Source organism: Shewanella sp. S1-49-MNA-CIBAN-0167 (assembly GCF_040310145.1).
Classification (GTDB): Bacteria; Pseudomonadota; Gammaproteobacteria; order Enterobacterales; family Shewanellaceae; genus Shewanella; species Shewanella psychromarinicola.
Genome location: NZ_JBEOPO010000041.1, coordinates 1 through 44,306 on the forward strand (window position 1 = coordinate 1; position 44,306 = coordinate 44,306).

Consider the following 44,306-nt stretch of genomic DNA (forward strand, 5'->3'; position numbering starts at 1 on the left):
AATACTCTCATTTCCAGCTTGATATCAATCTAGCCACTAGTGCTGCTTTGAATCTGCCGTATTGCTTACTGTTTTTTTATCTAACGCTCAGTTTGTTGATAATTCCCGTTTAATTTATACATTTGAATAGTGCTGAAGGCTATCGCAATCAAAGCTAAAAGCAGTTATGTTAATTCATAATAAAATGGGTGGCTATGTTTTGCTGATGGAACACCACAATGACAAGGAAATTTCAATGAGACACGTACAAATCAAGCCACATAATCAGTTCAAAACTGCTCTACAGCCTAGAGCTAGCATCAAAAAAAGCAAATTCCTATAGCATAAAGCGTACCAATTAACCTGGACTCGGCATCGGCCAAGTCCAACAAGCGATTTATGCCTTGCAAACAGCGCAACGCATAAATACTAAAACGTTATGTAACTCGGAGGTTTTGTGACATTTTTAGGAATAATTGGCGGTATAGGAAGTTTGGCTTCTATTTCTGGTATATCAGCAAAAGATCTACTTAAATTTGTTTCTGAACAAGATAAAAAATTATTAATTGATTATTTTACTTATCTGGAAAGTAAACGAGTTTTAGTTGCGCCATTTGACGCTGAAGTATCTCAAGCTGTCATCAAAAGTTTAGAATCAATCAAAGATGAAACTGAACAACTAAGAGTAAAATTAAGTTCGAAACAAACACAGCATTTGACGCTAGATTTAATACACACATTAAGTCGCGAATTAATGTCATTATATAAGTACGAAGGTTCTAACAATGAAGTGCTGTTCTATAAAGTATTACAAATAGTCAGGGTTAAATTTGCAAGGGTGTTATCTTTGCTTTGTTCGACTTATCAAATTGACTTATCAAGCCAACAAACTGATTTATCAAAGCTTGTCCTAGAGCATGCTTATAGAGTTAAATGAAAGTTACATGACAAGGTAATTAAATTGAGCAAAAACAGTTGGTTACGTTTACTTCGTTTCGCATTATAACCCACTATTTTAGTCCGCTTATTGCGGCGTTAGATGACTAAAGGTAAATATAATGTATCCTTGGGATCCAAAGTCCTTCAATTATGAAATTGTGTCTGCACTGGACAATCACTCAGAATTGATCTCTGATTATTTCAGGGAAGATATAAGGTTGATGGATGAACACCTGAATAGTTCTCCATATCAAAGCTTGAAACCAAATAGATTCAATTATGCATTTTCTGATTTTAAAGAAAATGTGCTAACACCGATATTAAAAAACAATCGAATAATAGTTTGGCACTATACACGGCTAACTGATCATGAAGTTGAGATGATGCATAAAAGACTAATGCCATCGACTCTCGATTATTTGAAAATTCGATTAGAGTTACTTGTTTCGAAAGGTTTACTGACTTATGAAGAGTCGCAGGTGGTCTTTAAACAAAGTCCTTTCCATAAACAGGAGCGAAATAGATCGGGGATGCTGTGGACAACAACAGTGCCCGAACCTACAACCGATATGGGTGTGGAGCCACTTCTCAAGAGTTGGGGAGGTGAATCTGCATACTTTTGGCTTGCTGATGAAAATTTGAAAACAAAACTGAAAGAAATCGGATTGCCAAGAGTTATTGAATTAGAAACTGAGCTTACAGATGGTCTAAATGCATTTTCCGTATCTGAAACAGTTTTAGAGGCGTGGGCAAAAACGTTAGGAATAAGCGTTGCACCTTCAGGAACAGATCTATCTATAAAAAGTAGTGTAAACAAAGCAAGAGTAGTTAAGGTTCACACGGAAGGTGAAAATTCATTTAATGGTTTGGCTGAAACCTATCCTAAAAATGTTCAAGCACTCTTAAGGAAATAATCGGTTTTATCCGATCAACACTATCTTTAGAATTGTGCCATCGTCATCTAACAAGCGCATGCAAAGCGACCGCCTTCGGCGGCGCTTGATGCGGGCGTTACCACATATCTGGTTGCAATACTTTCCCTAATGCTGACAAGTATTTTTAAAGTAAAAAATCTAAATTGTTTCTGTCCAAAAACGAGTTGTTCTTAGCTTTCAAATGCCCAAATTCAACTCTGAACTTGAGGCCATTGAAGAAAATGACGTGAGCCCAGACATGGATGTCTGGCTAGCTTTGGAGGGGAAGGGACGCCTCATCTGAAGCGTTAGCATTTTCGAATAAGGCCGAAGAACACTAAAATGAAGTTCAAAGCTGGATCAATCCCCATGGCGACCTTTTCGCTGTTTGAAAATGTTGCGGGGCGGCTGGGAGTTCCAAGAGGGAATAGCCGTTGGTTTCCTCTTGGTCTGGTGTGGGTGAAGCGCCACGACGTTAGTGGCCGCAGGCCATAAAGTACAAAAGTACAAAAGTACAAAAGTACAAAAGTACAAAGCAAAAATAACACCTGGATTCCGGCTCAAAAGCATTGCCGGAATGACGCCGTATTTGGCCTGTGCAGGGTGGAACCTTGCGATCATAAGCGTTAGTGGCCGCAGGCCATAAAAAGAACAAAGGTTGACCCTTTTGCCAACCCACAGCAAATCCATCAACCCTAAAGCAAATCCTTCATTCTGTGGTACAACATCCCTGCTGCCAGCAATGGCGATCGCAACATAGGTCCACCGGGGAAGGTCATGTGCTTAATATCATTAAACACATCAATACGCTGTGACTGCTGGCTAATCGCTTCAGCAATTAACCTTGCGGCCATGTGAGTGGCGTTCACCCCATGGCCGGCATAGGCTTGGGCAAAGTAGATGTTGGCTGCGTCAGGTAAACGGCCGATTTGCGGCATCCGATTGGCGCCGATACCCATCATGCCACCCCATTCATAATCAATTTTGATGCCTTTTAATTGTGGGAAGACCTTTTCAAGATTAGGCCTTAATTCAGCTTCAATATTTTTGGGGTCTTTACCTGAATAAGTACATAAACCACCAAAGAGTAGGCGGCGGTCTGCTGATAAGTGGAAGTAATCTAACGCCACACGCATGTCGGCAAAGGCCATATTTTGCGGAATAACACTGGCACATTGTTGTTCGGTTAACGGTTCTGTGGCTAATAAATAGGTGCCTGTTGGCAACACTTTCCCGCCAAGAAAAGGGCTTAATGTATTGCCGATATAACCATTGCCTGCCAATACCAGATAGTCACAGATCACTTCACCTTCGGCGGTGATCACTTTGGGTTTACTGCCCTTGATGATTTTTTCTGCGGCGCTGTATTCAAATAATTGGGCACCAAGTTCACGTGCAACACGTGCTTCGCCTAGGGCTAAATTAAGTGGGTGTAAATGTCCGCTGCCCATATCGACCAAGGCGCCTTGGTAAAAGTCTGAACCGATAACGTCACCAATTTGCGAACGATCAAGCAGTTTGATTGATTTTTGATAACCTTGGTCTTTCAGATCTTGGTATTCTGCCGCTAAATCATCCATGTGCCGTGGCTTTACGGCTAAATCACAATAACCCATGTGTAAGTCGCAATCGATTTTGTGCTCGGCAATGCGCTCGGTAACGATATCAACCGCTTCAAAACCCATTTGCTGAATGGCTTTTACGCCTTCGTCGCCAATTTGATTACGGAACTGGGTGGCGTCATGACCGATCCCACGGATCAACTCACCACCATTGCGTCCCGAGGCGCCCCAGCCAATGCGTTTAGCTTCGAGCAATGCGACACTGTAGCCACGTTGTCTGAGTTCAATGGCGGTATTAATGCCACTAAATCCACCGCCAACAATACACACATCGACAGTTAGCTGTTCGGTTAGCTTGGGATGCGAGTAAAGCTCTTTTGCGGTCGCCACATAAAAGGAGTCTGGGTAGTGTTGGCTATGGATCGGGGATTTACGTGGCATAAATACTCCAAGCTATTGATTGCGATTATAATCATAACGTTTAAATGAATAGTCAGATGCAGTGTAAGTCATCTAGGGTGTGCATTTTATTTAACACTTATTTAGTGTAAAATACAATTGCTTTGATTTAAGCAAGTTATCATGCTTGATCGCTAGCATTTTTTTGTTAAAGTGTTAATAATCTGCAACACTTTAATAACAAGTCATGGGTCAACATTTACTAGGAGAACGAATTTGGATATTGGTGCAAACCTAAAAGCTGTTCGCAAATTGAAAGGGTTATCTCAACGCGAGTTAGCCAAGCGTGCAGGGGTTACCAACAGTACAATTTCAATGATTGAGAAAAACAGTGTTAGTCCATCGGTGAGTTCACTTAAAAAAGTGTTAGCGGGTATCCCGATGTCATTGGTAGATTTCTTCTCGATTGATGATGGCTCTATTGGTGATCAGAAAGTGGTTTACCGTGGTAATGAGTTATTGGATATCGGTACCGGTGAGTTAGTGTATAAACTTATCGGCCGTGACTACCCAAACCGTGCAATGTCGGTGATGAGTGAGACTTATCCTGTCAATGCTGATACGGGTGCTGAAATGCTGCAACATAAGGGTGAAGAGGGCGGCATCGTTGTTGAAGGTAAGATTGAGCTGACTGTTGGTGAAGAGGTGTTTATCCTTGAAAAAGGTGACAGTTATTATTTTAATAGTGAACACCCCCATCGATTTCGTAACCCATTTGAACAGCCTTGTCAGTTAATGAGTGCCACCACTTCAGCCGATTTTTAACGGTTTTCACTTTAGCTTTTACTGCTTATGTCTAACTCGACGGCTTAAGGGAATAGTGTAAGATAATCAATAAATCAGGCTATTCCCAACGAGTTAGTCGCTGATGATTTTTAGGGTTTCATCTATTTTCGATGGTATTCCTAGCATGTCATTATTATCTTGTGTAAAGAATATTAAGCAATGCATTCCCTTTTTTTGTGCATTCCCTCCCCATTTTGGCGCATTTTTTGGCGAGATTTAAGCAAAGTCAGTCAGATAGTTTTTTTTGGCATTATGGCTATTTTAAAGTTATCAGTATGTTTCTAAAGTGTTTTAATTTATTTTTATTAAAAATTGTTTTTATCCTCAGTTATCCTCTTGCCTAGCTAAAAAAATCCGTGTAGTGTGTGAAAAAATGAACACGTAAATGATAAGTTCATCACTATTCTTTGCTTAAGGTGAGATATGTCTCAGTCAGGTCTTCCTCTTATTGGGGTAGTAGCGTGCAATCAGCAAATTGGTCTGCATCCATTTAACATTGTGGGTGAAAAATATTTGTTGAGTGTGGTCAATGGCGCGAAAGGGTTCCCTTTGGTGATCCCATCACTTGGTGTCGATTTGCCCATTGACGCTATTCTTGCTCGTCTCGACGGTATCCTTTTTACGGGCTCACCATCGAATGTTGAACCTCACCATTACCAAGGTCCTATTAGTGAGGACGGCACTCATCACGATCCTAAGCGTGATGCAACAACCTTACCGCTGATAAAAGCCGCCATTGATGCAGGGATCCCCGTATTCGGTATTTGTCGTGGTTTTCAAGAGATGAACGTGGTGTTCGGCGGCAGTTTGTATCAGAAGCTACATGACGTTGGTAAATATATTGAACACAGTGAAGATAAGAAAGCCCCATTAGATGTGCAGTATGGTATTTCGCATCAAGTTAATCTCGTTGCGGGTGGGCTCCTTCACGATGCATGGGGCTGTGACACTGCAGAGGTTAACTCTGTTCATACTCAAGGCGTGGAGCGCCTAGGTGAGGGGTTGCAGCCAGAAGCATTTGCTCCAGACGGATTAGTGGAAGCATTTTCTGTTAAAGATGCTAAAAATTTTGCATTAGGTGTCCAATGGCATCCTGAATGGAAAGTAACCGAAAATGCATTCTATACTGCAATTTTCGAAGCATTCGGACAGGCCTGTAGACATCATGCGGCAACACAAGTGAGATAAAAATGGATAAGTTAATCGCTTTTTTAAAAGACAAAAAAATTACCGAAGTAGAATGTGTTATTAGTGATATGACAGGGATTGCGCGCGGCAAAATTGCCCCAGTGGATAAGTTTGTCTCAGAAAAAGGCATGCGTTTACCTGAGAGCGTATTACTGCAAACGGTCACAGGTGATTTCATTAATGAGGATGTTTATTATCAACTTCTTGATGATGCTGATATCGATTTTGTCTGCGTACCAGACGAAAATGCGGTGTTTATGTTGCCATGGACCGTTGAGGCTACTGCCCAGGTCATCCATGATTGTTATGATCGTATGGGCAATCCCATTGAATTATCACCGCGTAACGTGCTGAAGAAAGTCCTTAAGCTTTATGAAGATAAAGGTTGGCAACCGGTTATTGCACCAGAAATGGAGTTTTATCTCACCAAACGTTCTGACGATCATGACTTACCGCTTAAGCCGCCTATTGGGCGTTCTGGTCGCCCAGAAGCAGGACGTCAGTCTTTCTCTATCGACGCCGCTAACGAATACGATCCACTGTTTGAAGACATGTATGATTGGTGTGAAATCCAAGGGTTAGATATTGATACCTTGATCCATGAAGACGGTCCCGCGCAAATGGAGATTAACTTCAGCCACGGTAATGCATTGTCATTAGCCGATCAGGTGTTCATTTTTAAGCGTACATTGAAAGAAGCAGCCTTAAAACATGATGTTTGTGCCACCTTTATGGCTAAGCCCGTTACCGATGAGCCTGGCAGTGCCATGCACATTCACCAAAGCGTGCTTGATATTAAAACCGGTAAAAACATTTTCACCAAAGAAGATGGCACTCAAAGTAAATTATTCCTTAGTTATATTGCAGGGTTACAGCAGTACATTCCTGAATTGTTACCGTTAATGGCGCCAAGTCCTAACTCTTTCCGTCGCTTTTTGCCAGGCACCTCTGCGCCAGTAAATCTTGAATGGGGTGTTGAAAATCGCACCTGTGGTTTACGTATTCCTGAATCATCGCCACAAAATCGTCGTATTGAAAACCGTATCCCGGGTGCAGATGCTAACTGTTATCTCTCGATTGCTGCCAGCTTATTATGTGGTTATATCGGTATGGTTGATGACTTAAAACCTTCTACACCTGTGACAGGTAAGTCGAACGATAGCCGAACAAATAATGACAACTGCTTACCTTTGACCTTAGAAGAAGCCTTAGTGGCCATGCAAAGCAGCGATGCCTGTATTGAGTATTTAGGTCAATCCTTTACCACGGGTTTTGTGGCGGTAAAACAAGCGGAGCTTGAAAACTTTAGACGGGTGGTGAGTTCGTGGGAACGTGAGTTCTTATTACTAACAGTGTAATGATGCTTGAGCTCGTTGGCTCACACTATGAATGTTTGTGGATAACAGCAGATAGCAGATACATACGGGTTTGCTATCTGCTTGAAAGGATATAAGTATGACAAACCCATTATCGACAGATGCGATGAAGCAGCAGCACAAGCTTGAGCGTCTGCAAACTGCAGACAAACAGCATTTTATTCACCCATTTACCGACTCAAAGGGGTTAGCCCAAAAGGGAACCCGGGTGATAGAGCGGGCAGATGGGGTGTATTTGTGGGATGTCATGGGTCATAAACTGCTGGATGCCATGGCGGGTTTATGGTGTGTCAATGTGGGCTATGGTCGGCAGTCTATTGTGGATGCCGCCAGCCAACAAATGCAGAAATTGCCTTTTTATAATAGTTTTTTTCAATGCTCCCATCCTCCTGCTATTGAGTTAGCTCAAAAAATTGCTTCGCTAGCACCGGCTCACATGAATAATGTCTTTTTTACGGGGTCTGGTTCTGAGTCAAACGACACCAATTTACGCATGGTGAGGCGTTACTGGGATTTAAAAGGCAAGCCGAGCAAGAAAACCATCATCAGTCGGGTGAATGCTTATCATGGTTCAACCGTTGCGGGTGCCAGTTTAGGCGGCATGTCGGGCATGCATGAACAGGGGGATTTACCTATTCCTGGTGTGGTGCATATCGCGCAACCTTATTGGTATGCCGAAGGTAAAGATTTATCTGTGGAAGCGTTTGGATTACAAACTGCACAGGAATTAGAAGCTAAAATTATTGAATTAGGCGAAGACAATGTAGCGGCTTTTATTGCTGAGCCTTTTCAAGGTGCGGGTGGAGTCATTATTCCACCGTCAACTTATTGGCCTGAAATAAAACGTATTTTAGCCAAATACGATATTTTATTTATTCTTGATGAAGTGATTAGCGGTTTTGGTCGCACGGGTAAATGGTTTGCGTCAGAGTATTTTGATTTACAACCGGATCTTATTTCTATCGCTAAAGGCATGACGTCGGGTTACATGCCAATGGGCGGGGTGATTGTGGCAGACAAAGTGGCTGACGTAATCAAACAAGATGGTGGCGAGTTTACCCATGGTTTTACCTATTCTGGCCATCCAGTTGCCGCGGCGGCGGCATTGGAGAATATTGCGATTATTGAGCGAGAAAAATTAGTTGAACGTGTGGCTAATGATACTTCGCCTTATTTACAGTCGCGCTTACAACAATTAGCTCAACACCCATTAGTGGGTGAGGTGCGCGGCCTCGGCTTGGTTGCGGCCATCGAGTTAGTTAAAGACAAATCGTTACGGCAGCGGTTTGATGCCAACGTAGGCGTGGGAACCTATTGCCGCGATGCGTGTATCACCCACGGTTTAGTGATGCGTTCAGTCGGCGACACCATGATTATTTCGCCGCCGTTGACCATCAGTCATGCTGAAATTGACGAGCTAGTCACTAAAGCGACGCATGCGCTAGATGATACTTATCAGTATGTAAAAGCGCTTAAATAAGGTTCAGTAACTGAATGGTAATTGTTTTATCGTGATTGTTTAACCCAATGCATTGCAAGGATCTAATCATTGAAAATGTGTTGATAACATTCATATTGAAGGGAAAAGCGATGTTGTTGTAACCATACCGATGCATAGTTAAGTTGTAGCATTGGATAATTTCTTTCATTAGAAAGAAGATTTTACACGCTGGTAAGGCTAGCGAAAAAAACGAATGTCAGTGTCATGCTGACCATTATCCAACAAGGAGAAAGTATGAAGCTACTAACAAAACTATCCACATTGGCCTTAATTACAGCAGGCGTGTTTGCCAGCACTGCTATTCAGGCCGAGGAAGTGGTTAAAATGTACAATTGGTCGGATTATATTGCCGAAGATACCCTAGCCAATTTTGAAAAAGAAACCGGTATCCGTGTTATTTATGATGTGTTTGATAGTAATGAAGTACTTGAAGCAAAATTACTTTCTGGTCACAGCGGCTATGACATAGTGGTGCCGTCTAATCACTTTTTAGCTAAGCAAGTTAAAGCGGGTGCTTTTCAAAAGTTAGATCGCGCTAAGCTGACGAATTATGCCAACTTAAAGCCTGATTTAATGAAGCAGTTACAAAAAGCGGATCCGGATAACGAGCACGCTATCCCTTACCTATGGGGCACCAACGGTATCGGCTATAACATCGACAAAGTCAAAGCCGTATTAGGTGAAGATGCGCCATTTGATTCTTTAGAGCTTATTTTTAATCCAAAATATGCAGAGAAAATCGCCTCGTGTGGTTTTTCGATGTTAGATTCTGCCGACGATATGTTACCTCAAGCACTGATTTATTTAGGCTTAGATCCTAATAGTAAAAACCCTGCGGATTATCAAAAGGCCGCCGAAGTATTGGAAAAAGTGCGTCCTTACATCACTTACTTTCATTCATCGCGTTATATTTCAGATTTAGCTAACGGTGATATCTGTGTCGCGTTTGGTTTCTCTGGTGACGTGTTCCAAGCTGCCGCACGTGCTGATGAAGCGGGTAACGGCAATAAGATTGGTTACTCTATTCCAAAAGAGGGCGCCAACTTATGGTTTGATATGTTAGCCATTCCAAAAGATGCCACTAACGTAGATAACGCCCATAAACTGATTAACTATCTACTTCGCCCTGAAGTGATTGCCCCTATCAGTAACTATGTTGCTTACGCTAACCCTAACGTTCCCGCGCAAGCGCTAGTTGATGAAGCAATCCGTAACGATCCAGCCATTTATCCACCACAATCAGTGATTGATAAATTATACATTGGTGATATTCGTCCATTAAAAATTCAGCGTGTAGTCACACGTGCTTGGACCAAAGTGAAGTCAGGTCAATAATCTAACTCACTAGCACCAGGGCGAGAAGCCTCGCCCTGTTTTTATAGCAGTATTGATGTATTTATTGGCTCATTTAGCCACTTAACAGTTTGTTACGCGTGCCCTAAAACAGGCTGTTCTGTTGCGGTACGCATACTCCAAAAAGGCGGAGCAGTATTATGGTAAACACCTCGGGCGTCACCAATAAACCCACTACAAAGACGCAAGATAAAGTACTGCTTAGGATTGATCGCGTAAGCAAACTTTTCGATGATGTGCGTGCGGTAGATGATGTATCGCTTACCATTAACAGTGGCGAAATATTTGCGCTGCTGGGCGGTTCAGGTTCTGGTAAATCAACCTTACTGCGCATCTTAGCGGGTTTTGAAAAGCCAAGCGAAGGACGTATTTTTCTTGATGGTGTCGACATTACTGATATGCCACCTTATGAGCGTCCGATTAATATGATGTTCCAGTCGTACGCCTTATTTCCGCACATGACAGTTGAGCAAAATATTGCATTTGGACTCAAGCAAGACAAAATGCCCAAAGCCGATATTGAAGTGCGCGTCAAAGATATGCTGAAACTGGTGCACATGGAAAAATACGGTAAACGTAAACCGCATCAGTTATCGGGTGGACAACGTCAGCGTGTCGCTTTGGCTCGCTCGTTAGCAAAACGTCCCAAATTACTATTACTCGATGAACCCATGGGCGCGTTAGATAAAAAGCTGCGTACTCAAATGCAGTTAGAAGTGGTCGATATTTTAGAAGCGGTAGGCGTAACGTGCGTAATGGTGACCCATGACCAGGAAGAAGCCATGACCATGGCCGGACGCATTTCGATTATGCATGACGGTTGGATTGCCCAAACTGGCAGTCCAATGGATATTTACGAGGCGCCAGCTAGCCGCATGGTGGCTGAATTTATTGGTACGGTTAATTTATTTGAAGGTGAAATCATTGAAGATGAAGTCGATCACGCGATTATTAAGTCGCCGACCTTATCGCAGCAATTTTATATTGGCCACGGTATTTCAACCAGCCTAGAAAATAAAAATGTATTTTTGGCCTTACGCCCAGAAAAAACCATTATTAGCCGTCAGAAGCCCGAACGTGAATATAACTGGGCTCATGGCGTCGTTCACGACATTGCCTACCTTGGTGGCTTGTCGGTGTATTACATTAAGTTAGAAAACAACCAAATCGTTCAATGCTCAATGATTAACCGTGAACGCCGCTCCGATAACCCTACATGGGGAGACGAGGTTTACATCAGTTGGGAAGACACCAGCGGGGTTGTATTAAACTCATGAAGAATCCACTGAAGCTATTCAAAGGTCGACATCTCACCATGGGTATTCCTTACCTGTGGTTGTTGCTGTTTTTTGCCTTACCGTTTGCCATTGTATTAAAGCTGAGCTTTTCGACTGCAGCGATTGCCATTCCACCTTACGAGCCAACGTTTAATTATGTTGATGAGGCGCTCAACATATTTGTCAATCTGGGTAACTATTTATTGTTACTTCAAGATTCGATGTATTATATGGCTTACCTCTCATCATTAAAAATTGCCTTTATTGCGACCCTTGGGTGTTTAGTCCTTGGTTTTCCCATGGCTTACGCGATTGCCCGCGCCCCGGTAAAAATACAGGCGGTATTGCTGCTTCTGGTGATGTTACCGTCGTGGACTTCATTTTTGATCCGCGTTTATGCCTGGATGGGTATTTTAAGTAACAACGGTTTAATTAATAATGCCTTGACCTGGTTAGGGGTAATTTCAGAACCGATTCAAATGCTCAATACTAATTTTGCGGTGTACATAGGTATTATCTACGCTTACCTGCCGTTTATGATTTTGCCACTTTATGCCACCTTGGTGAAATTAGATTTAAGCTTAATTGAAGCGGCTTCAGACTTAGGCTCCAGCAGTATTAATACCTTCTGGAAAATTACCCTGCCATTATCTATGGGAGGGGTCATAGCCGGCTCTATGTTGGTATTTATTCCTGCAGTAGGTGAGTTCGTTATTCCTGAATTGCTCGGTGGCCCTGACTCATTAATGATTGGTAAAGTGCTGTGGCAAGAATTCTTTAATAACCGCGACTGGCCAGTCGCTTCATCATTAGCGATTGTGATGCTGGCGTTACTGATTATCCCGATAACCTTATTCCATCGTTATCAATCACGTAATATGGAGAACGCGGTATGAAGAAGTTAAGTTTCTCTAAAGTGATGTTGTGGGTGGGTTTACTGTTTTTATATGCACCAATGCTTATTTTGGTCATTTATTCATTTAATGACTCTAAATTAGTGACTGTGTGGGGTGGTTTTTCTGCTAAATGGTATGGTGAGTTATTTGAGGATCAGCAAATACTCAATGCCGTCTGGACCAGTTTACGCATCGCCTTTTACAGCTCTACCATGGCGGTGATTATTGGTACGATGGCGGCCTTTGTGATGACTCGTTTTCGTCGGTCATGGGCTAAGTTAACCTTGTCTAACATGATCACCGCGCCTTTGGTTATGCCTGAAGTGATCACCGGTTTATCCTTGTTACTACTATTTGTACAAATGTCAGAGACCTTTGGCTGGCCTACTGAACGTGGCATGTTTACGGTGTGGATTGCCCATTCCACTTTCTGTGCCGCTTATGTGGCGGTGGTGGTGTCGTCAAGACTGCGGGAAGTGGATTTGTCGATTGAAGAAGCTGCAATGGATTTGGGGGCAACGCGATTAAAAACCTTCTTTTTGATCACTATCCCTATGATAGCGCCATCACTTATCGCCGGCTGGTTATTATCATTTAGCTTGTCATTAGATGACTTAGTGATTGCCAGCTTTACCTCGGGGCCGGGTTCTACAACCTTGCCTATGGTGGTGTTTTCGTCAGTGCGTTTAGGGGTTTCACCTAAGATTAACGCGCTAGCGACGATTATTATTTTAGCCGTGTCTTTGGTGGCCTTCTTGTCTTGGTATTTCGCGCGTCGGTCGGAGATAAAAGCTAAAGAAGCGATGGAATAACAGCGCTGAATAAACAGACTATAGAAGCCACGCTGATGTCAGTGTGGCTTTTTATTTTTCAGAATTGATTTAAGGTATTCTGGCGATATGAGTGTTTAATATATTCAACAAAGTGTCAAAAATTATATGATAAATGCTAGTGTTTAAATTTGCTTAAGTGTAGGATGAGTGAGTTGTATTACGCTTTAAACCTATAAAGGAAGTGCTATGCCTGCCACACCTCATGCTAGTTCATATTATGCTGCATCGGCTAATGATAAAGTTGAGCGTCCTCGCTTAGAATCTACAATTGAAACAGATGTTTGCATTATCGGCGCTGGATATACTGGCTTGTCTTCTGCGTTACATTTATTAGAAAGCGGCATGAAAGTGGTGGTGCTTGAAGCGGCAAGAATTGGCTGGGGAGCCTCCGGTCGAAACGGCGGCCAAATAGTCAATTCTTTTAGTCGTGATATTGATTCTATTGAAGGCGTTGTCGGCAAAGAGCAAGCTAAGTTATTTGGTCAAATGGCGTTCGAAGGTGGTCAGATTATCCGTGACCGTATTGCCAAATACAACATTGATTGCGACTTAAAAGACGGTGGTGTTTTTGCCGCCATGAATGCCAAGCAAATGGGCCATTTGCAGAGTCAAAAATCATTGTGGGAAGCTCATGGTCATAACAACCAATTGGAGTTACTCGACCAAGATGGCATTCGCAACGTAGTCAATACTGATATTTATGTCGGTGGTTTACTCGATAGAAGCGGTGGACATATTCACCCGCTAAACCTTGCTTTAGGTGAAGCCCGTGCAGTGGAATCCCTCGGTGGACTAATTTTTGAAGATTCAGCGGTCATTAAAGTGGATGACGGTGCATCGCCGGTTGTACACACAGCACAAGGCCAAGTTAACTGTAAATATGTGGTGGTTGCTGGTAATGCGTATTTAGGTAAATTATTGCCAGAGCTACAAGCTAAATCCATGCCTTGTGGCACTCAAGTGATTACCACTGAGCCATTATCCGATGAAATGGCGGCGAGTCTACTGCCGCAAGATTATTGCGTTGAAGACTGTAACTACCTATTAGATTATTACCGACTTACTGGTGATAAACGCCTTATTTTTGGTGGTGGCGTGGTTTATGGTGCTCGCGATCCGGCCAACATTGAAGCCTTGATTATGCCTAAGTTATTAAAGACCTTCCCGCAATTGAAAGGGGTTAAGGTTGATTATGCGTGGACCGGTAACTTTTTAATGACCTTGTCGCGCCTTCCCCAAGTGGGCCGCATTGGTGACAATATTTATTACTCCCAAGGTTGTAGCGGTCATGGTGTTACCTATACTCATTTAGCGGGTAAGCTCATAGCCGAAATGCTCAATGGCCAGGCCACACGGTTTGATGCCTTTGCGGCGTTACCTCATTACCCTTTCCCGGGTGGACATGCACTACGAGTGCCATTTAGTGCGCTAGGTGCGTGGTATTACACCCTTAGAGATAAATTTGGTATTTAACCTACGTCGAGTGCGGGTAGATAGAGTACGAATAGGTTGAGTACAGCGAGTCAGTTTAGGAGAATATTGTGGAATTGAACGATCCAAGTTTATTACGTCAACAGTGCTACATTAATGGGCAATGGCGTAATGCCGATAATGGCCAAACTATTGCGATAGCCAATCCAGCAACCCATGAAGTCATTGGCCATGTCCCAGTGATGGGCAGTGCTGAAACGCTTGCGGCAATCGATGCTGCACAAGCAGCACTCCCTGCCTGGCGTGCATTAACGGCTAAGGATCGTGGCCAAAAGTTGCGTCGTTGGTTTGAGTTAATCCATCAACATAGCGATGACTTAGCGTTGTTGATGACCACAGAGCAAGGCAAACCGCTTGCTGAAGCCAAAGGTGAAGTGGGTTACGCAGCATCCTTTATTGAATGGTTTGCAGAAGAAGCCAAACGCATTTATGGCGTGACGATCCCTGGGCATCAAGCGGATAAACGCATTACGGTGATCAAACAACCTGTAGGGGTTACCGCGGCAATTACACCATGGAACTTTCCTGCGGCAATGATTACCCGTAAAGCGGCTCCAGCGTTGGCGGCGGGTTGTACTATGGTCGTGAAACCTGCGCCACAAACGCCGTTTACTGCACTGGCTTTAGCCGAACTAGCTGAACGTGCTGGTATTCCTGCCGGTGTATTGAGCGTGGTGACCGGTGACTCAATCGCCATTGGTAAAGCCATGTGTGAAAGCCCTATTGTGCGTAAGTTGTCGTTTACGGGCTCAACGCCAGTAGGCATTAAACTGATGGAGCAATGCGCTCCTACGTTAAAGAAATTGTCACTTGAACTGGGTGGTAATGCGCCATTTATTGTGTTCAACGATGCCGATATAAATGCCGCTGTTGAAGGCGCAATGATCGCCAAATATCGCAATGCCGGTCAAACCTGTGTCTGTGCTAATCGCATTTATGTGCAAGCGGGCGTTTATGATGAGTTTGCTAAACGTTTGGCCGTGGCGGTGACTCAGCTCAAAGTAGGTTTAGGTACTGACGCTGGCGTGACAACAGGGCCATTAATTAACGCAGATGCAGTGGCAAAGGTGCAGCGTCATTTAGATGATGCAGTAGCAAAAGGCGCGCAGATTATTGCCGGTGGCAAACCTCATGCTTTAGGTGGCTATTTCTTCGAGCCGACCATATTAACGGGCGTGAATCGTGAGATGTTAGTGGCAACCGAAGAAACCTTTGGTCCGTTGGCCCCCTTGTTTAAGTTTGATGAAGTGGATGATGTGATTAAGCAGGCTAATGACACTGAATTTGGCTTAGCGGCGTATTTTTATGGCCGTGATATTTCGCTAGTGTACAAGGTCGCTGAAGCTTTGGAATACGGCATGGTGGGGGTTAACACCGGATTGATCTCGACAGAAGTGGCGCCTTTTGGCGGCATTAAATCATCTGGATTAGGCCGCGAAGGGTCTAAGTTTGGTATCGAAGAGTACCTTGAAATGAAATATATCTGCATGTCAGTTTAAGAGAGCAGGCTATGACTAAAACAAATGATGGACTAATGGCACGGCGCCAAGCGGCAGTGGCACAAGGTGTAGGGCAAATTCACCCAATCTTTACTGAACGTGCTCAAAACGCCACAGTATGGGATGTTGAAGGTCGTGAATATATTGATTTTGCCGGTGGTATTGCGGTACTTAATACTGGCCATTTGCATCCTAAAGTTAAAGCGGCTGTGGCAGCACAGTTAGATGCATTTTCACATACTTGTTTTATGGTTTTGGGTTACGAAAGTTACATTAGCGTATGTGAAAAACTTAACCATTTAGTGCCGGGTGATTTTGCTAAAAAAACGGCCCTATTTACCAGTGGTTCAGAAGCGGTTGAAAACGCGGTTAAAGTCGCTCGTGCTTATACTAAACGTGCAGGCGTTATTGCGTTTACTTCGGGTTATCATGGTCGAACCATCGCTGCGCTAGCATTAACCGGCAAAGTGGCACCTTATAGTAAAGGCATGGGCTTGATGTCTGCTAATGTGTTTCGGGCTGAGTTTCCATGTGAAATGCATGGCGTGTCTGAAGATGATTCGATGGCATCAATTGAACGCATTTTTAAAAATGATGCAGAGCCTGCAGACATCGCCGCCATTATTTTAGAACCGGTGCAAGGTGAGGGTGGTTTTTACGCGGTTACACCATCATTTATGAAACGCTTACGTCAATTGTGCGACAACCATGGCATTGTATTGATTGCCGATGAAGTCCAAACCGGCGCGGGACGTACAGGTACCTTTTTTGCCATGGAGCAAATGGGCGTTGCTGCAGATATTACTACGTTTGCTAAGTCGATTGCCGGTGGTTTCCCACTGTCTGGTATTACCGGTAAAGCCGAAGTGATGGATGCCGTCACTGCCGGTGGTTTAGGTGGCACTTATGGTGGTAGTCCTATTGCTTGCGCTGCTGCATTAGCGGTGATCGAAGTGTTTGAAGAAGAGCAATTGCTTGCCAGAGCCAATGATGTTGGTGCCATGTTGAAGTCTGTTTTAGGCGATATGCAGGCTAAATACTCGCAGATTGCTGAAGTGCGTGGATTAGGTGCGATGATTGCTGTCGAGTTGATGGAAGATGGTGAGCCTGCGCCTCAGTACAGTGCTAAGATTTTAGCCGAAGCCCGTAACCGTGGACTGATTTTACTGTCTTGCGGCACTTACGGTAACGTTATCCGCGTATTGGTACCGTTAACGGCTCCTGATGAGCAAATCCATGCTGGGCTTGCCATTATGGATGCGACATTTAATAGTGTCTTCAATTAAATTTATCCTGATCTAGTCGTTTCGATAACATCCCGCATTAAGCGGGATTTTTTTTAATCCATGGTTTGGTTGAATATTGAGGGTTGTTGGCGATCGTTCACGACCACAAAGCATTAGGTCGGCAGATATTGCCAAACATACTCGTGAGAGTTTTAATCGACAATATGGCGAAATTAAAAGTGGCGTCACCGCGGTCAATCAAATGAGTGCCACCGCGCTTGAAGTGGCTAAAGCCTCTAAGCAAACTGTGATGGAAACGGCAATGGAAACAGTAATAAAAACAGTAATGGAAACAGGGTCAATGATGGTCAATGTGACAGAGGTCAGACGCGTTTAAGCCAAGCCATGGTGTTTGTTGAAGGTATGTCGACTGATTCGGCTCAAGCTCAATAAGCTGTGGGCATGGTATCCCACAGCAGCGCCAATATTAGCCGTATTGTAGAGGAGATTAGTGCTATTGCTGAGCAGACTAACCTATTAGCGTTAAACGCAGCTATTGAGGCTGCCAGAGTGGGAGAATAGTATCAAAGGTGGCTTATAAGCCACCTTTTCTATTATCATCTTGGCTTAGATTGTTATCATGAAGACATTATGGCCGAATTTATTGCTCCTCCCTGCGATGGGATTGTTGAAGTGTTATACCAAGATGAACATCTACTGTTGATCAATAAGCCGACAGGATTATTGAGTCTCTCAGGTAAAAATCCATTAAACAAGGATTCTGTACACTACCGTTTAGTGCAAGATCACCCCACTGCAACGTTAGTGCACCGACTCGATTTCGGCACATCTGGCATTATGTTGGTGGCGTTAAGCAAAGCGGTCAATGGATTATTAACTAAGCAGTTTCAGCAGCGCACTATTACCAAAAGCTATACCGCAGTGTTATATGGTGACTTGCTTAATGACAGCGGTGATATTGAGTTACCGATAGCCAAAGACAGTGATCATTTCCCGTTAATGAAAATTTGCCACGACAGCGGCAAACCGGCTCACAGTCAATACCAAGTTACTGAGCGACATCAACAAGGATTATCGACGCGGGTTACATTTACCCCTATCACAGGGCGAACCCATCAATTGCGTTTACACAGCCAACAAATTGGTCATCCTATTTTAGGTTGTGATTTGTACCATAATGAACATTCGCAGCAAATGTCGAGCAGATTAATGTTACATGCCAATGAATTATCGTTTACCCATCCTATGACGGAACAAAGGATTAATGCTGTTTGTCCAAGTCCATTTTAACGAGTTAGCTATTTAGTTATTTGGCTCTTTAGATAACAAACTGATTTGAGCCTGATGATAACTGATGCATAATCTATCTATTTTTCTTCTTACATAGGTGAATCAGCATGGTGATTTCATGGTTAGATGCGCTGGCTTTAACGGTATTTTTAGTCAGTTGGTTAGGCTATACCAGTTTTGCTCGTCGTAAAGCAAAAACCACCAATTGCATAGCGCGAGTGATGCATCAACAACGTATTCATTGGATGTCACAGGTGATTGCCAAAGAAATACGCGTGGCTGAAGCGGCGTTATTAGCTAATTTAGAACGCAACATTGCCTTTTTTGCTTCTACAACCTTACTGATACTTGCCGGGGTATTAACGCTTTTTTCTCAAGTTGAAAAGCTTGAAATTGTTATTGGTTCTATTCCCTTTACTGCATCACCTAACCATGCTCTGGTACAAGTCAAACTGGCTCTTTTAGCTGGGATTTTTGTGTTGGCTTTTTTCCAATTTACTTGGTCCATGCGTCAATATGGTTTTGTTAATATTATGATTGGTGCTGCGCCACTGGATAAAACCGGTACCGATAAAAATATGCTCGGCTATGCAAGGCAAATGGCGGTCGTACAAGATCAAGCTGCTCACTCATATAACTATGGCTTACGTTCTTATTATTATTCTATGGCAGCATTGTGTTGGTTTATGCATCCCGGGATGTTGATTTTTGCCAGTTTATTCGTGGTATATACCTTATATCAACGGGAATTTAATTCCCGCGCGGTGCAAGCTATTACTCTTGCACAAGCACATTTAGAGCAAGACCCTGCGTATAGGCTGAATGAATAAAGCGGAGTTACAACGAATTTCAGACACAAAAAAGCCCATTTTTCAATGGGCTTTTTTGTTTTCTAATTGGTGGCCCCTCCCAGACTCGAACTGGGGACCTGACGATTATGAGTCGTTAAAACATAGCATTTTTCTATATTGTTCAACATTTCAAAACTAAATATAAACAGCGATTTAACTCCAAAACCCATTGCTGGCGTGTTGTTCTGAATTGATATATATTTACATCAATCTGATCCCTATTTGATCCCTAACCTGATCCCCAGGGGTAGAACAACAAATTTCAGCCACCTGAATAGCAATAGCTGGTAAGTAGAAGGAGCGAAAAATGACTGTAAAGGATGCTAGCGCAAAATCAAATCGTATAAATTTTACAGCTGATGTTGTTAGGAAGTTTTCATGTCCTGATGATAAGGCTGAAGCTTACTTGTGGGATATTAAAACACCAGGCTTAGGTATTAGGGCAAAGGCGTCAGGTAATCGGGCTTATATATTCCAAGGTACCGTGAATGGGAAAACCCGTCGAAGTCGGATTGGTGCAGTTGCCGATTATGATATTGACCAAGCTAGAACCGAAGCAAAGAGACTAGGTGTTTTAGCGAGTCAAAATATAAGCCCTGCCAAAGTAAAAAGAGAAAAGGCTGCTGCCGAGTTAGCTGAAGAGCAGGAAGTAAAAAGAGGTCAGGTCACATTTGGCCAAATTTGGACTGACTATATAGCGGCTAATAAAAATGACTGGGGCGAAAAGCATTATAAGGATCATCTCAAGGCTGTGCAGGTGCCTGGCTTACCTTGGGCTAGAGGCAAAGGTAAGGTCACAAAAGCCGGTTGCCTCTACCCGCTAATAAATGCCAAGTTGGGTGAGTTAACTGCAAGTGTAATTAAGGGGTGGTTAGATAACGAGAATAAAACCCGACCAGGGGTTGCCGCGCAAAGCTATCGTCTACTGTTTGCTTGTCTAAGTTGGTGTACTGAACAACCAGCTTATGTTGGTTTGATTGATGTAGTAGCTTTAAAAAGTAAAGCTGTAAAAAAGACGGTTACTAAGTTAAAGCCGCGTGACGATCTATTACAGAGAGAGCAGTTGCCTGCTTTTTTTAATGAAGTGTTAAAAATTTCAAATCCAGTAATTGCAGCTTATATTCAATCTTTGCTGTTGACGGGCGCGCGGCGCAATGAGCTATTAGGGCTGCAATGGTCTGACGTTGATTTTAAATGGAATAGCTTAACCATACGTGACAAAGCAACTAGCAAAGGAAATATTGCCGGAGTACGAGTTATTCCATTAACACCATACGTCGCCAATTTGCTAAATCAGTTACCTCGCCGCAATCAATGGGTTTTCTCGAGTCCTATAGGTAAAAGTGGCAAGTTGGTCGATCCTCGTAAAAGTTTTGGACCAGCTATTATTGCTGCAGGTATAGAAGATTTAACATTACATGGTTTACGCCGAAGTTTTTCTACTTTGTCGGAATGGGTAGAAGTTCCCACAGGGGTAGTGGCGCAAATCATGGGGCATAAACCCAGTGCAACTGCTGAAAAACATTACAAACATAGACCGTTAGATTTACTGCGTTTATGGCATGAGCGAATAGAAGCATGGTTTTTAGAGCAGGCAGGCTTGAACTTACCAGTCAACCAAACTTTAAAGAAACTTAGTGTGGTATAAAATATGTTTAACTTAAAAAAAACAACCGCTGAAGAGCTGGCCGAATTAGAAATCAAAATGTTCAATGCCTTAGCTGAAGCTGGAGATAAATTAAACGAATCAGAGGATAAAGATTACCCTATTAATCGTAGGCATGATCTTTATAACGAATATATAAAATTGAAAAAAGAGTTTGAGCGACTAGCAAATAAGGCTGATGGGATTGCAGAAGTCAGAAGGCCAACCAAAGGTGCAGCATACTCGCTAGCGCAATATTATCTAAATGAATATCCAACAGGTTCGCTTACCGTAACAAGCACAGCTGTTCCATCCCTTTTCAATTTTTCTAAAGAATTGGAAAGTAAAATAATTGAAACACAATCAGGACCATTAGAAATAGAGAGAGTTGGTCATAGCACCAGTATTGAAATGGCTATAAATGGCAACATTTCAGAGGAATACACATTAAGTATGCTCAAAACGGGTTTTACAAGAGCCAAAAGAGACATTAAAAAATAAAAAGGGATCAACCAAGGATCAACTTAGCTTATCTGATCCTATGCCCCTCATAAGATGCTCATACCAAACAACATAGGAGAATTGGTATGAAGTCGCATCAAACATTAGCAATACATTTATCCACAGAACAACTGGCTGACACTATTCATGGTCAGCCCAGCACCATCCGTACTCGCTTATGTAAAACCGGTAGTTTTTACGGTATTAAGCCCATCAAGTTACCCACCGGACGTTTGCTTTGGCCTGCTGACGCAGTACAAGCGCTATTAAACGGTAAGGAGTGCTAATCATGAATAAGCCAACCTTTATGAAAGCCGATGCAGCATGCCGTAGTTTGAATTGGGAACAAGTATTCAGGAGGTTCTTTCCTGAACTAAAGCTCAATACAACGCATCAACCATGCCCCAATTGTGGTGGTAAAGACAGATTCCGATTATTTAGTGATTGGCCTGAAACAGGTGCTTCCATTTGTAATCAATGTGAGAGTTGCGATGGTATCGGGCTCTTAATGAAAAGTTTGAATATGTCATTTCACTGCGTGATGCGCTTGGCGCTCGATGAATCATTACCAGCAGTAAAGCCTAAACCGATAGTTAAACCTAAACAGCAGAGTACCGACGGTAGATATCGATACCTTAAACAATTCATTCAGAAGGGTAAGCCACTGCAATTGTTTGAGCGAAACCCTGTCACACAATACATGATTAATAGAGGGCTAGGTTCGCTAATTGAGCGGGGTGAGGAACCTGATAATCTTTATTATGCTAAAGATGTACTTTACAAACATTATGGTGAACGGTCGCAACGTTTTGGGTGTTTATTAGCGGCGTTACATGATGTAGACGGCAACTTAATTGGTGGACATAGGATTTATTTGAGCGCCGATGGGCAGAAAGCTGCAGTTAGTACACCTAAAAAAAGCTTACCTCCGATATTTCCAGGAGCAATGAATGGTGCTGCGGTGCGCTTATTTCCGGCAAAATATTCTTTATGTATCACAGAAGGTATTGAAACCGCTCTGGCTGTGCGATGCATGCGGCCTAACTTTCCTGTATGGGCAACTTTAACCACTGGTGGGATGAAAACGCTCCGATTACCTGCTGAGATTTGCGACGTACATATCTTTGCTGATCACGATAAAAATGGAGCAGGTATAGAAGCTGCTAATCATCTTAAGGCTCGCCTGATCAAAGAAGGTCGCCAAGTTACAGTACATTGCCCTTCTAAGTATTTACCTGTTGGCATTTATGGTGACTGGTTGGATGTTTGGTCCGCGATTGGGAGCTTAGCATGAAAAATGAATTGTTACTGGAAGAAGTTACAGGCGTTACTGACGTTACATTTAATGGAAACAGTCATTTAGCTGCAGTAACTAGTTCGACGCTCGCTAAAGCAGGCGTTACGTTACCTAGTGAAGAACAGCGTCCATGTTATCGATGTTATAACGAGTCATTCAGAGTTAGCGGAAAACGCTATGATGCCGGTCTCTATTTTCATGGCTGCACAGAAAACAACCGCAGCAAGCAAAGTCTTGACCAATGGTTGTGCGCTCCACTTGAGGTTGTTGCTATGGCTTCAGATTCAGGAACAAGCTATTCAAAGTTGCTTAGTTTTGTTGATGTAGAGGATAACAACCGCGAGTTTTTACTCCCCATGCAAATGCTTAAAGGGCAAGCAGAAGAACTAAAGGGAGAGTTCTTGGATATGGGGCTCAGCCTTGAATTGCGTCGTTTCAATTTGTTGCGAGATTACATTAATAAAATGAAACCAAAACGCAGAGTGAAGCTTGCACAAAAAACAGGTTGGGCCGATGAAAACAGTTTTCTTTTACCAAATGTGGTTATTGGCTCCGCTGATTATATGCTCGCCTCTAGCCCTTATAGTAGTGCTGATTATGGCGTTGATGGAACTATGCAAGATTGGCAAAAGGAAGTGGCCGCTTATGCAAAAGACAATACTTGGTTGGTTGTGGCCATTGGTTCTGCATTGGCTGGTCCCTTATTATCAAAGCTTGAGCTTAGCAATGGTGGTTTTCATGTGTATGGTGATTCGTCCATAGGAAAGTCTACTATTAGCCGAGTTGCTTGCAGCGTATGGGGATCACCAGACAAATTTATTAAAACCTGGCGTGCGACTGCTAATGGGCAGGAAGGAGTCGCAGCAAGTCGCAATGATACATTATTGGTCCTGGATGAGATTGGTGAATCTGAGCCTGCTGAGGTGGGTAAGATAATTTATCAACTTGGTAACGGGCAGGGGAAAATACGGGCAGACAGACTTGGAGGAATGAGGCCCGTGCAAACCTGGCGTTTAATGTTGTTGTCTAATGGTGAATACCCCATCGAAGCAGTGCTGCAGTTAGCCCGGCAGCAAATAAAAGCCGGTCAACAAGTGCGCTTAACATCTATAGCTGCCCAGCGTCAGTATGGTTGTTTCGATACACTGTTTGAATTTGAAAAAGGTGCCGAACTTGCGGATCATCTAAACTATGCATGCAACAAACATTACGGCCACTTAGGAACTGCATTTGTACGCAAGTTGGTACAACATCATACTGAAGATTTGAAGAAGGATTTCTCTGATGTGCTGGTGTCATTCAATACCTTTCATGGCCAGGCTGGGCGAATTGCTAAGCGGTTTGCCGTTGTCGCTTTTGCTGCCGAGTTAGCGGTGCGATGGCAATTACTGCCATGGGAGAAAGGGCATGCGACTCAACTTTGTCAGCAATTACATAAAGAGTGGCAAAGTACCCAACCCACTGGTAGCCATGAAGATGAAGCCATAATCACAGAGCTGGTCGATTATATTACCCGATATGGTGATACACGGTTTAGTGCACTCAATGATGTTGAACATCGTGCAAATCCTCGCAGTGGCTATTATGAATTTATAAATGAACAATGCGTTTATTACGTGGTCAGTTCAGGTCTTAAAGACATTTTCCCAGGAAAAGACGCAAAACGGATTGTAAAAGCGTTATGACAAGCGCAGTTGTATGTTCAGACTGGCACAAAAGAAGCTGCTTTGGTTAAGCGCATTCATGGTCAACCCATAAAAGTGCATGCTTTGCGATTACCTAATGTATAACTGGATGATGTTGAGCATATATGGTTTTTGTAACGTGTAACGCCAGTTACGTTTGTTACGTCTAAAAATAATGCTAGTGAGTTAGGTGGTACTTTTCAGTTGATTTCGGTAAATCTGGAGCGAATTTATGGGTGGCTTTGGAAGTGGAAGGCGACATGATAGCAATGCAGTTACATCATCCTACCTATGTATTGATGTGGCCGATTTAAAAAAATCAGGCGCTTTAACCAATGGTTGTCAGTTTACTTTGCAGTTTGAATCAGAAAATTGTGAAGTGAACGGTGAAACAGAACAAGGTTTAGTGTGGTTTTATTATGCTGTACTGCAGGGCGATAATTATAAGGACGAAGTTTATAGTGTTCCATTAACTTATACGGCAGGGCAGTTCGGTGGCGAGAGGCCATGGTTTATGTGTCCCTACTTGCATTGCGACAAGCGAGTTAAGAAACTTTACATAGCAGATCGACTTGGCTGCAGACATTGTTTGAAATTAAGCCATCAAAGTAAGAATGAAAGCCGTTCAGATCGTATGGCGCGCAAAGCTGATAAAATCCGTGCGAAATTGGGATGGCGACTAGGCATACTATACTCAGAAGAATCTAAGCCAAAAGGTATGCACGAGAAAACATACCAGCGCTTGTTGGTGACATATCGTCAATTTAGAAGCATTGCCATCTTGGCAATTGCGGATGAAAATCAGATATCATAAAATAATGGGAGTGCTCAAAACCTCTTTTGTTTCAGTAAAATGTTCAACAGAGGAATGACTATTAGCCCCTTTTTACTTCGAATAAGCCCTGCATGCGGGTAAAGCCTTTTGGGCAAATATAGTATCTTAGGTTCGCTGATTAAATTGCTCACCGAAGCAGCGCTTAATGCCGAATTTGGACACTATTTCTAGAACGAGCTGCAGGCTAGCTGCAAAAATAGCAGAACCATTATGAATATTAAGCATCGATCAGGAAATTTTCATCTTAATACCCTCGTAAGCCGTTAATAAACTAACATATCAATAACCGTATGTTTTGATAAAATGTCTTTTTAAGCGGAATGACTATTAGCCAAGCACAGCAATCAGCTCACAGAACATCTGTTATTGAACAAGAGCAGTAGAGCCTATTTATTCATCCATTTGTTATGAAATATACATTGCGAAAGGAGCTGCTGAAACTTGGCAGTTATTTCAAATTGCACCTCTCAATGAGGCTTATGCTGTCAGGGCGAGACCGCGAACGTGTTATGAACAAATCGAGTGTGTTTATCAAACTACATTTGTTCGGAATGTTATCACTTCATGAATGATTGGAAGTGATTCTATATTGAAACCATTCATGGTGAGCAAAAAATACACACTCATGCGGTTGCCCTGCTTATGCTATTTTACCATTACAAGGGATATCAAAATTCCTGCTATGGAAACATCTTGAGCCTTTATTTTAAGCAAAATCACACGACCGTAACTTAAAATCAATGGCGAGATTAAACCGCGCCAATTCTTTAAGCTAATCTTCAAATTCTAGGTTTCTGCGGATGCCAGATATCCTTGAGTTGGAATGCTTTTTTCTGCCCAATGTATTTGCCTTTTTTCAAACTACTTTAATGTTGCTTATAACTTTATCAAAAAAGTAATAAAAGTAAGACATAAGTCATAGTCTTATGAGTCTTGAGTGATATCATTTATTAGATATATCATAGAAAAAATTATCCAATGACACTGACTGAATAAGCTTTTTTGAAATAATTTGAAGCTTTACACTGTAATGACATTCTCGTCCATGCGTACGAGTACATGTTGGTTCAATTTGTTCTTGCCTATGGTAAATAAATCAGATGATGATAATTTTTGTCTATTTTGAAGATATCTCACCTTCGCCAAGTTTATTGTGTGACGATGACTAGGTGCATGTAGATATCAAAGAGGCATGTCGTGTGTAAGGTGGCGATTTAGCCGTTGAAATAAATCAAAAAGTTACCGGTAGTGTCAGTTATGTCAATAAAAGCTTAGCTGAAAACCCAAAAATTCGATTGTTGTCATCAGTGACGTCACATATGGTGATAGATTCTTGTGACATTGATAATGCGACATTAGATTAAGTAGTTACTGAAACTTTGGCATCAGGCTGAATATCTAATTCAATGGACTTCTCCACTACAGTAGCTAGTGAAAGTCTGGCTGAAGTGGCAGCTGACGTTGCATTACCTATTAGCCCTATTGCAATTTTCGGGGCATTATTTAGACTCCATTTTTTGTAGGAATAATATATGGCTAGATTTTTCCCATCGATTGAAAACATATCTAGGCTAAAAGTTAAACCTACGAAGGGGGAGTTACATCTTCTGAACTATTTTAATGAGCATTTAGATGATAGTTTTGAAGTTTTTTTCAATCCCTTTTTAGATGGAGACAGGCCAGATTTTATATTGTTAAAAGAAGGCGTAGCGATATTTGTAATAGAGGTTAAAGACTATAACTTAAGCAATTATCAGGTTGATAGTTATAATAAATGGTTGGTTAAAACACCAAGCGGCTCTTCCAAAATTTCATCACCTCAATCGCAAGCTTTTAAATACAAGAAAAATTTGTACCAGTTACATCTGCCTGTTCTAGGGCTAGAGTGGTTAAGAAATCGCTACTTTTTTAATCTGGTTCATCCTTATGTTTATTTGCATCACACAATGAAATATCAGATTGATAATTTTTATCAGCATGCTGAAAAGGAATTAAAACAAAAGTTGTCTGAGCTGAATTCAAACTTCCGAATAGGGCATATCAAGTTTGATCAATACGAGCGCCAATCACAAGTGCTTTCACATATCAAGCGTAATTTAAGTCGTGATAAATCAATGATTTTTAGTGACGATCGATTAGAATCCTTTGTAAAAATAATCAGGAATACAAAATCCCATGTCCTCTTCGATGAACGTGTATATGATGACCTAAAGCGACGCCTCATGCCATGTGAACATGTTTTGAAGCAAGGTAAACCAGTGCCTTTGGATGACAAGCAATCTAAATTGGCAAAGAGTGAAATTAGGCAAGAGAAAATCAAGGGCGTTGCTGGTTGTGGTAAAACAACAATCATTGCTCAACGAGCTGTTAATGCCTTTGCTCGGCACCAAGATCGTGTGCTTATAATCACTTTTAACATTACTCTCAAAAATCTTATCAAAGATCGGATTAGTGACATATTAGGTTATAGGGATGAGCAAAACTTTGCTGTCACCAACTACCATCAGTTCTACAATTCTCAAATCAATGAAACAGGACTGGATATCAGTGAACTCATGGACCGTTATGGGGTAGAACGTCTTTATAAAACAGATAGTTTTCAAGACTACTCATTACCACGTTATCAAACAATTTTAGTTGATGAAGTACAAGATTTCGAGAATGAATGGGTCAAAATACTTAGAGATAACTTTCTCGTTAGTGATGGTGAAATGGTTTTATTTGGCGATGAATCACAGAATATCTACGGACGAGATAATGAACGAGCAGCTGTTATAGCTCAAGGGTTTGGGCGTTGGAAGAAGTTAAAGCGCTCATATAGAACAAGCCTTAAGTCACCTCTCAACAAAGTTTTTAAAGATTTTCAGTCAAAGTATTTGATCGAAAAATATTCAGACTCTGAATTGTTAGAAACAATTTTTGTGCAGCATGGGCTTACGTTTGAAATTATGGACTATCACTTTTTTATTGATGACTGGGTGAATAAATCATTTGAACTTATTCAAAAAACGATTAGGGCTAACAACTTTAATCCAAATGATGTGGTTATATTATCCTCTAACATTTATCTCGTTCGAAAGTTAGCTGAAAAATTTCAAGGGATTGAAAAGACTCACTGTATGTTTGAAACTTATCAAGAGCTTCACCAGTTAATTTCTACATATGGTCATATAACTACCTTGGAAAATCTAAAATTAATGCCTGAGGAAGAGTTGAGAAAAATTATCTACAGCTATAAGGGATTAAAGTCTGATGTGGAGTTAGCGCGTCGAACAAAAAAGAATCATTTTTATGCAAATAGTGGGTTAATAAAACTATCAACAGTTCATAGTTTTAAGGGGTTAGAATCAAAAACGGTATTCTATCTAATGGATGAGAGAGATACGCCGGAAATTGTGTATACATCTATAACTCGCTCTGTGGAAAATCTGATAGTTTTTGATGTGAGTAAAGAAAGTCAATACTCTGATTTTTTTAAGAGTAACATGACAGAAGCAGTTGGATAATGGTTTGAATGATCAGAGGCCAAAATATAACCAATTACATCTATAGTAAATAATTGGATTTTGATGATTGGAGTGACGACATTTCCCTTCTGAATATAGATTCATGGACAAAGTAATATAATAAATTCCGGTTCTAGATAATTGACTAAAAATCGAACGTTCATACGGTTTTACTGGCGCTTAGCTATATTTAGTCACAATAGAAAATATGAAACAGACCAGGGGAAGGATAAATTTTGCTAACGTTATTAAAATTTTTTTTTAAATCAGCAGTGAAAAGCAAAACCAACATAAACACTTTTTTGGAAGAAAAATTGGATGAACAAAATTCTTATTTAAAATTTATGAACTCATTAAGTGAAAAACCATCGCGATTGTTGTATTCAATCGGTATTACGTTAGATTGTTTCTCTCGTATGATGTCCATGGGTATACATTCAGATATTTCCCTTCGTACTTCAGCTAACCATATGCTATATAAAAGCAAGGTAAAGCTATCTCATTTTGAGGCTTTGAACAGCAATTTAATTAAAAAAATAAAAATGGAATTACCATTAGACGATGAAGCATCAAAAAAATTAAAAGTTGAAGCTGAAAACTTAATTGAAAACATAAAGGTGTTCAAGTTAAATACTGAACAAACAATAGAGCCAATTCTTAGTGCTAAAAAGGATTCACTCGCAAGGGAAAATGAAGAAATAAATAAGAAGGTAAAATTTTACCAAGAAAAACATAAAGATTTACTTAACCCTAAATCTAAAGATATTTAGGTACAAAGTAAATTCATATAATCCAGACCTATAAGCCGAAATGAAGCAAAGGAAAACGTTTGGTTGTATAAGTCTACTAGATATTTTGTCGGGTAAGCAACTGTCGGTTATGCCTAAAAAGTTGGGCCCAATATCGATGTGTTTTTGCTTAATTACACCTAGGGAGTGGAGTTTATTTTTGCCATGATTATAAGATCGGATCTAGATCGTTACCTGACTCAGTATCAAATCACCAAGAACTCAGTGATTGCGTATAGGAACACTGTAAAATGTGAAAAAATGAACCTCCAACACATTTCTGAAGGCTCATTTGAGTTTCTGGATGAAATATATGAAGAAATCTTCTTTGTCCCTAACGATACAAAAAGAGGGATCTTAAAAAACTCTGGCAAGTTGCTTGGGGCAGCCTTCTCATTTGGAGGTTCTTACTCACTGGAGAGGCAAAATAAGCATTACTTGGATTTTTATGAGGCTATGTATAAACCAACTCTAGACAGTTTGATTTCAATTGAAAATCGCACTAAACAAATCTTATCTGCTACTGGTAATATATTACAGCAACTGAACAAAACACTGAAGCCTGTTGAAAAGGTATTAAAATCCAAAGCCGGTACAAATATTTATCCTACACTTCGACAGTATGAAAAGTTCTCCACCGGTTGTATTACCTCAATGAGGATGGGATTTGGTGGTCTAGTTGGTGGAACAGCAGCTCTTGGGGCTTGGGGTGTAGTGACGGTCGTAGGCTCTGCTTCCACAGGTACAGCTATTTCATCACTTTCAGGTGTTGCTGCTACCAATGCAACTTTAGCTTGGTTTGGTGGTGGTTCTCTTGCTACCGGAGGTGCAGGTATGGCTGGAGGTTTTTGGGTGTTAGGGGGAATAGTTGCTGCACCTATGATTTACTTTACGACTAAGAATGCCTACAAAAAAGTGAAGTTGGTGGAGATTCAAAAAGCTAAACTGATTAATGAAACTGATAAATTATATCAACTTCTTCCTCAAGCCAAGACGGAACTGCTCACAATTCGAAAGCATAATGAGCATATCACCACTACCATGAACGAATACATACCTCTAATTGAAAAAGAGCTACTTCTATATAAAACTCACAACCACTTCTTCAAAAATTTGTTTGGTATTGAGATGAATCCGAAACAAGATCAATCCTTCAAACGATTGAGTCAGCTTACAGGTGAGCTCTTAATAGAATTGGGTATTGACTGACGCTAGAGGTCTATCAACTTATTTTGAGCTGAGTTTTACAACATAATGGTTGAAATATTGCTGAGTTAATTGTCGGCAAAATGTTCCCTATTTGATCCCCGGCTAATTTCCATCACTTTTTTACTAGCTCAATTAGAATGTACTATTTTACTTCAGGCACAAAAAAGCCCATTTTTCAATGGGCTTTTTTGTTTTCTAATTGGTGGCCCCTCCCAGACTCGAACTGGGGACCTGACGATTATGAGTCGTATGCTCTAACCAACTGAGCTAAGGGGCCGACTTAAGATAGTCGTCACTATCGAAAGCGTGTGCAGTATACGAAGTTTATTTGTGGTTGTCACCTCTGATTTTGCAAGAATTCTGTTGAAATGATTCAACTGGTTATCTGTTAATCAGTGCAACTAAATATCAAATAAAATTCTGGCAGATATTGGTCGCAGTTTAAGATGAAATAAATACTTTGATCACAGTTGTGGCTAATGGTTTTTTTTGGTCGAAAAATAATGGGTCAGGGATTATGTCATTCCTTATGGATCTCGGGTGTGAGCGAGTCTATAAAGTCAGTCCCAAATGCGAACCATTCTCAATGCCAGCGTATCGGCACAATGTTGCGAAAAAAAACAATACCCCTTCAATTAAGTAGTGCTGTAACGCATATTTTTGCATGTTCTGTGATGACGATGTGTGTACTTGGGCTTGCTTTGTTAAGTTTTGTGATCATGCGGGGCGACGGTGTTTTAAGATGCGGGTGGCGCTCACGTTAATCGTGCAAATTTCGAGCTGATTTAAAGGTTGAGACTAAGGTCTTAAGTATTTGCAGTATCTTGGGTTTATCTCTGTTAAAAAGGTAGTCAAGGTGTAATTGCGTCAGTCTGTAAACCCATGTACTGCCCCATAATAATGTCTTCTTAATAGCGAGAATGGTTATGGATGCAAGTGACAATTATTTTTATTGTTTTTAGACGAAAAATTGGCTTGAGCTTGAAATCAAGGTAACAACAACACAAGCACGAGTGTAGATTTGCGGTCTTAAATAGTGTGGGAATAAATGCTTGCATGATATCAGTAGAAATGAACATGCGGGAACGTCTGACCAAAAGCTCATCTTGGTTATGTCGAGGTCATCAAGTTTGATGCGTAGTCGGCATAAAGTTTTTTAGATGGGGTCTACTAGGACTCTGTTCACATAGAGATGACATGAATGGGGATACACACATGTTGCAATCTAATTTGAAAGTGCTTGCAGATAAGCTAGGCCAACTCCTTGAGCCTTCAAGAGTCAATACCGATTACATACGCCGCGTGGCATGGGGAACAGACGCTTCTTTCTACCAAAAACGTCCACAAATGGTAGTCCACACTAAAGATGAAGCTGAGGCGTCAAAAGTCTTGGCGCAATGTTATCAGAGCTCTACGCCTGTGACATTTAGAGCCGCAGGTACCGCGCTTTGTGGTCAGGCGATTTCTGATTCAGTTCTGATGGTCGCAGGTCTTCATTGGAATAATTTTAAGGTGTTAGAGGGCGGCAAGAAGGTACAAATGCAGCCCGGAGTGATTGGCTCTAGACTTAATGGTGCACTGGCTCCTCTGGGATGGAAGTTTGGTCCCGATCCGGCCACGATTGCCTCGGCGATGGCCGGTGGTATTGTGGCTAATAATGCTTCTGGTATGAACTGTGGTACGCACCATAACTCTTATCAGTTAATTGACTCTGCTCGAATTATATTTGCTGATGGTTCGATTTTAGACACCGCAAGCAAGCAAAGTCGTCAAGTGTTTAAAAAACATCACCCTGAGATGATCAAAGGCATTGAAGCCATTCGTGACGAAATCATGGCTGATAAAGAATTAGTTAGTCGTATCAAGCGTAAGTACTCGATTAAAAACGTGACTGGCTTTGGTATGAATTCATTTGTTGATCATCAAGACCCTATCGACATTATCTTACACTTAATGGTTGGCTCGGAAGGTGCGCTCGGCTTCTTATCAGAAATCACCATGAAAAGTGTGGTGAAAAACAAATTCTCTGCGTCGTCTATGGTTTATTTCGATTCACTTCGCGGTGCTTGTGAGGCGATTGTTGAGCTGCGACGAGATGCCTTCAAAGAGACCAACGCGGCGGAGTTGTTAGATAACTTCGCTCTGAAAGCTGTTGCCCAGTCTAAGTATGAAACACCAGACTTCTTAAACAATGTGCACAAAGATGTGACGGCCGTATTATTCGAGACCTTTGGCGATAACCAAAAGCAGATCGATGCCAACGTTGCTAAAATGTCAGCGATTATGGCAAAACATGGTTTGTATCATGACGTCGAGTTCACCCAAGATCCTGCTGTAATTACCAATATGTGGGCTATTCGTAAGGCGATTTTCCCGCTCGCAGGTTCAATGCGTCCGGTCGGCACGTCTTGTATTATCGAAGATATAGCCTTCCCAATTGAAGTGTTGCCGCAGGCAACCATAGATTTACAAAACTTATCTTTTGCCCATGGTTATGATGATGCGGTGATTTATGGTCACGCACTTGAAGGTAACTATCACGTTATTTTCGCACAAGACTTCTCCTCTAAAGCTGAAGTGGATCGTTTTGAAGGCTTTATGCAAGGGATGTGTGATCTTGTTGTGGGATATGACGGCTCGCTTAAGGCAGAGCATGGCACCGGATTTGGTATGGCTGCCTTCGTTGAAAAAGAATGGGGCACAGCAGTCTATGACTTGATGAAGCGAGTCAAGAATACGCTTGATCCAAACGGTATTTTAAACCCTGGCGTCATCATTAATGACGACCCACTTTGCCATGCTAAAGGCTTTAAGCCTATGCCAGCAGTGCATAGTATTGTGGATAAATGTATTGAGTGTGGATTTTGTGAACCGCATTGTGTGGCTCATGGTTTAACCCTGTCTCCACGCCAACGTACCGCCGTTGCGCGCGTGATGAAAACGCTAGAAGCCACGGGCAACGAGCCTGATGTCTTGGCGGCGCTGAAAAAGGACTATCCTTACTTTGCTATTGACACCTGTGCTGCAGATGGCCTGTGTAAACTCGGTTGTCCAATGGCGATTGATACCGGTAAATATATGAAGGTATTGCGAGCCGAAGGGGCCAGCAATATGGATAAGAAAATTTCTGATTTCACTGCCGATCGTTTTGGCACTATGGAATCGGTCGCTCGATTTGCGTTAGGTGCCACCGATATTACCCGTAAAGTGATTGGCGAGTCTGGTATGGGCGCTATAACCAAAATCGTGCGTAAAGTTATGCCAGGTATGCCGGTGCCGTTATGGACTGAAGGGATGCCGACACGAGGCAAAGCCTTGCCAACTCGCAAAACCAATGGTGACATGAAAGCCGTGTACTTCCCTGCATGTTTGAACCGCATGATGGGCACTAGTGCTAAACATGACGATCAGCGCTCTTTACCCGAAACCATCGTGAGCCTATTTGAAAAGGCCAATATTGAGATAATTCTAGGTGAGAAAACCAAAGGTTTATGCTGTGGGCAACCTTGGGAGTCTTATGGTCATGATGATGCGGCCGACCGTAAGTCTGATGAACTCTCGGTGTGGTTGTTAAAAGCCTCTAATAATGGTGAGTATCCTATCCTAGTGGCAACCACTGCTTGTCTTGAGCGGATGCGCCGTGCTTGTGATAGCCGTTTGCAGATGTATGGCCCTGAAGAGTTTGCTTTTGAATTCATGGTTGACCGTATGCAAATAAACAAAGTTGTTGAAAAAGTAGCTGTTCACCCAACCTGTACCACGCGTAAGCTCGGTATGGCAGGCAAATTAACTGAACTTGCCAAGCTTTGCGCCACTGAAGTAGTGGTGCCAGAGAATGTAGGTTGTTGTGGTATGGCGGGCAACCGCGGTATGAATTACCCTGAGCTTAATGAACATGGACTTCGTCATTTAAAAGAAGAGACCAAAGATAAAGGTTGTACCCATGGTTACTCAGTATCTGCAACCTGTGATGTTGGTTTAACGACGCACTCGGGTATTCCATATAAAAACATCTTAACGCTTCTTGATAAAGCCGCGAGCAGAAAACAGCAATAAACCGCTGATTTCATCCTTGATTAGCCCACGCAATAGCGTGGGCTTTTTTTATCTTAAGTTTGCAGGAACAATTGAATTATCATCGCTCACGTCACTTGACGATCTCATCGATGGCATGTGTTGACCAACATGAACTAATGCGGATAGTTTTTTTAAAATATCATCGTTCAAGTCACTTGACTATCTGATTGATGGCATGCTTTGACCAACATGAACTAATGCGGATAGTTTTTTTAAAATGTCGTCAAGAGAGTGTTGTGAAGGCTATATCTTTGCATGGGCATAGGCATGAGCATTTAGGCTTAATCTGATAAGTCATTGTGCCGCGTAGATTAGAATGCAAATAAAAAAACCCAGCATATGCTGGGTTTTCATGGTCATAAAAGACTAAACCGTCAGTTTACTCGTCTAGGAAAGACTTTAATATTTCAGAGCGAGAAGGGTGACGTAACTTACGTAACGCTTTGGCTTCAATTTGACGAATACGTTCACGTGTTACATCAAATTGCTTACCCACTTCTTCTAAGGTGTGGTCTGTATTCATATCGATACCAAAACGCATACGCAGTACTTTTGCTTCACGAGCGGTTAGGCCTGCTAAGACTTCGTGTGTGGCGTTCTTAAGACTTTCGCTAGTTGCTGAGTCTAGTGGTAACTCCAGCGTCGTGTCCTCGATAAAATCACCCAGATGCGAATCTTCATCGTCACCGATTGGGGTTTCCATTGAGATTGGCTCTTTAGCAATTTTCAGTACCTTACGAATTTTATCTTCAGGCATCATCATACGTTCTGCTAATTCTTCAGGAGACGGCTCTCGGCCCATTTCTTGAAGCATTTGACGAGAAATACGGTTCAACTTGTTGATCGTTTCGATCATGTGTACTGGAATACGAATAGTACGTGCTTGGTCAGCAATTGAACGGGTGATTGCCTGACGGATCCACCACGTTGCATACGTCGAAAACTTATAACCACGACGGTATTCGAACTTATCTACGGCCTTCATCAAACCAATGTTACCTTCTTGAATTAAATCCAAGAACTGTAAACCACGGTTGGTGTACTTTTTGGCAATAGAAATAACCAAACGTAAGTTAGCTTCAACCATTTCTTTTTTCGCACGACGAGCTTTCGCTTCACCGATAGACATGCGACGGTTAATGTCTTTAATGCCTGCGATGGTTAAGTCGGTTTCGACTTCAATAGCCCCCAACTTTGTCACACAACGCGTTACGTCATCGGTGATCATCCGCAAACCTTCAGCATAAGGCTTGGTGCTTGCTTTTTCTTTGTTAAACCAATCTAAGTTTGTTTCATTGCCGGTGAATGCTTTAATAAAGTTTTTCTTTGGCATCTTAGCTTGTTCAACACTAAGCTTAATGACTAACCGTTCTTGAATTCGTACGCGATCCATCATGCTGCGCATGCTTTTGACTAAACGGTCAAATTGTTTAGGGATTAAGCGGAATTCTTTGAATAATTCACCGATAACAAATAATGAGCCTATCGCTTCAGGATGATCACGGCCTTTTTCAGCAATAATACCTAAGCTTTTTTCGTAGGCTTCTCTGAGTTGAGTGAATTTTTCTTTGGCTTGTTCAGGATCAGGCCCTTTGTTGCCTTCTTCCTCTTCATCATCGTCGTCATCATCATCTTTTTTATTGTCAGCCAATTCAGAACCAACATTGGTGGCAGTAGGTGCGACGTCATCGTCGTCAGGATTGATAAATCCAGAGATAATATCAGACAAGCGCAATTCTTCAGCTTCATACTTATCGAATTGCTCTAAGATCATTGCGATCGCTTGAGGGTATTCACTGACAGAACTCTGTACAGTGTTAATACCTTCTTCAATACGTTTAGCAATAACAATTTCGCCTTCGCGGGTAAGTAGCTCTACCGTGCCCATTTCGCGCATGTACATGCGGACAGGGTCTGTGGTTCGGCCTAACTCACTTTCTACGGTTGCGAGAGCTGCCGCTGCTTCTTCTGCAGCATCTTCGTCTGTGTTGTCTTCCGACATCATCATGTCATCGGCATCTGGCGCTTGTTCAAAAACGCGGATACCCATGTCATTTATCATCTGGATAATATCTTCAATCTGATCGGAATCGACCATGTCTGCAGGTAAGTGGTCGTTCACTTCTGCATAGGTTAAGTAACCTTGCTCTTTACCTTTAGCGAGCAACAGTTTAAGTTGCGACTGCGGAGTGTGATCCATAGATATCATCCAATTTTGGGTAACTGTTAAAACGATAGGCCAGTTAGCTTTACTAAGTGGCGCGCAAATCGTCAATTATAGCTGTATGGGCTAACCTTAGCTAGTCCATGGCAATGTTTGTACGCACATTCTTGACGAATAAATTGCGTATTACTTCGCTATGCCTTTCATTATCGAAATCAGCTTTTTTAGCTGCATTTTTTCAACTTTCGTTAAAGCCTGTTTGAGACTCAATTCCTGATATCGTTGTTCAATATATTGGTTGTTTAACCAAATCAGGGTTTGCTTAAACTCTGGCAATACGTTTTCATCCGCCACTTGATGTTCCCATTGGGCTAGCTTAATTAGAGTGCTTTTTTTCTGATGCTCTCTATGCATTTCAAGTAGTTGTGCGCTGTTTAACGTTTGCTCTCGAGTTATATCTAACAAATGATTTAGCAATTCTATGCCGGTCATTTGTAATCGATCTAGTGCTGGCTGTTTTGCCAAACCAAAGCCTAAACTTGGGTTTTGGATCAGGAGGCCAATAGCCAATCTTAATGGCGTGCCACGACCTTGTAAGCCTTTCGCATTTAATGGTTTCTGTTTTGCAGAAAAACCTAACTTCTTTTTCAAGTCATCGGCACTGTTCATGCCTAACTTGTGTGCCAGATTTTCTAGCAATAAATTTTGTAGGACGGTATCTTGTACCTTTTCAATTAGCGAGATTGCTTGCTTGGCTAATGCCCCTTTATCTGTCCCGTGGTTAGCACTTAATGTGTCAAACAAAAACTCGGGTAGTAACATGGCTTTTTGCATTAAGGCTTCAAATGCTTCTTTACCAATTTTGCGGACCATAGTGTCTGGGTCTTCACCTTGCGGTAGAAACATAAACTTGACTTGATCACCCGGTTTTAACAGTGGCAATGCTGTTTCGAGTGCACGCCAAGCAGCTTCGCGGCCTGCACGGTCGCCGTCATAACAACAGACCACCTGTTTTGCACTACGCACTAAAAGCTGAAATTGTTCAGCAGTAGTCGAAGTCCCTAAAGATGCAACCGCATAATCAACCCCAAATTGGGCGAGTGCGACGACATCCATATATCCTTCAACAATTAACACATGCTGTGGATCACGGTGTTTTTGCTTTAACTCATATAAACCATAAAGTTCATTACCCTTATGAAATATGGGCGTTTCTGGCGAATTCAAGTACTTTGGGGTACCGTCACCCAAAACTCTACCGCCAAATCCCACAACACGACCGCGACGATCGCGTATTGGGAACATTAATCTGTCGCGAAAACGGTCATAGCGTTTACCGCTATCATTGGCAATAAGCATGCCTGCTGTCAGTAATTTATCTTGGGCGGGCAAATTTTGCCGGTAACGACCCAATAAACCATCCCAACCATCGGGGGCAAACCCGATACCAAATTGTTCAACAACGTCATTTGATAAACCTCTGAACTCTAGGTAATCAACAACTTTTTGTTTGTCTGTATGCTGCCTAAGTTGGCTTTGATAGAAGAGATTGGCTTCTTCCATCAGTTCATATAAATCGCGACTTAATCCTTGGTCGGGTCTTTTCCCTGTGCCTTGCTCCCGTGGTACGGCAAGACCAAGTTGACCTGCAAGCTCTTCAATGGCGTCAATAAATTCTAGTCGATCATATTCCATGACAAAATCAATGGCATTGCCATGAACACCGCAACCAAAACAATGATAAAACTGTTTATCTCTGCTGACGGTAAAAGAGGGTGATTTTTCGCTATGAAAAGGGCAGCAAGCCGAGTGATTCTTACCGGCTTTTTTCAACGGGACTTTACGATCAATTAGATCGACTATGTCTATTCGAGCTATTAGCTCATTGATAAAATCACGAGGTATCGCCATTGATTGCTGTTGTTCTCGAATTTACTTTATCAACTGATTAAAACAAACAAGCCGTGCAAGTGCACGGCTTATTCAACATTAAAACTTGATTACTTCAATTTAGCGCGGATCATTGTACCAATGGCACTCATATCTGCACGGCCTTGAACTTTAGATTTTAATGCTCCCATTACTTTACCCATATCCGCCATGGATGCCGCACCAACGTCAATGATCGTTGCATCGATAATCGCTGCAACTTCATCTTCGGTTAGCGGCGTAGGCAAAAAGTCTTCGATAACTCGAATTTGTTCTGCTTCTGCTGCGGCCAACTCCGGACGATTCGCGGCTTCATATTGAGCAATCGAATCTCGGCGTTGTTTTACCATTTTGGTTAATACAGCTATTGTCTGCTCATCAGTCAGAGTTTCGCGGGTATCCACTTCAATCTGCTTGATGGCAGAAAGCGCCATACGAATTGTTCCTAAGCGCACTTTTTCTTTAGCACGCATAGCATCTTTCATTTGGTCTTTTAGCTGATCGGTTAAGTTCATAATGAGATTAATATAAACGTACGCGACGTGCGTTTTCGCGAGAAAGCTTCTTTGCTAGACGCTTAACTGCAGCTGCTTTTGCACGCTTACGGGCAGTAGTAGGCTTCTCGTAGAATTCACGAGCACGCACGTCAGCTAGAATTCCAGCTTTTTCACAAGAGCGCTTGAAACGACGAAGAGCTACGTCGAATGGTTCGTTTTCACGTACTTTAATTATTGGCATACGCCATCACCCCTTAGGTGTAGTTATGCTGGATGACTAAATCGACTAAACATTTTTAGTGATTTAGCTCAAACCAAAGGCTATTCAAAATGGTGCGGAATTTTACACCGAGCGACGACCATTTGTAAACCCCTGATTGATTTTCTCTTTAGCTAAGGTGTAACAGTTTCATTTTTAAGATTTTATAAAACGTTATTGGCTTAAATAGTCGCCACTGGAGATAACAAATGCATATCATACAGCCGTTTGCGCCAATAGAGGTCTTGAATCTACTGGCTGTAGACTTGCTATTGACGCATAAATTCGTCTTGTTATCAGCCTAAAATTCAAGTTTGAGATCAAAATAGTCAATGTTAGCTCATTCAAAACAGTTTGTTGATCTCAAATCCCGAGCGGATCTCAAATACTGAGTTGAGATCAAATCCCGAGTTGAGATCAAATACTGAAACATTGGAGTATTTACGCTGAGACGGGTAGAATTAGCGTCCATATTTTTAATGAAGACGAGAGATTATGCGGGTTATCGGTATTGAGACATCTTGTGACGAGACTGGGGTTGCAGTCTATGACGATAAATTGGGCCTGTTGTCAGATGTGCTATATAGCCAAGTTAAATTGCACGCCGATTACGGTGGTGTTGTGCCTGAGCTTGCCTCTCGTGATCATGTTCGTAAAATTGTGCCATTAATTAAACAGGCTTTATCCGAAGCAAATTCGAGTGTAGATGATATCGATGGTGTGGCGTACACCAAGGGGCCTGGGTTAATGGGTGCATTGCTTGTTGGGGCTTGTGTGGGGCGTTCGTTGGCCTATGCGTGGAACAAGCCGGCAATCGGTGTACATCATATGGAAGGGCATTTATTAGCGCCCATGCTGGAAGATAACGCTCCAGAATTTCCTTTTTTAGCCTTATTAGTGTCTGGCGGCCATTCAATGCTAGTACAAGTTGAAGGCATTGGCCGGTATCAAGTGTTAGGTGAATCTCTTGATGATGCTGCAGGCGAAGCTTTCGATAAGACCGCCAAACTAATGGGTTTAGATTATCCGGGTGGTCCACGGTTAGCTAAATTAGCCCAAAAAGGCGTGCCTGCAGGGTATAAATTTCCGCGTCCGATGACGGATAGACCAGGATTAGATTTTAGTTTTTCTGGATTAAAAACATTTACGGCAAATACAATTGCTAAAGAGCCTGATGATGAACAGACACGTGCTAATATTGCTCGTGCATTTGAAGAAGCCGTTGTTGATACCCTAGCCATAAAATGTAAACGTGCCTTGAAACAGACGGGTTATACCCGTTTGGTGATTGCTGGTGGTGTGAGTGCTAATACGCGCTTACGAGAGTCATTGGCTGAGATGATGACTAGTTTAGGCGGTCAAGTGTATTATCCTCGTGGGAAGTTTTGTACCGACAATGGTGCGATGATTGCTTATGCTGGATTACAACGGTTACGTGCTGGACATATAGAAGAACTTGCCGTTAAAGGTCAACCTCGTTGGCCTTTGGATACGTTACCTGCGGTTGATTAACCGATAAGTTTATGCGACTGATTTAAATGATTGTTCTGATCTTCAAATCCATAGAAAACCTAATACTAGTTGGTATTGGGTTTTTTTATCGCTTTTTTTCGTGAGACTTTGCTTTCTTCACCATGACGTAAACGGCCAATATTGTCTTTGTGGCGGATTAAAATCAGGGTTGACAACATGGCGACCGGAAGAATAAAGCGTTCGTCTAACCACCAAGTATACAAGGGCGCTAAGGTGGCGGTTGCCATTGCTGCAACAGATGAATAACGTGTTAAAAGCAAAAATACAATCCAAGTCAGGATTAGGCATATTGCTAAATCACCACCAATGGGCGCCATCGCACCAAAGGCTGTCGCAACACCTTTACCCCCTTTGAAACCAAAAAATATCGGCAATATATGCCCTAAGCAGGCGCTGACAGCAATAAAACCTAATGATACGGCATCAAGTCCCATTTTGTAGCCCAGAAAAGAAGGCAGAGCGCCTTTGAGCATATCGAAAAAAAGTACCATAGCAGCAGAACTTACTCCACCAATGCGTAGCACATTAGTGGCACCGGGATTGCCAGAACCGCTGGTTCTTGGATCGGGTAAACCTCTTATTTTACAAACCAGTACGGCACTTGAGATCGAACCCGCTAGGTAGGCGGCAATGATCATCAAAATGGTGACGGTAACGGCGTTCAAATTGGTTTCCTTACTCTTCTTAGGGTATCATCGCGCATTCATTTGCAAGACAAGTGATTTTCAGTAACCACTAAAGCCGCCTTTGCGTTAACATTAAAGATTTGATTGATGTTAATTGCATAATAGCGCCTATCCTACTGCGTTAACTCATTAGGAAAAAGCTTAAATGTGGATTATTAAGCATATAATCGGTAATAAAGTTTGTTTAGAGTGATCTTGTGGTTTTTTTGCGTCGATTAAGGTAGGAATTTATATGGATAAAGTACTCATCCGTCAGTTAGCGATAGAGACCATTATTGGTATCTATGAGTGGGAAAAAAAACTTCATCAAACATTACTCATCGATTTAGATATGGCGTGGGATAATCGTCTTGCGGCTGCCAGTGATAATTACCAACATGCATTGTGTTATGAAACGGTATCAAATCGTTTAACGACGTTAATTACTGAAAATCCGATTGATCTGATTGAAACGGTTGCCGAAATGATCGCCCATTGCTTGCAAGATGAATTTAATGTGCCGTGGGTTAAAGTCGTGGTGATGAAACCTGGGGCAATACCCCATGCCGTTTCTGTCGGTGTTGAGATTGAACGCGGCAGTATTTAACCTGAACTCGGGATAACAAACGACTCTCAAACAGCCCTTTGCCTTCCTAACGGTGTTGAATCAACTTGCAATAGACTCACTATTGACGCGTTAATTCGCCTTGTTAGTAAAACAAATGGCAAGTTTGATAGATATAATGACTAAGATTTATCTTTATCATTATATTTTCATCTCTTATCCCGAGATCAGGTTATTTAAGTCTTATTTTCTTTTTATTGTTTAGCATTAGGTCAGTCAATGGCACGTATTTACATTAGCTTAGGCACGAATATTTCGCCTGCGCAACATCTTAGAGCCGGTTTGGTTGATTTACAGAAACATTTTGGCCCGTTACAGTTATCGCGCGTTTTTGAGAGTGAATCGGTAGGATTTAAAGGCACTAATTTTTTAAATATGGTGGCGGCCGCCGATACCGAGTTATCGATTACAGAGGTTGTGGCAACATTTAAACAAATTGAACAAGATAACGGCCGTATTAGAGGCGAGAAAAAATTTAGCCCAAGAAGTCTTGATATTGACTTGTTGCTGTATGACGATGTTATTTGTGAAATCCCCGTTGAATTACCCCGAGGCGAAATTTTGTTTAATGCGTTTGTATTATGGCCTTTGGCAGAGTTAGTTCCTAACTTATGTCATCCGGTGACGTTACAAACCTATCAAATACTTTGGCAGCATTACGATAAACAGTGTCAGCAATTATGGCCTATCGCATTTGAGTTCCCAGCAGAATTATTAGCGACTAATCCGTTAATAATTACTCGATAAGTTAATCTCTAACAAGGACAAATATGGAAACGTTTCAAGTTATTCTGCTGGCATTAATTCAAGGGCTTACAGAGTTTTTGCCGATTTCTAGCTCGGCACATTTAATTTTACCATCACAAATTTTAGGTTGGGCAGATCAAGGTTTATCATTTGATGTAGCGGTCAATACAGGCTCTTTATTTGCGGTGATTATTTATTTCCGTTACGAGATTATCGCACTGGCTAAGGCATGGTTTACCAGCTTAGCCAGCAAGCAACAAACTCAAGAAAGTAAACTGGCGTGGTGGATAATTTTGGCTACTATCCCCGCTGTGATTGTGGGATTTACCGCAAAAGAATTTATTGAAACGCATTTTAGAAATACCTTGGTTATCGCGATAACCACCATTTTCTTTGGCTTACTGTTGTGGCTAGCCGATAGAATGTCAAAAGCCCAGTTAAGTGAATTTCAAATGGGTTGGAAAAAGGCGCTATTAATTGGTATTGCTCAAGCAATGGCATTAATTCCAGGTACTTCACGTTCTGGTGCCACGATGACGGCAGCACTGATGTTAGGCTTGACGCGTGAAGCGGCTGCTCGATTTTCATTTCTCATGTCTGTACCCGTGAGCTTTGGGGCAGCGTTATTGGTGACTAAAGACTTAGTCAGTAGTCCAGACCCGATTGATTATCAAGCACTTGGTTTAGGGATTGTCGTATCATTTTTTGCTGCGTACTTATGTATCCATTTCTTTTTAAAGTTTATTAGCAAAATAGGTATGACACCGTTTGTGTTATATCGTCTTGCTCTTGGTGCAGTGTTGCTTGGATTGCTCTATATTTAAGATAACATGCCTATGCATCTGAGTCAGTTTTGGCTTATTCTTATAGTATAAATCAAGACTAGAAGTGAGATTTGCTATG

General features: G+C 41.9%; 36 protein-coding genes, 1 tRNA gene and 1 pseudogene. 31 read left to right on the forward strand and 7 right to left on the reverse strand.

Annotated elements, in window-relative coordinates:
* Positions 1-436: 436 nt before the first annotated feature.
* Both AAEZ00_RS17045 and AAEZ00_RS17050 read left to right on the forward strand, forming a co-directional pair.
* Positions 437-916, forward strand: a complete 480-nt coding sequence (locus tag AAEZ00_RS17045; RefSeq protein ID WP_351089202.1) for a DUF6650 family protein — start codon at positions 437-439, stop codon at positions 914-916.
* Positions 917-1,037: 121 nt separating this feature from the next.
* Entirely contained in the window at positions 1,038-1,832 is a 795-nt protein-coding gene (locus tag AAEZ00_RS17050; protein WP_351089204.1) for a hypothetical protein, read from the forward strand.
* 695 nt (positions 1,833-2,527) lie between these two features.
* On the opposite strand, the gene AAEZ00_RS17055 is transcribed toward AAEZ00_RS17050, so the two are convergent.
* Positions 2,528-3,835 carry an NAD(P)/FAD-dependent oxidoreductase gene (locus AAEZ00_RS17055; protein ID WP_124012287.1) on the reverse strand — a complete coding sequence of 436 codons (1,308 nt, stop codon included), beginning with the start codon at positions 3,833-3,835 and terminating at the stop codon, positions 2,528-2,530.
* A gap of 234 nt (positions 3,836-4,069) precedes the next feature.
* Here AAEZ00_RS17055 and AAEZ00_RS17060 point away from each other — a divergent pair, with 234 nt between their 5' ends.
* From AAEZ00_RS17060 to AAEZ00_RS17170, 24 genes and pseudogenes are all read left to right on the forward strand, one after another.
* Complete coding sequence (locus AAEZ00_RS17060; protein ID WP_101034465.1) at positions 4,070-4,618, forward strand: cupin domain-containing protein; 549 nt, start codon at positions 4,070-4,072, stop codon at positions 4,616-4,618.
* Between the two features lie 444 nt (positions 4,619-5,062).
* Positions 5,063-5,827, forward strand: coding sequence for a gamma-glutamyl-gamma-aminobutyrate hydrolase family protein (locus AAEZ00_RS17065; RefSeq protein ID WP_124012286.1), 765 nt, complete (start codon positions 5,063-5,065; stop codon positions 5,825-5,827).
* Positions 5,828-5,829: 2 nt separating this feature from the next.
* Positions 5,830-7,185 carry a glutamine synthetase family protein gene (locus AAEZ00_RS17070; RefSeq protein WP_124012285.1) on the forward strand — a complete coding sequence of 452 codons (1,356 nt, stop codon included), beginning with the start codon at positions 5,830-5,832 and terminating at the stop codon, positions 7,183-7,185.
* A gap of 97 nt (positions 7,186-7,282) precedes the next feature.
* Positions 7,283-8,683, forward strand: a complete 1,401-nt coding sequence (locus AAEZ00_RS17075) for an aspartate aminotransferase family protein (RefSeq protein WP_206191824.1) — start codon at positions 7,283-7,285, stop codon at positions 8,681-8,683.
* 255 nt (positions 8,684-8,938) lie between these two features.
* The gene (locus tag AAEZ00_RS17080; RefSeq protein WP_124012284.1) at positions 8,939-10,039 is read left to right on the forward strand and encodes a polyamine ABC transporter substrate-binding protein; all 1,101 of its coding nucleotides are present in this window, start codon (positions 8,939-8,941) and stop codon (positions 10,037-10,039) included.
* A gap of 158 nt (positions 10,040-10,197) precedes the next feature.
* Positions 10,198-11,334, forward strand: a complete 1,137-nt coding sequence (potA, locus tag AAEZ00_RS17085; RefSeq protein WP_101034469.1) for a polyamine ABC transporter ATP-binding protein — start codon at positions 10,198-10,200, stop codon at positions 11,332-11,334.
* On the forward strand, positions 11,331-12,230 hold the full coding sequence (locus tag AAEZ00_RS17090) for an ABC transporter permease subunit (RefSeq protein ID WP_124012283.1): 900 nt from the start codon (positions 11,331-11,333) through the stop codon (positions 12,228-12,230). Before potA ends, AAEZ00_RS17090 begins: the two co-directional genes overlap by 4 nt.
* Positions 12,227-13,042, forward strand: a complete 816-nt coding sequence (locus AAEZ00_RS17095) for an ABC transporter permease subunit (RefSeq protein WP_101034471.1) — start codon at positions 12,227-12,229, stop codon at positions 13,040-13,042. Before AAEZ00_RS17090 ends, AAEZ00_RS17095 begins: the two co-directional genes overlap by 4 nt.
* Before the next feature lie 207 nt (positions 13,043-13,249).
* Positions 13,250-14,536 carry an NAD(P)/FAD-dependent oxidoreductase gene (locus AAEZ00_RS17100; protein ID WP_124012282.1) on the forward strand — a complete coding sequence of 429 codons (1,287 nt, stop codon included), beginning with the start codon at positions 13,250-13,252 and terminating at the stop codon, positions 14,534-14,536.
* A gap of 68 nt (positions 14,537-14,604) precedes the next feature.
* Complete coding sequence (gabD, locus tag AAEZ00_RS17105; protein ID WP_101034473.1) at positions 14,605-16,053, forward strand: NADP-dependent succinate-semialdehyde dehydrogenase; 1,449 nt, start codon at positions 14,605-14,607, stop codon at positions 16,051-16,053.
* 11 nt (positions 16,054-16,064) lie between these two features.
* Positions 16,065-17,339: a 4-aminobutyrate--2-oxoglutarate transaminase gene (gene gabT, locus AAEZ00_RS17110; protein ID WP_124012281.1), complete on the forward strand. Its 1,275-nt coding sequence runs from the start codon at positions 16,065-16,067 to the stop codon at positions 17,337-17,339.
* A 76-nt stretch (positions 17,340-17,415) separates the two neighbouring features.
* Positions 17,416-17,676, forward strand: coding sequence for a hypothetical protein (locus AAEZ00_RS22430; RefSeq protein WP_124012280.1), 261 nt, complete (start codon positions 17,416-17,418; stop codon positions 17,674-17,676).
* 110 nt (positions 17,677-17,786) lie between these two features.
* Positions 17,787-17,858: pseudogene (locus AAEZ00_RS22435) on the forward strand (methyl-accepting chemotaxis protein); the annotation flags it as partial.
* A gap of 72 nt (positions 17,859-17,930) precedes the next feature.
* Complete coding sequence (locus AAEZ00_RS17120; protein ID WP_351089209.1) at positions 17,931-18,590, forward strand: RluA family pseudouridine synthase; 660 nt, start codon at positions 17,931-17,933, stop codon at positions 18,588-18,590.
* Positions 18,591-18,697: 107 nt separating this feature from the next.
* Entirely contained in the window at positions 18,698-19,420 is a 723-nt protein-coding gene (locus AAEZ00_RS17125) for a DUF599 domain-containing protein (RefSeq protein WP_124012277.1), read from the forward strand.
* 328 nt (positions 19,421-19,748) lie between these two features.
* Positions 19,749-21,089 (forward strand): tyrosine-type recombinase/integrase, encoded by a 1,341-nt coding sequence (locus AAEZ00_RS17130; RefSeq protein ID WP_351078178.1) that lies wholly within the window; start codon positions 19,749-19,751, stop codon positions 21,087-21,089.
* 3 nt (positions 21,090-21,092) lie between these two features.
* The gene (locus tag AAEZ00_RS17135) at positions 21,093-21,587 is read left to right on the forward strand and encodes a hypothetical protein (protein WP_351078175.1); all 495 of its coding nucleotides are present in this window, start codon (positions 21,093-21,095) and stop codon (positions 21,585-21,587) included.
* A gap of 86 nt (positions 21,588-21,673) precedes the next feature.
* Positions 21,674-21,874, forward strand: a complete 201-nt coding sequence (locus AAEZ00_RS17140) for a hypothetical protein (RefSeq protein ID WP_351078172.1) — start codon at positions 21,674-21,676, stop codon at positions 21,872-21,874.
* Between the two features lie 2 nt (positions 21,875-21,876).
* The gene (locus tag AAEZ00_RS17145) at positions 21,877-22,881 is read left to right on the forward strand and encodes a DUF7146 domain-containing protein (RefSeq protein ID WP_351078169.1); all 1,005 of its coding nucleotides are present in this window, start codon (positions 21,877-21,879) and stop codon (positions 22,879-22,881) included.
* Entirely contained in the window at positions 22,878-24,569 is a 1,692-nt protein-coding gene (locus AAEZ00_RS17150) for a DUF927 domain-containing protein (protein WP_351078166.1), read from the forward strand. Before AAEZ00_RS17145 ends, AAEZ00_RS17150 begins: the two co-directional genes overlap by 4 nt.
* A gap of 232 nt (positions 24,570-24,801) precedes the next feature.
* The gene (locus AAEZ00_RS17155; RefSeq protein WP_351078163.1) at positions 24,802-25,383 is read left to right on the forward strand and encodes a hypothetical protein; all 582 of its coding nucleotides are present in this window, start codon (positions 24,802-24,804) and stop codon (positions 25,381-25,383) included.
* A gap of 1,553 nt (positions 25,384-26,936) precedes the next feature.
* Positions 26,937-28,910 carry a nuclease-related domain-containing DEAD/DEAH box helicase gene (locus AAEZ00_RS17160; protein ID WP_351078160.1) on the forward strand — a complete coding sequence of 658 codons (1,974 nt, stop codon included), beginning with the start codon at positions 26,937-26,939 and terminating at the stop codon, positions 28,908-28,910.
* 236 nt (positions 28,911-29,146) lie between these two features.
* Positions 29,147-29,680 (forward strand): hypothetical protein, encoded by a 534-nt coding sequence (locus AAEZ00_RS17165; protein ID WP_351078157.1) that lies wholly within the window; start codon positions 29,147-29,149, stop codon positions 29,678-29,680.
* A 279-nt stretch (positions 29,681-29,959) separates the two neighbouring features.
* Positions 29,960-30,907, forward strand: coding sequence for a hypothetical protein (locus AAEZ00_RS17170; protein WP_351078154.1), 948 nt, complete (start codon positions 29,960-29,962; stop codon positions 30,905-30,907).
* Positions 30,908-31,107: 200 nt separating this feature from the next.
* Here the strand turns inward: AAEZ00_RS17170 and AAEZ00_RS17175 are convergent.
* Positions 31,108-31,184: transfer RNA gene (locus AAEZ00_RS17175), tRNA-Ile, on the reverse strand.
* A gap of 938 nt (positions 31,185-32,122) precedes the next feature.
* Between AAEZ00_RS17175 and AAEZ00_RS17180 the strand changes: the two genes are divergently transcribed.
* Complete coding sequence (locus AAEZ00_RS17180) at positions 32,123-34,963, forward strand: FAD-binding and (Fe-S)-binding domain-containing protein (RefSeq protein WP_335687774.1); 2,841 nt, start codon at positions 32,123-32,125, stop codon at positions 34,961-34,963.
* 400 nt (positions 34,964-35,363) lie between these two features.
* On the opposite strand, the gene rpoD is transcribed toward AAEZ00_RS17180, so the two are convergent.
* The 4 genes from rpoD to rpsU form a co-directional block, all read right to left on the reverse strand.
* The gene (gene rpoD, locus AAEZ00_RS17185) at positions 35,364-37,184 is read right to left on the reverse strand and encodes an RNA polymerase sigma factor RpoD (RefSeq protein WP_101034478.1); all 1,821 of its coding nucleotides are present in this window, start codon (positions 37,182-37,184) and stop codon (positions 35,364-35,366) included.
* 150 nt (positions 37,185-37,334) lie between these two features.
* A complete protein-coding gene (dnaG, locus tag AAEZ00_RS17190) occupies positions 37,335-39,059 on the reverse strand; it encodes a DNA primase (protein ID WP_101034479.1) in 1,725 nt (574 codons plus the stop codon).
* 89 nt (positions 39,060-39,148) lie between these two features.
* On the reverse strand, positions 39,149-39,592 hold the full coding sequence (locus AAEZ00_RS17195) for a GatB/YqeY domain-containing protein (RefSeq protein WP_101034480.1): 444 nt from the start codon (positions 39,590-39,592) through the stop codon (positions 39,149-39,151).
* A 7-nt stretch (positions 39,593-39,599) separates the two neighbouring features.
* Entirely contained in the window at positions 39,600-39,815 is a 216-nt protein-coding gene (gene rpsU, locus AAEZ00_RS17200) for a 30S ribosomal protein S21 (protein ID WP_006080725.1), read from the reverse strand.
* Positions 39,816-40,328: 513 nt separating this feature from the next.
* On the opposite strand from rpsU, the gene tsaD reads away from it, so the two are divergent.
* Positions 40,329-41,345 (forward strand): tRNA (adenosine(37)-N6)-threonylcarbamoyltransferase complex transferase subunit TsaD, encoded by a 1,017-nt coding sequence (gene tsaD, locus AAEZ00_RS17205; protein WP_124012268.1) that lies wholly within the window; start codon positions 40,329-40,331, stop codon positions 41,343-41,345.
* 65 nt (positions 41,346-41,410) lie between these two features.
* Here the strand turns inward: tsaD and plsY are convergent, their stop codons facing one another.
* Complete coding sequence (plsY, locus tag AAEZ00_RS17210; protein ID WP_372491467.1) at positions 41,411-42,004, reverse strand: glycerol-3-phosphate 1-O-acyltransferase PlsY; 594 nt, start codon at positions 42,002-42,004, stop codon at positions 41,411-41,413.
* 280 nt (positions 42,005-42,284) lie between these two features.
* Here plsY and folB point away from each other — a divergent pair, with 280 nt between their 5' ends.
* From folB to AAEZ00_RS17225, 3 genes are all read left to right on the forward strand, one after another.
* Positions 42,285-42,638 (forward strand): dihydroneopterin aldolase, encoded by a 354-nt coding sequence (folB, locus tag AAEZ00_RS17215; RefSeq protein ID WP_101034483.1) that lies wholly within the window; start codon positions 42,285-42,287, stop codon positions 42,636-42,638.
* A 237-nt stretch (positions 42,639-42,875) separates the two neighbouring features.
* Positions 42,876-43,403, forward strand: a complete 528-nt coding sequence (gene folK / locus AAEZ00_RS17220) for a 2-amino-4-hydroxy-6-hydroxymethyldihydropteridine diphosphokinase (protein WP_101034484.1) — start codon at positions 42,876-42,878, stop codon at positions 43,401-43,403.
* A gap of 23 nt (positions 43,404-43,426) precedes the next feature.
* The gene (locus tag AAEZ00_RS17225) at positions 43,427-44,227 is read left to right on the forward strand and encodes an undecaprenyl-diphosphate phosphatase (RefSeq protein WP_101034485.1); all 801 of its coding nucleotides are present in this window, start codon (positions 43,427-43,429) and stop codon (positions 44,225-44,227) included.
* Positions 44,228-44,306 lie beyond the last annotated feature (79 nt).

What these genes read in the sequence shown, in the direction of transcription:
- folK (WP_101034484.1), top strand. Translation starts at nt 42,876, where the DNA reads ATGGCACGTATTTACATTAGCTTAGGCACGAATATTTCGCCTGCGCAA.
- plsY (WP_372491467.1), bottom strand. Translation starts at nt 42,004, where the DNA reads ATGATCATTGCCGCCTACCTAGCGGGTTCGATCTCAAGTGCCGTACTG.
- AAEZ00_RS17120 (WP_351089209.1), top strand. Translation starts at nt 17,931, where the DNA reads ATGGCCGAATTTATTGCTCCTCCCTGCGATGGGATTGTTGAAGTGTTA.
- AAEZ00_RS17155 (WP_351078163.1), top strand. Translation starts at nt 24,802, where the DNA reads ATGGGTGGCTTTGGAAGTGGAAGGCGACATGATAGCAATGCAGTTACA.
- rpsU (WP_006080725.1), bottom strand. Translation starts at nt 39,815, where the DNA reads ATGCCAATAATTAAAGTACGTGAAAACGAACCATTCGACGTAGCTCTT.
- AAEZ00_RS17075 (WP_206191824.1), top strand. Translation starts at nt 7,283, where the DNA reads ATGACAAACCCATTATCGACAGATGCGATGAAGCAGCAGCACAAGCTT.
- AAEZ00_RS17095 (WP_101034471.1), top strand. Translation starts at nt 12,227, where the DNA reads ATGAAGAAGTTAAGTTTCTCTAAAGTGATGTTGTGGGTGGGTTTACTG.
- AAEZ00_RS17145 (WP_351078169.1), top strand. Translation starts at nt 21,877, where the DNA reads ATGAATAAGCCAACCTTTATGAAAGCCGATGCAGCATGCCGTAGTTTG.
- AAEZ00_RS17140 (WP_351078172.1), top strand. Translation starts at nt 21,674, where the DNA reads ATGAAGTCGCATCAAACATTAGCAATACATTTATCCACAGAACAACTG.
- AAEZ00_RS17070 (WP_124012285.1), top strand. Translation starts at nt 5,830, where the DNA reads ATGGATAAGTTAATCGCTTTTTTAAAAGACAAAAAAATTACCGAAGTA.
- AAEZ00_RS17195 (WP_101034480.1), bottom strand. Translation starts at nt 39,592, where the DNA reads ATGAACTTAACCGATCAGCTAAAAGACCAAATGAAAGATGCTATGCGT.
- AAEZ00_RS17090 (WP_124012283.1), top strand. Translation starts at nt 11,331, where the DNA reads ATGAAGAATCCACTGAAGCTATTCAAAGGTCGACATCTCACCATGGGT.
- AAEZ00_RS17130 (WP_351078178.1), top strand. Translation starts at nt 19,749, where the DNA reads ATGACTGTAAAGGATGCTAGCGCAAAATCAAATCGTATAAATTTTACA.
- AAEZ00_RS17125 (WP_124012277.1), top strand. Translation starts at nt 18,698, where the DNA reads ATGGTGATTTCATGGTTAGATGCGCTGGCTTTAACGGTATTTTTAGTC.
- AAEZ00_RS17135 (WP_351078175.1), top strand. Translation starts at nt 21,093, where the DNA reads ATGTTTAACTTAAAAAAAACAACCGCTGAAGAGCTGGCCGAATTAGAA.
- AAEZ00_RS17170 (WP_351078154.1), top strand. Translation starts at nt 29,960, where the DNA reads ATGAACCTCCAACACATTTCTGAAGGCTCATTTGAGTTTCTGGATGAA.
- AAEZ00_RS17065 (WP_124012286.1), top strand. Translation starts at nt 5,063, where the DNA reads ATGTCTCAGTCAGGTCTTCCTCTTATTGGGGTAGTAGCGTGCAATCAG.
- potA (WP_101034469.1), top strand. Translation starts at nt 10,198, where the DNA reads ATGGTAAACACCTCGGGCGTCACCAATAAACCCACTACAAAGACGCAA.
- AAEZ00_RS17160 (WP_351078160.1), top strand. Translation starts at nt 26,937, where the DNA reads ATGGCTAGATTTTTCCCATCGATTGAAAACATATCTAGGCTAAAAGTT.
- tsaD (WP_124012268.1), top strand. Translation starts at nt 40,329, where the DNA reads ATGCGGGTTATCGGTATTGAGACATCTTGTGACGAGACTGGGGTTGCA.
- AAEZ00_RS17080 (WP_124012284.1), top strand. Translation starts at nt 8,939, where the DNA reads ATGAAGCTACTAACAAAACTATCCACATTGGCCTTAATTACAGCAGGC.
- AAEZ00_RS17225 (WP_101034485.1), top strand. Translation starts at nt 43,427, where the DNA reads ATGGAAACGTTTCAAGTTATTCTGCTGGCATTAATTCAAGGGCTTACA.
- rpoD (WP_101034478.1), bottom strand. Translation starts at nt 37,184, where the DNA reads ATGGATCACACTCCGCAGTCGCAACTTAAACTGTTGCTCGCTAAAGGT.
- folB (WP_101034483.1), top strand. Translation starts at nt 42,285, where the DNA reads ATGGATAAAGTACTCATCCGTCAGTTAGCGATAGAGACCATTATTGGT.
- gabT (WP_124012281.1), top strand. Translation starts at nt 16,065, where the DNA reads ATGACTAAAACAAATGATGGACTAATGGCACGGCGCCAAGCGGCAGTG.
- AAEZ00_RS17055 (WP_124012287.1), bottom strand. Translation starts at nt 3,835, where the DNA reads ATGCCACGTAAATCCCCGATCCATAGCCAACACTACCCAGACTCCTTT.
- AAEZ00_RS17180 (WP_335687774.1), top strand. Translation starts at nt 32,123, where the DNA reads ATGTTGCAATCTAATTTGAAAGTGCTTGCAGATAAGCTAGGCCAACTC.
- AAEZ00_RS17150 (WP_351078166.1), top strand. Translation starts at nt 22,878, where the DNA reads ATGAAAAATGAATTGTTACTGGAAGAAGTTACAGGCGTTACTGACGTT.
- dnaG (WP_101034479.1), bottom strand. Translation starts at nt 39,059, where the DNA reads ATGGCGATACCTCGTGATTTTATCAATGAGCTAATAGCTCGAATAGAC.
- AAEZ00_RS17100 (WP_124012282.1), top strand. Translation starts at nt 13,250, where the DNA reads ATGCCTGCCACACCTCATGCTAGTTCATATTATGCTGCATCGGCTAAT.
- AAEZ00_RS17050 (WP_351089204.1), top strand. Translation starts at nt 1,038, where the DNA reads ATGTATCCTTGGGATCCAAAGTCCTTCAATTATGAAATTGTGTCTGCA.